This window comes from Pantoea sp. S61, assembly GCF_016625145.1.
Classification (GTDB): Bacteria; Pseudomonadota; Gammaproteobacteria; order Enterobacterales; family Enterobacteriaceae; genus Pantoea; species Pantoea rwandensis_B.
This window is the reverse complement of sequence record NZ_JACVUO010000004.1, coordinates 114,013-171,683: the sequence shown is the minus strand read 5'-3', so window position 1 is coordinate 171,683 and position 57,671 is coordinate 114,013. Positions and strand designations below refer to the sequence as shown.

Sequence of the window (57,671 nt, the reverse complement as noted above, 5' to 3'; positions counted from 1 at the left end):
AAGCGCTGAACAATGCCGTTAGCCTCGGCATGGCGCGTAACGTTCGCTTCGAAACACCACTGATGTGGCTGAATAAAGCCGAAACCTGGGCACTGGCGGATTACTGGCAGCAACTGCCGCTGGTGCGGGCGGAAACCCTGACGTGCTATAACGGTGTCAAAGGCGACGGTTGCGGTGAGTGCGCCGCCTGCCATCTGCGTGCGCGGGGGTTGGCGGATTACCAGGCCAATGCTGCAGCCGTCATGGCAGCAATGAAACAAAAAAGCGGTTTTAACTGATTGAGTTGAATCGCGGTTGGGACGCATTGAGCGGCTTCGCTGGGTTGAACCTTTTAAGCTGCTTTGCTGGATTGCGCTTGTTGGGCGGCTTCGCTGGATTGAAATCATTGAACGGCTTCGCTAGCCGGAACTTATCAAGCTGCTTCGCCGGATTGAGGTCATCGAACGGCTTCGCTAGTTGGAACTTATCAAGCGGCTTCGCTGGATTGAGGTCATCGAACGGCTTCGCTCACAAGAGCTCATTGAGCAGCTTAGGCTGGCGTTTCTGACGCCAGCTCGCTCTGCTCTTAATCGCTTTCCACCATCAACGCTGACAGACGATCACGCAACTCCCCTTCCATCGGTACCGCTTTTTGCGTGCGCAAATCGATGCAGACGAAGGTTAACGCTGCGTCCGCAACCACCGTGTTATCGCTTGCCAGCAGCACGCGCTGCGAAATAATGCCGCTTTTGCCATTCAACTGAGACACTTCGCTCTCAATATGTAACACGTCGCCCAGCACCGCCGGACGACGATAGTTAATGTTGATATTGACCACCACAAACGCCAGCTTCTGATCCATCAGCCAGTGAAAAGCATCGACATCCTCCAGCCACTGCCAGCGCGCCTCTTCCAGAAACTCGAGATAACGTGCGTTGTTCACATGCTGATAAACGTCCAGATGATAGCCGCGTACTTTGATGGTGGTTTGCATTATTGCTCCTGTTCAGAATGTGAATGACAACTGGTATGACCTGTTGAGCATAGCACAGCCTGATTGGGTGCTTTATCAATCCTTCAAAGTCGCGACCCGTCTCACAGTTTCAGCCGACCACTGTTACGTTCCACCAGAGCATTGCCGATGCCTGGAATCTCCTTAAGCTGATCAATGGCGGTAAACGGACCATACTGCTCGCGATAACTGACAATCGCCTGAGCTTTCTTCAGGCCGATGCCGTTCATTGCGGCTGCAAGCTGTTCAGCGCTGGCTTGATTGATGCTGACCTGTCCCTCTTGCGGCGAGGATACTTGCGTCGCCTGCGTTTCGCTGGGGCTTTCGGCCGCGGACAGTCCGGTGGTATAGAGTGCGCTACCCAGCGCCAGCGTGATACATAGAGCGCGAAAAGTTGATTTCACCATGCTGTGTTTCTCCTTGTGTTTGACAGCCACAGCAGAGTGTCACAGCGTGTTTTCAGGCTCAAAAGGGCAATTGCAGAAATGGAAAAGGCCGCAGAAGCGGCCTTTGAGTTGTTGCAGCGGATTCACATTTTTTGTGAGGCTTACTGGTTTTGTGCAGCCGCGCCGTATTTGATTTTCGCGTCTTTGCGCAGGTTTTCCAGCAACGCTTCAAACGCAATCTGTGCGTTATTCTGCGTCACGCCTTTCACCATCTCATCAATCTGCGCCTGTGGCATATTACCCGGGCTGACTTTATCCAGCGCGACCAGTACCACGTTACCCTGCATATCTTCGCTCACACCCCAGGACGGTTTGTTGTCCGCGGGTTGTGGCAAGTTAAAGGCAGACTGCGCAACCGGATCCTGTGCATTACGATCAAAGGATTTGCTGGCACTCAGGGTCAAGCCTGCCGCTTTCAGCGCATCTTCTTTACCGGCTTTCAGATCAACCAGCAGCTTATCGGCCTGAGCTTTAGCCTGCTGTGTGGCTTTGTCATGCTTCAGCGTGTCGGCAATCTGCGCTTTCACCTGATCCAGCGGTTTTACGGCTTCAGGCTTGTGCTCGCTGATGCGCAGCACGAATGCACGATCACCATCGACGCTGATGATGTCAGAGTTATTACCCGGCGCACCGTTTTGGCCCACCAGTCCACCGTTGAAGATCGCCTGCTTGACCTGATCGAAATCGAGTTCAGCCGGAACATTATCACGCGTGATCCAGCCGGTTTCCGTGACTTTCAGACCGGAAGCCTGTGCTGCACCCGCCAACGACTCGTTGTCATTACTGGCCGCTTCACTGACTTTCTGCTGCAGCTTGTAGAAGGCATCGACTGCTTTTTCCTGCTTCACCTTGTCAGCAACAGCGTCATGGATCTCAGCCAGCGGCTTAATCTGCTCGGCCTGGATATCATCCAGACGTACCACCAGGAAACCGACTGAAGATTTGATCACGCCTGACAGCTGGCCTTTCTGCGTCAGGTTGGCATTTTTCAGCTCATCCGGCGTGGTGCCCGGCTCCAGCCACCCCATATCGCCGCCTTTGCGTGCTGAGATCGGGTCAATGGATTTGCTTTTTGCCAGCGTGGCGAAGTCTTCACCCTTCTTCAGCGCTTCCAGAACGGCATTGGCATCCGCTTCAGTTTTGGTCTGAATCACGCTGTAGCGATTGCGCTGCGGCTGTGAATAGTCAGCTTTATGTTGATCGAACCAACTCTGAATGTCCGCTTCGCTCACGGTTTCCTGCATGCTGGCTGCATCCATTTTGATGTAGCTGACGCGGAACTGCTCAGGTGCCATGAAGCTGTTCTGATGCTGCTGGTAATACTGATTGATCTCATCATCACTGGCCGTTTGTTTCGCTGCCAGCGCGTTAACATCAATCACCGCCTGACGAATTTCACGCTGCTGCGAGACCAGGTCCACCAGCTTGCTGGTTTCACCTTTCAGCATGAAATCGGTATTAGCGACCGCGTTGATCAACTGCTGTGTGGCTAACTGCTTACGCAGCGCCGCCGCGTACTGATCCGGCGTAAAGCCCATCTGGTTGATTAAGCCGTTGTACTTCGCGTTATCAAACTTGCCGTTAGTCTGGAAAGCTTTTTGATTGAAGATCGCCTGCTTGATCTGATCATCGCTGATGCCAATCTTCAGATCTTTGATGTATTGATCGAGCAAGGCCTGATCAATCAGCTGAGACAGCGCCTGCTGACGCATCTGCTGCATGTAACCTTCGTTGCTGGCCAGCTGCGAGAATTGATCGCCCAGCATCTGCTGCTGACGATTACGCTCGTTGTTAAAGCCCTGCTCAAGCTCTGCACGGCTAATTTCATGGCCATTAACTTTGGCGGCATAATCGCTGCCACCGCCGATCAGGTAGTTGCCCACCCCGGTCAGTACGAAAGACAGGATGATCAATCCCAGAATGATCTTGAGCACGACATGATTCGACGCCGCGCGTAAATTGTCCATCATGGTATGACAACACTCCGCTGTAGTGTGAATGTAAAGCTCTGACACGATGTCATCATCGTGCAACTGCTGTTCAGGCTGGCAGTTGGCAACCATGCGGAGACAATAGCCTGTGGCCATCGCCGCGCATCAAGAATAAAAAAGGCACATCAAAAATGATGTGCCCGTATGTTACATGAGAACGGCTTTTTCGTCCTCAATCCATAGAAGAAAATGCTTCAATGGATGTGTCAGCGGTCATTAATTGACTGAGTCTTTCAGTGCTTTACCTGCACGGAAGCCCGGAACTTTACCAGCCGGGATGGTGATCTCTTTACCGGTTTGCGGGTTACGGCCTGTACGAGCAGCACGCTCACGTACAGAGAAAGTACCGAAACCAACCAGTGCCACTTCATCACCGCCTTTCAGCGCGTCAGAAACGGAGCCCATGAATGCATCTAACACACGTCCCGCTGCTGCTTTAGAAATGTCAGCGTCTGCAGCAATTTTGTCGATCAACTGTGACTTATTCACTCTATTCATCCCCTCTTTTATTATTCACATCGCACCCGCGCTTCCCGCCCGGTGCGAACGCGCAGCCAGTTATATCAAGCCTGTGGAGCTGAAACAACGGTATTCATCTTAATCGTTGATTCAACAGCCCCCTAAATTAGCGGCACAAAAAAAAGCTGGCAAGCACCATTTGGCCTGCCAGCTTCGCTTTTTAACGGTTTTTGCCGTTAATCACTATTTTGCCGTCGCAACCTGCATGCCGTAAGGCGCATTTTCCAGTGCCAGGTTCAGCACTTCTTCAATACGCTTCACAGGATGGATGGTCAGATCGGCAATCACGTTCTGTGGAATCTCTTCCAGATCACGCTTGTTTTCATCCGGGATCAGCACAGTTTTGATGCCACCACGATGCGCTGCCAGCAGCTTCTCTTTCAGACCACCAATCGGCAGCACCTGACCGCGCAGAGTGATCTCACCTGTCATCGCCACATCAGAGCGCACCGGGTTACCGGTCAGACAAGAAACCAGCGCCGTACACATGGCTATACCGGCACTTGGGCCATCTTTCGGCGTTGCCCCTTCCGGAACGTGCACGTGGATATCACGTTTCTCGTGGAAATCCCCGTTGATGCCGAGTTTCTCCGCACGCGCGCGAACCACTGTCAGCGCCGCCTGGATAGACTCCTGCATCACTTCACCCAGTGAGCCGGTGTAAGTCAGCTTGCCTTTACCCGGTACGCAGGCGGTTTCAATGGTCAGCAGATCGCCTCCCACTTCTGTCCATGCCAGACCGGTGACCTGACCTACGCGGTTTTCAGTGTCCGCTCGACCATAATCAAAGCGCTGCACGCCCAGGAAATCGTGAAGGTTTTCACCATTAATCTTGATGCTCTTCTTGCTTTTGTCCATCAGCAGCGTTTTCACTGCTTTACGGCACAGCTTGGAGAGTTCACGTTCCAGACTACGCACGCCCGCTTCACGGGTGTAGTAACGGATAATGCCGATGATGGCGCTATCGTCAACACTGATCTCTTTTTCTTTCAGTGCATTACGCTCTATCTGCTTCGGCAGTAAGTGCTGTTTGGCGATATTCAGTTTTTCATCTTCGGTATAACCCGAGAGACGAATCACTTCCATACGATCCAGCAGCGGTGCCGGGATGTTCATGGAGTTAGAGGTCGCCACGAACATCACGTCAGAGAGATCGTAATCCACTTCCAGATAGTGATCGTTGAACGCAATGTTCTGCTCTGGATCCAGCACCTCCAGCAATGCCGAAGCGGGATCGCCGCGCATATCGGACGACATCTTATCGATCTCATCCAACAGGAACAGCGGGTTCTTCACGCCGACTTTAGCCATTTTCTGGATCAGTTTGCCCGGCATAGAACCGATGTAAGTGCGACGATGTCCGCGGATTTCCGCTTCATCGCGCACGCCGCCCAGTGCCATACGAACATATTTACGGCCGGTGGCTTTGGCAATTGACTGGCCCAGCGAGGTTTTACCCACGCCTGGCGGTCCGACGAGGCACAGAATTGGGCCTTTAATTTTGCTGACGCGACTTTGCACCGCAAGGTACTCAAGAATGCGGTCTTTCACGCGTTCCAGACCGTAATGATCGGTATCCAGCGTTTCCTGCGCCTTCAGCAGGTCTTTTTTTACCTTGCTGCGCGCAACCCATGGCACCTGAACCATCCAGTCGATGTAACCACGCACCACGGTGGCTTCTGCAGACATCGGCGACATCATTTTCAGCTTCTGCAGTTCTGCTTCGGCTTTTTCGCGCGCTTCAGTCGGCATTTTTGCCGCTTCAATTTTACGTTTCAGCGCTTCGTATTCGTCCGGCGCATCATCCATCTCGCCCAGCTCTTTCTGAATGGCTTTCATTTGCTCATTCAGATAGTACTCACGCTGGCTTTTCTCCATCTGCTTTTTCACGCGGTTGCGAATGCGCTTCTCAACCTGCAGCAGATCGATTTCGGATTCCATCATCGCCATCAGATATTCGAGACGTTCGTTGATGTCGGACATTTCCAGCACTGACTGCTTATCAGCCAGCTTCAGCGGCATATGCGCTGCTACGGTGTCGGCGAGACGCGCCGCATCGTCGATGCTGTTCAGTGAGGTCAAAACCTCAGGAGGAATTTTTTTATTCAGTTTGATGTAGCCTTCAAACTGATTAATCGCCGTACGCACCAGCACTTCCTGCTCACGCTCTTCAATTTCTGGCGAGATCAGGTATTCGGCCTGGGCAACAAAATGGTCGCCATTGTCAGCCAGTGTGGTGATGTGCGCACGCTGCAAGCCTTCAACCAGCACTTTCACCGTGCCATCGGGCAGCTTGAGCATCTGCAATACGGAAGCGACGGTCCCTACAGAGAAGAGATCGTTAATACCAGGTTCATCCGTTGAAGCCTCTTTCTGGGCAACCAGCATGATCTTCTTGTCATGATCCATTGCCGCTTCGAGGCAACGAATCGATTTTTCCCGACCAACAAACAACGGAATTACCATGTGCGGATAAACCACCACGTCGCGCAAAGGCAACACGGGGATTTCAATGCGTTCAGAACGCTCAGGATTCATAGAGCTCTCTCTTAGTTTAATGTCCGCCAGGTGATGGGTACCGCGTAAAAGAAGTTTGCAGTTCAACCCACAGGATATTGAGTATATGGGGATGCTTGGTCGACATTCAATGTCAGGGGAGAGAGAAAAACAAAAGGGGAAACATTTTCCCCTTTTTTAAGATAACAACATGGTTAGATTGTTTATTTATTCGCCAGAAGCCTGAGCTTCGTGCTTACCATAAATCAACATCGGCTCGGATTGACCGTCAATCACTGACTCATCAATCACCACTTTTTCCACGTCATCCATCGATGGCAGATCGTACATGGTTTCCAGCAGCGCACCTTCTACGATAGAACGCAGACCACGCGCACCGGTTTTGCGGGACATCGCTTTCTTAGCGATCGCCGTCAGCGCTTCATCACGGAACTCGAGCTCCACACCTTCAAGGTTAAACAGAGCCTGGTACTGTTTGGTCAACGCATTCTTCGGTTCGCGCAGGATCTGAATCAGGGCTTCTTCACTCAATTCACTCAGCGTCGCCACCACCGGCAGACGACCAATGAATTCTGGAATCAGACCAAATTTAATCAGATCTTCTGGCTCAACCTGCGACAGCAACTCGCCTTCGCTGGCTTTCTGCGATTTACCTTTCACCGTAGCGCCGAAGCCGATACCGGATCCGGTTTCCACGCGCTGGGAAATCACTTTGTCGAGGCCAGCAAAAGCACCACCACAAATGAACAGGATCTTAGACGTATCAACCTGCAGGAACTCCTGCTGTGGATGCTTACGCCCACCCTGCGGCGGAACCGCGGCAACGGTACCTTCGATCAGCTTCAGCAACGCCTGCTGTACGCCTTCACCAGAAACGTCACGCGTGATTGACGGGTTGTCTGACTTACGAGAAATCTTGTCGATTTCATCGATATAGACGATACCGCGCTGTGCTTTCTGCACATCGTAATCACACTTCTGCAGCAGTTTCTGGATGATGTTTTCCACATCCTCACCCACATAACCGGCTTCGGTCAGGGTGGTGGCATCCGCCATGGTGAACGGAACATCCAGCAAACGCGCCAGGGTTTCAGCCAGCAAGGTTTTACCGCTACCGGTTGGACCGATCAGCAGAATGTTACTTTTGCCCAGTTCGATGCCATTACTGGTATCGCCGTTGCGCAGACGTTTGTAGTGGTTATAGACCGCTACCGCCAGCACTTTTTTCGCCCTTTCCTGACCGATGACGTAATCATCTAAATGATGACGGATTTCATGCGGCGTCGGCAGTGCACTGCGCTCACGGTGCGGAGCCACTTCTTTAATCTCTTCGCGAATGATGTCGTTGCATAAATCAACACATTCGTCGCAAATATACACTGACGGCCCGGCAATCAGCTTACGGACTTCATGCTGGCTTTTGCCGCAGAAAGAACAGTACAGCAACTTACCTGAACCGTCTTTGCGCTTATCTGTCATCAGCTAACCTCTTTTCGTTCTCAGACCCAATTTGGTGTACGGCACTGGCCGCACATCAACGGCCGATATTCATGCAACTCATCGTGCTGCCCCATTAACTATAGCGTAAGGGGCAGCCAGATGTGTCTTATTGGCGATGCGTCAGAATAGAATCGACCAAGCCATACTCTACCGCTTCGCTGGCAGAGAGGAAACGATCGCGCTCGGTGTCGCGTTCGATCTCTTCCAGTGATTTGCCAGTGTGTTCAGCCATCAACTCATTCATACGCTGCTTCACTTTCAGAATTTCACGCGCATGGATTTCAATATCCGTCGCCTGGCCCTGGTAACCGCCCAGCGGCTGGTGAATCATGACGCGGGAATTCGGCAGGCAGAAGCGCTTACCTTTGGTACCTGCAGTCAGCAGGAACGCACCCATTGAACAAGCCTGACCCATACAAATGGTGCTGACGTCCGGCTTGATGAATTTCATGGTGTCATAAATCGACATCCCGGCAGTAATCACGCCGCCTGGCGAGTTAATGTAGAGATAAATGTCTTTTTCAGGATTCTCAGCTTCCAGAAACAGCATCTGAGCCACGATCAGGTTGGCCATATGATCTTCAACCTGGCCGGTCAGGAAGATCACACGCTCTTTGAGCAGGCGGGAGTAAATGTCGTATGAACGCTCGCCGCGCGAGGTTTGTTCGACCACCATTGGCACCAGCGCCATGTGCGGTGCAGTAAATTCACGATCGCCACTGTATGACATTACCGTCTCCTGATAAATTTCATTGGCAACATTCTGTACCGATATTACGTGAGGCGCGTCGGGAAAACTATGCGCTGCCCTCTCACTCCGACATAACAGGACGGTTAATCAGCCAGTCTCACTGTTTTCATGCATTCTCCCTGTATCTGGGGATGCTGCCCAGTTGTTTCAAGCATAACAACCTTTTGCCCATTCGCTAACACGGAAAAAGAGCTTAGCGAACAATTTGCCGATTAATTAAGCAAATAGAGGACAATTCTATGCGGTTAATGCCCTAAAACGAAAAAGCCCGCGACTTTTCAGTCGCGGGCTTCGCACTTTCGGTTAACTAACGAATCAGGCCGCTGAGGTCTGGTTCATCAGTTCCTGGAAGTTGGTTGCTTTATCGGTCACTTTGGCTTTTGCCAGTACCGCTTCAACAGCCTGCTCTTCCAGAGCAACGTTGCGCATATTGTTCATCAGCTCGTTGTTCTTGCTGTAGAACTCGATCACTTCCTGCGGATCTTCGTACGCAGAAGCCATCTCTTCGATCAGCGCTTTAACGCGGTCTTCGTCAGCTTTCAGCTCGTTGATGCGAATCACTTCGCCCAGCAGCAGACCAACAACAACGCGACGTTTAGCCTGCTCTTCGAACAGCTCACGTGGCAGCTCGAAAGCTTGCTTCTCGTTGCCACCAAAACGCTGCGCAGCCTGGCGACGCAGCACGTCGATTTCGCTGTCGATCAGTGCCACTGGCACGTCGATGTCGTTGGCTTCAACCAGACCATCAATCGCCTGAGATTTCACGCGGTTACGGATAGCGCCTTTCAGCTCACGATCCATGTTCTTACGCACTTCTGCACGCAGACCGGCAACTGAACCATCTTCAACGCCAAAGCGTTTGATGAACTCTTGAGTCAGCTCTGGCAGCTCGCGCGTTTCCACTTTCTTCAGCACGATTTCGAACTTCGCATCTTTCCCTTTCAGGGTTTCAGCGTGGTAATCGTCTGGGAATTTCACGTCGATAGTGAAGGTTTCGCCCGCTTTGTGGCCAACAACACCTTCTTCGAAGCCTGGGATCATACGACCCTGGCCCATCGCCAGTACGAAGTCAGACGCTTTGCCGCCTTCGAACTCTTCGCCGTCTACTGAACCGGAGAAGTCGATGGTTGCGCGATCTTCAGCAGTCGCTGCAGCATCGCTCTCTTTCCAGGTCGCCTGCTGCTTCTGCAGGGTTTCCAGCATGGTATCAACGTCAGCATCGGTGACTTCAACCACTGGCTTCTCGACTTCGATAGCATCCAGGCCTTTCAGCTCAACTTCTGGATACACTTCGAACTCAACCGTGTAGGTGAAATCTTCACCTTCTTTGTACTCACCTGGCACGTAGTTTGGTGCGCCAGCTGGATTGATTTTCTCTTTGATGATGGCGTCAACGAAGTTGCGCGTCATCAGCTCGCCCAGCACGTCCTGGCGAACAGAAGCACCGTAGCGCTGAGAAATGATGTTTGCCGGCACTTTGCCTTTACGGAAACCGTCGATACGGACTTTCTTAGCCACTTCCACCAGTTCTTTCTTCACTGCGCTTTCGATGCTGTCAGCTGCAACAGTAATCGAAATGCGACGGCCCAGACCCTGAGTGGTTTCTACTGAAACTGTCATCTTGTTACCTCAAAAAATCACGTGCTCGGTCAACTTCAGACACCACACATTAAATGCGCCGTATCCAACAATCGGGACGGCCTCTGCAGGCAGAACCTAATCCCTGTCACCAGAAGCGTCCCGAAGACATTCCGGAAAAATAGACGCCGCATTATAGCGGCATCGCTGGAATGAGTCGAGGCTGCAAACTCACCACTTTTTAGCGGTTTTGCTGCTTTTTTGCGCCATGGATCGCGTTTAAGGGTAATAGATGAAAAGAAAACGGCCCGCAGGCCGTTTTGAGAGAGGATGAAGTGTGAACTCAGGCGAGGGTACCCGCTCCCCGACAGTTAGGTGACGCCAGCACGGTATCTTGCAAGCCATCCCACTCTTTTTGCGTGTAAGTGTGCAGTGCCAGTGCGTGCACGCTCCCTGCTAACTCTTCGGTCAGTTCGCCATAAATGGCGCGATGACGCTGCAGGAATCGCTGGCCGGTAAACACGTCGCTGACAATCACCACTTTAAAGTGACTTTCAGAACCAGCGGGCACGTTATGACGATAGCTTTCATCATGCACTTCGAGATGTGCAGGTTCGAACGCCTTACGCAGCTTTTCTTCTATTTGTTCGCGAATCATTGTTAACACTCCTCAACGGCGAGCGCTGTGCCCATCTGTTTAAATATTAGTAGGTTTTTTGCCCAACCCGCAGGCGCGCCGGAAATAATTCCTGATCTTCTGCGCATCTTAGCGGGCTCATTCGTCAGGTCAATGCTGTTGCATGACCGCCTGTCCGAAAAAAGCCTTTACAATCAATTTCCACTGGCACGGGGCTTTTTTCGCCGTCGCGCAATGCTATGATGGCCGCAGTTTTGCAAACCAACCCATATGCTAACGAGAATGAGTATGTTGAAAAAACTGTTATTCCCTCTGCTGGCTGCATTTATTTTGGCCGGCTGTGCCAGCAATAACACCACCCTGAACATTCAGCCTAAGATCCAGCTGCCACAGCAAGATCCTGGTCTGATGGGTGCCACCATCAGCGTTAACGGTGCCGATCAGCGTTCCGATCAGGCTCTGGCAAAAGTGAATCGTGACGGTCAGTTAGTCACCTTAACGCCATCGCGCGATCTGCGTTTCCTGTTACAGGAAGTGCTGGAGAAGCAGATGACAGCACGCGGTTACATGATCGGACCAAACGGTGCGGTTGACCTGCAGATTGTCGTCAATGGTCTTTACGCTGATGTGACACAAGGTAACGTGCGTTACAGCATTACCACCAAGGCTGATATTTCCATCATTGCGACCGCGAAAAACGGTAACAAACAGGTTAAAAATTATCGTCAGACTTACAGCGTAGAAGGCGCTTTCACCGCCACTAACGCGAAGATCACCAACGCGGTCAACTCTACCCTGAGCGACGTGATTGCTGATATGGCGCAGGACACCAGCGTTCACGAATTTATTAAACAGAACGCCCGCTAATTCCTCAGCTATTCTGCCCGGTCACCTTTGGCCGGGCGTCATTTCAGGTTGGTTATGACTTCTCACTATCTGCGCATTTTCACCCAACGTAATGCAGCCGTATTGCTGCTGCTCGGTTTTGCTTCCGGACTGCCTTTAGCTCTGACAGCCGGGACCTTACAGGCGTGGATGACCGTAGAGAATGTCGATCTGAAAACCATCGGTTTCTTCTCCCTTGTCGGCCAGGCTTACGTGTTTAAGTTCCTGTGGTCGCCGATGATGGATCGCTATACCCCGCCGTTTCTTGGCCGTCGCCGTGGCTGGTTACTGGTTACTCAACTCGCACTGATCGCCGGCATTATCGCCATGGGCTTTATGCAGCCTTCGCGCGATCTGACGCTGCTGGCTGCCCTGGCCGTGCTGGTTGCCTTCTGTTCTGCATCGCAGGATATCGTGTTTGATGCCTGGAAAACCGATGTGCTACCGCCAGAAGAACGGGGCAGCGGTGCCGCGATTACGGTGTTGGGATATCGCCTGGCGATGCTGATTTCAGGCGGGTTGGCGCTATGGCTTGCCGACCGATATCTGGGATGGCAGGCAACCTACTGGTTAATGGCGCTGCTGATGTTGCCAGGTTTGATTGCGACATTGCTGGCCAAAGAGCCCGCGGCACCCGCGCGTGAGCCGCACACCCTGCGTCAGGCCGTTTCGTTCCCGCTAAAAGACTTCTTCCTGCGTAACAATGCCTGGCTGCTGATCACCTTAATCATCCTTTATAAGCTGGGTGATGCTTTTGCTGCGTCGCTCACCACCACTTTCCTGATTCGCGGCGTAGGTTTCAGCGCCGGCGATGTCGGACTGGTGAATAAAACGCTGGGATTGCTGGCAACCATCATTGGTGCGCTTTACGGCGGTGTGCTGATGCAACGCCTGAGCCTGTTCCGTGCCCTGATGATTTTCGGCATTCTTCAGGCGGTTTCCAACTTCGCTTACTGGCTATTGGCCGTGACGCCGCCTCATTTATGGAGCATGGCCAGCGCGGTGTTCATTGAAAATCTTTGCGGAGGGATGGGCACCGCCGCGTTTGTGGCGCTGCTGATGACATTGTGCAATAAGTCGTTTTCCGCAACGCAGTTCGCGCTGCTCTCTGCCCTTTCCGCCGTCGGGCGTGTTTACGTCGGACCCGCAGCGGGATGGCTGGTCGAGCTGTGGGGCTGGCCGACCTTCTATGCTTTCACCGTGTTTGCAGGCGTGCCTGGCTTAATGCTGCTGTGGATTAGCCGCAGCACCCTGCAAGCCATTCAGCAGAGCGGGGAGTTTGTGATGCGAACCCGCTGGCCGCAGGGCTATCGCTGGACAGTGCGTCTGTTCAGCTTCGGTTGTGGCCTGCTGGCACTCTGGTTGGTGATGCTAGCCCTGAATGCCGCTGGCATCTGGCATGTCAACGCGCTGCTGACACCGCTTTTTGAGATGGGTATGGCACTGGCGCTGGTGGCCGTGGCACTGGGTGTGATGCTGGATTGTCTGGCGTTAAGAAAAAGGCCGGGGAAAAATCTGAGTTAAGTAATGATAATTTGCCAGTCGCTAAATATTTGGCTAAAAAAATAACAATGAACTCATTTTAACGAATAGCATTTTTTTCATCGCGAAAAAGAAACATTAAATTAACAACCCTGGATTATATTTAAATCCGGTGCGCAATTACTTTGTAGAAAACTCATCACCCAAATGCTACACAATTGTTAAATAAATGGGCATTAATAGTACGGTTTATGCTTTACCTGATTTTTCTGCGGTTTCTATCATTGTTTTTTGTTATATTGACGCCAACTGCTTGTCGCAATTAATAATTTGTCACCCTGCGCAACATCTGTGACACCCTTAGCAAAAGGTGTCAACAGCCTTCTGACACATCCTTAAGCTGGTTTACACTGCATAAACCTTCCCGTAAAATGCGCGCACACTTAAACGACAATAGAGCCCTTTGTCATTGAGGTCGTTAAATGAGACTCAGGAAATACAATAAAAGTTTGGGGATTTTGTCATTAATTGCAGGCGCTGTATTACTCAGTGGCTGCGATAGTGCGTTGTTAAATCCCAAAGGACAGATTGCACTGGAGCAACGTTCGCTGATTCTGACAGCTTTTGGCTTGATGATGATCGTGGTTATCCCAGCAGTCTTCATGGCAGTATTCTTTGCCTGGAAATATCGGGCAACCAATACTAATGCGACTTATAGCCCTAACTGGTCACACTCTAACAAAGTGGAAGCCGTGGTCTGGACGATTCCAATCCTGATCATTATCTTCCTCGGCGTGCTGACCTGGAAATCGACCCACGCACTGGAACCGAGCAAACCGCTGGTTTCTGACGTGAAGCCGGTTGAGATCGATGTGGTTGCGCTGGACTGGAAATGGCTGTTTATCTACCCTGAACAGGGTATTGCAACCGTGAACCAGATTGCCTTCCCGGCAAATACTCCGGTGAACTTCAAGATCACCTCCAACTCCGTAATGAACTCCTTCTTTATTCCTACGCTCGGTAGCCAGATCTACGCCATGGCGGGCATGCAGACTAAACTGCACCTGATCGCCAATGAGCCAGGAACATTCGACGGTATCTCTGCGAACTTCAGTGGTCGCGGTTTCTCTGGCATGAAGTTCAAAGCCATTGCAACCAAAGACGATGCGGAATTCCAGCAGTGGGTGGCTAAAGTTAAAGCAGCACCTAACGCGCTGACCACCATGGATGATTTCGAGAAACTGGCTGCGCCAAGCGAAAATCACCCGGTGGAATATTTCTCAACTGCGAATCCAGAACTGTTCAAGCAGGTTATTGATAAGTTCATGATGAGCCACGGGAAGATGGACATGCCAGAGCACAAAGGCATGGACATGAATCACGCCGCTGCTGCGGGAGCCGAGGAATAATACGATGTTCGGAAAATTAACACTGGATGCAGTGCCATACCACGAACCCATTATCGTGGTAACGGTAGCCGCAATCATCTTAGGTGGTCTGGCACTGGTTGCCGCGATTACTTATTTTGGTAAGTGGCAATACCTGTGGTCAGAATGGTTCACCTCCATTGACCACAAAAAACTGGGTATCATGTACATCATCATGGCTTTCGTCATGCTGCTGCGCGGCTTTGCCGATGCGGTAATGATGCGTACCCAACAAGTGATGGCTTCCGCAGGCGAAGCCGGCATATTACCACCGCACCACTACGACCAGATCTTCACCGCGCACGGCGTGATTATGATCTTCTTCGTGGCGATGCCTTTCGTGGTAGGTCTGATGAACATCGCGGTACCGCTGCAAATCGGTGCACGTGACGTTGCCTTCCCGTTCCTGAACAACCTGAGCTTCTGGTTTACTGCGATCGGTGTGATCCTGGTGAACATCTCTCTGGGTGTGGGCGAGTTCGCACAGACTGGCTGGTTAGCTTATCCACCGCTTTCGGGCGCGGAATACAGTCCTGGCGTCGGGGTCGATTATTGGATCTGGAGTCTCCAGTTATCCGGTATCGGTACGACACTGACCGGTATCAACTTCTTCGTGACCATTCTGAAGATGCGTGCACCGGGCATGGACCTGTTCAAAATGCCTGTTTTCACCTGGGCATCACTGTGTACTAACGTCCTGATCATCGCTGCGTTCCCGGTTCTGACCGTGACGCTGGCACTGTTGACGCTTGACCGTTACCTCGGCTTCCATTTCTTCACCAATGAAATGGGCGGTAACATGATGATGTACGTCAACCTGATTTGGGTCTGGGGTCACCCGGAAGTATACATCCTCGTTCTGCCGGTATTCGGTGTGTTCGCGGAAGTCACTGCGACCTTCTCCAAAAAGCGTCTGTTCGGTTACACCTCTCTGGTGTGGGCGACCATCGCGATTACCGTTCTGTCGTTCATCGTTTGGCTGCACCACTTCTTCACCATGGGTGCCGGTGCCAACGTTAACGCCTTCTTCGGTATTATGACGATGATCATCGCGATTCCGACCGGCGTGAAAATCTTCAACTGGCTGTTCACCATGTATCAGGGTCGCGTTGAGTTCCACTCAGCGATGCTGTGGACGATTGGCTTCCTGGTCACCTTCTCTATTGGTGGTATGACCGGTGTTCTGCTGGCCGTTCCAGGTGCGGACTTCATTCTGCACAACAGCTTGTTCCTGATTGCTCACTTCCATAACGTGATTATCGGTGGTGTGGTGTTCGGTTGTATGGCTGGCGTGACCTACTGGTTCCCGAAAGCATTCGGCTTCACCCTGAACGAAAAATGGGGTATCCGTGCATTCTGGTTCTGGATCATTGGTTTCTTCGTCGCCTTTATGCCGCTGTACGCACTGGGCTTCATGGGTATGACCCGTCGTATCAGCCAGGACATCGATCCTCAGTTCCACTCACTGCTGGTTGTTGCAGCAGGCGGTGCGGCACTGATTGCATGCGGTATCCTGTGCCAGCTGACTCAGTTCTACGTTTCTGTGCGTGACCGCGACCAGAACCGCGATCTGACCGGTGACCCGTGGGGTGGTCGTACGCTGGAGTGGGCAACCTCTTCACCGCCTCCGTTCTATAACTTTGCTGTTATCCCTGAAATCCACGAGCGCGATGCGTTCTGGGAAATGAAAGAGAAAGGCGAAGCCTATAAGCAACCAGAAAAATATGAAGAAATTCATATGCCGAAAAACAGCGGCGCAGCCCTGATTATCGCAGCCTTCATGACCGTGTTTGGTTTCGCGATGATCTGGCACATCTGGTGGCTGGCTGGCCTTACCTTCCTGGCCACAATTGTGACCTGGATTGTGAAGAGCTTCGACGAAGACGTGGATTACTACGTTCCGGTTGCTGAAGTCGAGCAGATCGAGAAGAAGCACTTTGACGAAATCAGCAAAGCAGGTCTGAAATAATGTCAACTGAAACTGCAAAACACCACCACGACGCCCATGCGGAGCATGGGCATCACGATGCAGGAGCCAATAAAGTCTTTGGCTTCTGGATCTACCTGATGAGTGACTGCATTATCTTCGCAACCCTGTTTGCGACCTATGCAGTTATGGTCAATAACACTGCCGGTGGTCCGGCAGGTAAAGACATCTTTGAACTGCCGTTTGTGCTGGTTGAAACCGCGCTGCTGCTGCTCAGCTCCATTACTTATGGAATGGCAGTGATTGCGATGAACAACCAGAACAAGGGTTCAGTCATCAGCTGGTTGGCTCTGACCTTCCTGTTTGGTGCTGGATTCATCGGCATGGAAATCTATGAATTCCATCACCTGATCCTGGAAGGCTTCGGTCCTGACCGCAGTGGTTTCCTGTCCGCGTTCTTTACGCTGGTCGGTACCCACGGTCTGCACGTGACCTCAGGCCTGATCTGGATGGCAGTGATGATGTTCCAGATTTCTAAACGTGGTCTGACTGCAACTAACCGCACCCGTATCATGTGCCTGAGCTTGTTCTGGCACTTCCTGGATGTGGTTTGGATCTGCGTATTCACCGTTGTCTATCTGATGGGAGCCATGTAATGAGTCATTCAGTTAACGAACATGGCGCTTCTCACGGTAGCGTGAAGTCTTACATGATCGGCTTCATCCTTTCTATCATCCTGACCGGTATTCCGTTCTGGATGGTAATGGATGGCGGCGCATCACACGGCACGATTCTGGGTGTGGTTCTGGTGTGTGCGGTGGTTCAGGTGTTAGTACACCTGGTCTACTTCCTGCACCTGGACAGCAAGTCAGAGGGCGGCTGGAACATGGTGGCGATTGTCTTCTCAGCACTCATTATTTTGATTGTTGTCGTCGGATCACTGTGGATCATGTGGAACCTCAACTACAACATGATGGCCGACTAAAGAGTCACACGTAATGATTAAGCAATACCTGCAAGTAACAAAACCAGGAATTATTTTCGGCAACTTAATTTCTGTGATCGGTGGATTCTTGCTGGCTTCGAAAGGCAGCATTGATTACCCCCTGTTTCTCTATTCACTGGTGGGCGTTTCGCTGGTTGTCGCATCAGGTTGTGTATTCAACAACGTGATTGACCGCGATATCGACATCAAAATGGAGAGAACGCGGAACCGTGTTCTGGTCAAAGGCCTGATCTCGGCGAAAGTAAGCCTGGTTTATGCAACCGCATTGGGTATTGCTGGCTTTGCGTTGCTGTATTTCGGTGCTAACCCGCTGGCCATGTGGCTGGCGGTGATGGGCTTCGTTGTCTATGTGGGCATTTACAGCCTGTATATGAAGCGCAACTCCGTGTATGGCACGCTGATCGGTAGCCTCTCTGGTGCAGCACCGCCAGTGATTGGCTACTGCGCAGTGACCAACCAGTTTGATGCTGGCGCTTTGATCTTGTTGGCTATTTTTAGCCTGTGGCAGATGCCGCACTCGTACGCGATTGCGATTTTCCGCTTCAAAGATTATCAGGCGGCTAACATCCCGGTTCTGCCTGTCGTGAAAGGTATCTCGGTAGCCAAAAATCATATTACGCTTTACATCCTGGCGTTCATGATTGCTACGCTGATGCTGACACTTGGCGGTTACGCGGGCTACAAGTATCTGGTGGTCGCCGCGGCGGTGAGTGTGTGGTGGTTGGGCATGGCGCTTTCAGGTTACAAAACCTCAAACGATAAAGTTTGGGCGCGTAAACTGTTTGTGTTCTCGATTGTCGCTATCACAGCATTGAGCGTGATGATGTCGGTTGATTTTATGACGCCGGCCTCTAAAGACCTGCTGACTTACGTCTGGTAATACAGCTCCGCAACACCAGAAAGGGCGCGAATTTCGCGCCCTTTCTTTTTGTTACCACTGCTTAACAACAATTGTTTTACCCGCCCTGCCCTGCTCCTTAAAATGAGTGCAGCAAAATTACAGAGGTTGGAATGAACGATAATAAAATGACGCCAGTAGAGCTTCGGGCTACATGGGGTTTAGGCACAGTTTTTTCCCTGCGCATGCTGGGAATGTTTATGGTCCTGCCGGTACTCACCACGTACGGTATGGCGTTGCAGGGAGCCAGTGAAACCTTAATTGGTCTGGCAATTGGCATCTATGGTCTGGCACAAGCCGTATTCCAGATTCCGTTTGGTCTGCTGTCCGATCGCGTCGGTCGCAAACCGCTCATTGTTGGCGGGCTGTTAGTGTTCGTGCTGGGCAGTATTATCGCGGCGATGACCACCTCAATCTGGGGCGTGATTCTGGGTCGTGCTTTGCAAGGCTCTGGCGCAATTGCCGCTGCAGTCATGGCGCTACTCTCAGATCTCACTCGCGAACAAAACCGCACTAAAGCAATGGCGTTTATTGGCATCAGTTTCGGTGTGACCTTTGCAATTGCGATGGTGGTAGGCCCAATTGTCACCCATGCTCTGGGGTTGCATGCACTTTTCTGGATGATCGCTATTCTGGCCTCGCTGGGCATTGTTATCACGCTATTGGTGGTGCCGAGCGCACCCAATCACGTGCTTAACCGTGAGTCCGGCATGGTAAAAGCCAGCATTCGCGAAGTGTTAGCCAATCCTAAACTCCTCAAATTAAACATCGGTATTCTTTGCCTGCATATCCTGCTGATGTCGAGTTTTGTGGCTTTGCCGGGCCAGTTTGAACAAGCAGGCTTCCCGGCATCTGAACACTGGAAAGTCTATTTGGTCACCATGCTGGTCGCTTTCGTTCTGGTGGTGCCTTTCATCATCTATGCCGAAGTGAAACGCCGCATGAAGCGCGTTTTTGTTACCTGCGTGGCACTCATCATTATCGCGGAAATCGTACTGTGGGGTGCGGCTGGTCATTTCTGGACGCTGGTGATTGGCGTGCAGCTGTTCTTCCTCGCCTTCAACCTGATGGAAGCCATTCTGCCTTCGCTGATCAGTAAAGAATCACCGCCGGGCTACAAAGGCACAGCGATGGGCATTTACTCCACCAGCCAGTTCATTGGCGTGGCGATTGGCGGCAGCATGGGCGGTTGGATCTTCGGTCACTTTGATGCGCAGACGGTGTTTCTGGTGGGTGCGATTGTGGCGGCAGCCTGGTTGTTTGTGGCGATGTCGATGCAGGAGCCGCCATACGTCAGCAGCCTGCGCATGGTGCTCAGTGATGCCGTATTAGCGGTGCCTAACCTTGAAAAGCGTTTAAAAGCGCAGCCGGGTGTCTCTTCAGTCTTTATCGTGCCGGAAGAGAAAAGTGCTTACATCAAGATCGACAGTAAAGTGACGAGCCGCGTCGAAATTGAAGCGCTGCTCGCCAGCTGTTAGTTAGTCGTCACACACTCTGTGGCGGCGCGATTAACCGCACCGCCACAAACCATCACGCTAATTAAAGCGACATATCAACCACGATGCGCCCTTCAATTTTTCCCGCATGCATACGCGCAAAGATGTCGTTAATGTTGGTCAGCGGTTCAACCGCCACGTTGGCTTTCACTTTATGACGCCCAGCGAAATCCAACGCTTCCTGCAGATCTTTACGCGTACCGACAATTGAACCGCGCACGGTAATACCGTCCAGCACCATATCAAAGATAGACAGGTCGAATTTGCCCGGTGGCAGACCGTTCAGCACCATAGTACCGCCACGACGCATAGTACCGATCGCCTGCTCAAACGCCTTCGGTGAAACAGCCGTGACCAGCACGCCGTGCGCACCGCCGAAGCTTTCCTGGAACACTTTAGCCGGATCGACGCTCTTCGCATTCGCCACCACACTGGCACCGAGACGCTTGGCAAACGCCAGCTTCTCATCATCGATATCCACTGCAGCGACATTCAGTCCCATCGCCACCGCATATTGCACTGCCATATGGCCCAGCCCACCAATACCGGACACCACCACCCAATCACCCGGCTTGGTGTCGGTCATTTTCAGGCCTTTGTACACCGTCACACCCGCACACAGAATCGGTGCTATTTCGTTGTAATCGATGTTTTCCGGAATGATGCCGACATAGTTCGCATCCGCAAGGCAATATTCTGCAAAACTGCCGTTCACCGAATAACCGGCATTCTGCTGTGACAGACACAGGGTTTCCCAGCTATCCAGACAGTGCTCACAGTGGCCGCATGCGGAATAGAGCCAGGGCACGCCCACACGATCGCCCAATTTCAAATGCTTCACACCTTCACCTAGCGCCACTACCTGTCCTACGCCTTCATGGCCGGGAATAAACGGGGGATTGGGTTTAATCGGCCAGTCGCCTTCGGCGGCATGTAAGTCGGTATGGCACACGCCAGTCGCCGCGATTTTCACCAGAATCTGGCCCGGTCCCACTTGCGGTACTGGCACCTGCTCAATCACTAATGGTTCGCCAAAGGCTTTGACAACTGCGGCTTTCATGGTGGTTTTGATTTGCATATTCATCTTTCACTCTCCATTTGATCGGATGCGGACTCAGAACAGGCCCAAAGGCGCGGTGCCATAGCTGACCAGCAGATTTTTGGTTTGTTGGTAGGCGCTGAGCGCCATTTTGTGCGTCTCGCGCCCCACTCCCGACTGCTTATAGCCACCGAAAGCTGCGTGCGCAGGATAGATGTGATAGCAGTTGGTCCAGACGCGACCGGCTTTGATACCACGCCCCATGCGGTACGCCAGATTGGTATCACGCGTCCATACACCCGCGCCGAGGCCAAATTGCGTTTCATTGGCAATCGACAAAGCTTCCGCTTCATCTTTAAAAGTGGTGATGCCAATAACAGGCCCAAAAATCTCTTCCTGGAAACACCGCATCTGGTTGGTGCCTTTGATCAGGGTTGGCTGGATATAGAATCCGTTATCCAGTTCCGCTGCGACGCTGGCACGATCGCCTCCGGTCAGAATTTGCCCTCCTTCGTCGCGCGCAATATTGATGTAAGACAGGATTTTGTCGAATTGCTGACGGGAAGCCTGAGCACCGATCATGGTGTCAGTATCCAGCGGATCGCCTCGACGGATATTCGCCACTTTATCCATCACCCGCGCCATAAACGGCTCATAGATGGATTCATGGATCAACGCACGCGACGGACAAGTACAGACTTCGCCCTGGTTGAAGAAACCGAGTACCAGCCCCTCCACTGCTTTTTCGATAAAGTCTGATTCACCGTCCATCACATCGGCAAAGTAGATGTTAGGCGACTTGCCGCCCAGCTCAACGGTACAGGGAATGATGTTTTCAGCCGCACACGCCATGATATGACGCCCGACCGGTGTTGAGCCGGTGAACGCGATTTTGGCGATACGTTTGCTGGTGGCCAGCGCTTCACCGGCTTCCCGGCCAAAGCCCTGCACCACGTTAAGCACACCCGCCGGGAACAGATCGCCGATCAGCTCCATCAACAGCGTGATGGCCAGTGGCGTTTGTTCGGCCGGTTTCAGTACCACGCAGTTACCCGCAGCCAGCGCCGGAGCCAGTTTCCATGCCGCCATTAACAGCGGGAAGTTCCACGGGATGATTTGCCCGACCACACCCAGTGGCTCATGGAAATGATAAGCCACCGTGGTTTCATCAATTTCGGCGGTGCTGCCTTCCTGTGCACGCAGACAACCGGCGAAGTAGCGGAAATGATCCACCGCCAGCGGCAGGTCGGCATTAAGCGTTTCACGGATCGGTTTGCCGTTGTCCCAGCTCTCCGCTACAGACAACATTTCAATATTTTGTTCAATGCAGTCGGCCACTTGCAGCAGCAGATTGGCACGGTGTTGCACGCTGGTTTTTCCCCAGGCGTCAGCGGCCTGATGAGCAGCGTCCAGTGCTAAATCGATATCCCGTGCGTCAGAACGCGGAAACTGCGCAATATCGCTGCCATCAACAGGCGAGGTGTTCGTAAAATACTGGCCGCTGAGCGGCTCTGTGAATTTGCCCGCAATAAAATTGCCGTAGGTCGCTTTAAAAGTGACCAAAGCGCCGGGCGTGCCGGGATGTGCATAACGCATCGCAAACTCCTTCGTGTAGGGTCGTTTATTGTTAGCTGGCAGCGGCAACCTGTGGGTCAACAGATTGAACAGCCCGCTGCCTAATAAGCTATTGCAGCGGGCGTGCCAGTTTTTTTCAGCTTGCGAATTTTCGAAAAATCGTTATATCTATCATTGATTTATAAAACCAATAGCCCTTTTAAACGCGCGGGTTCTGCCACCAAAATCCTCATCTGTGTTGCATATCGCAACACCGCAGAAACCAAGCCGCTACAATGCTGCAACACTTTCGCTTAGGCATGAGGTTACCAATGCAGGGAAATTCAGCCGCGTCTGCCGTTAATAGCAACCCGCTGTTAAGCGACTCCTGGTTTCGTAGCCAGCTGTATGGTCTCGACCGCACCGCCGATGATTTTCCTCGCGTCCGCCAGGGTGAGCTGGCTGATGTGCTGGCGAGTAATGCCGGGCTACAACAATTCGCTCAGCCGGTGATCAAACAGCTGGCGCAGAAACTGGCGGAAAAACAATCTGTGGTGATCCTTTCGGATGCCACTGGTTTGGTGCTGAACACCTTTGGCGACATGCAATCGATGGAGAAAGCGCAGCGATTTGCACTTGCTCCCGGCAATTTGTGGAGCGAATGCGGGCGCGGCACCAATGCAATTGGCACTGCACTGGCGATTGACGATGGCTGTGAAATTGAAGGCCAGCAACATTTTCTCACCTTGAATCAGGGGCTGTACTGCGCCGCCATGCCGTTGCAGATGCCCAACGGTCAGATTGCGGGCGTGCTGGATATCTCTGGCCCAGCGCACTTCCCGCATCCGCAAACGTTTCAGTGGGTCAAAGCCGCCGCTAAACAGATTGAGTATTTGTGGGTTAAGCAAAGCCTGCATCCCCAACAATGGTTGATGAGCCTGCACGTTGAGCCGCACGGCATAGATACCAGTGACGAGCTGCTGCTGGTGTTCTCCGATAATGTGCTCACCGCCGCAAACCGCCTGGCGATGCGTGAACTCAATCTCACCACCGAGCAGTTGGGCACCCTGACATTCCAGCAGCTGTTTGATCAACTGGAACAGCAGGCCAACACCATCCCTCTCCCGATTCATTTTGCCCAGCAGCGTTACTACTTCCGCCTGCGGGCACCGCACCGCACGCATTTCGCCACACCGAGCGAACCCGCCGCCGATCTCCCGTTCTCGCTGGGTCGTGATGGCGAGAAAATGGTGCGACTGATGAATGCCGGTGTGTCGTTGTGCATTCACGGTGAAACCGGCAGCGGTAAAGAGTATGTCAGCCGTGCCCTGCATCAGCAGAGCCGCTGGCGCGAGGGCAAATTCGTCGCCATCAATTGCGCTGCCATTCCGGAAGCGTTGATTGAATCAGAGCTATTTGGTTATCAGCCTGGCGCCTTTACCGGAGCCAGCAAAAATGGCTACATCGGTAAAATCCGCGAGGCGGATGGTGGCGTGCTGTTTCTGGATGAAATTGGAGATATGCCGCTGGCGCTACAAACCCGTTTGCTGCGCGTGCTGCAAGAAAAAGAGGTCGCGCCGCTCGGTTCCAGTCGCAGCTGGCCGGTGAATTTTGCTGTGATCTGCGCAACGCACTGTGATTTGGCGCAGCGTGTGGCCGAGGGCGAGTTCCGCGAGGATCTTCTCTATCGCTTGCAGGAATTTTCCATGACCATCCCGCCGTTGCGTGCCTGGCCAGATATCGAAGACTTTATTGGTCGGTTATGGATTGAGTTGGGCGGCGCAGATCGCGATATCCAGCTTTCTCCCGCCTTGCTGGCATCGCTGGCACAATTGCCATGGCCCGGCAACGTGCGGCAGTTACGCAGTTTATTGCGGGTACTGTTAGCGCTCGCCGATGAAGGCGAAGAAGTCACTGATGTGCATTTGCCAGCCGAATATCGCCGAGTAGCGGCGGTGCCAGTGGAAGATAAGCAGAGCCATGATGAGCGGCTGATTAGCGAAACGCTCCAACGCTTCAATGGCAATATCAGTAAAGCGGCGGAGGCATTAGGTGTCGCGCGCAGCACGCTCTATCGTCGTGCCGCACGCGACAAACGCGATTAGTCGCGGAAGTTCTTGAACTGGAAGGGCTGACCCAGGTTGCCACCGCGCACCAGCGCCATCGCACCCTGCAAATCGTCACGTGATTTACCGGTCACGCGCAGCTCTTCACCCTGAATCTGCGTTTGCACTTTCAGCTTGCTGTCTTTAATCAGCTTCACCAGCTTTTTAGCGATATCGCTTTCGATACCCTTTTTCAGCTTGGCTTCTACGCTCCAGCTTTTACCGCTGTGAATGATCTCTTCTGGCACTTCAATCGCTGCGCCTTCAATGCCGCGTTTCAGCAGCTTTTCACGCAAAATATCCACCAGCTGTTTAACCTGGAAATCAGATTCGCTGGTGATTTTGATGGTCTCATTCTTTTCGTTGAGCTCAATGCTGGCGCTCACGTTGCGGAAATCGAAACGGGTTGAGATCTCACGGCTGGCATTCTCCACCGCATTACGCACTTCCGGCAGTTCGACTTCGGAAACGATATCGAAAGATGGCATCTTTTCTTCTCCTGATACTAAAGTGACATGCATAATACGCGTCTTATGGCGCTAATTAAACACGATATGCGGAAAGCTATACTTAACCATGTCGTGAAATTGAGAACCCGTCAGCGGGAGGCAAAATGAAAATTACCGTGTTGGGTTGTGGCGCCCTGGGTCAAATTTGGCTCGCCGCGCTCGCACGTCAGGGACATGAGGTTCAGGGCTGGTTGCGCGTGCCGCAGCCCTATTGCTCGGTGAACGTGATTGATCCGCAAGGACAGGTCAGCAATCACACGTTTATCGCCAACGATCCGCTGTTTCTTGCCGAAAGCCAGCTGTTGCTGGTGACACTGAAAGCGCCACAGGTTTCCCCGGCAGTCAAAAACCTGCAAAGCATCCTGCCTGCTCATGCTGCCATTTTGTTATTGCACAATGGCATGGGCACGCTGGAAGAGCTGAAGGAGTTGCAGCAACCGCTGCTGCGCGGCATTACAACCCACGCGGCGATGCGCGATGGCACGGTGATCAAACACGTTGCGCAGGGCATCACACATATCGGTCCCACCGGACGTGAAAGTGCCGCGATGAGCGATATCGCCGATATCCTGCACCAGGCTTTGCCGGACGTGGCCTGGCATGACAACATTGCTTCTGCCAGCTGGCGCAAACTGGCAGTGAACTGCGTGATTAATCCGCTTACCGTTGAACATGATTGCCAGAACGGTGCCCTGCGCGCCTGGCCGCAGCAAATTGCCACGCTGTGTGAAGAGATTGCCTGGGTGATGGAGCGTGAAGGCCAGCACATTGCGGTCGATAACCTGCGCGACATCATCTATGACGTCATCGACAGCACCGCAGCGAATACCTCCTCTATGTTGCAGGATGTGCGCGCACAGCGCCTGACAGAAATTGATTACATCACCGGCTACCTGCTGCGCCGCGCTCGCGCGCAGGGCATTGCGCTGCCGGAGAACACCCGTTTGTACGATCTGATTAAACGCAAGGAGTCCCAATATGAGCGCGACCGCATCGGTTCTGGTTTGCCTGGCACATGGCAGTGAAGAGATTGAAGCTGTCACCACTATCGACCTGCTGGTCCGCGCGGGCTTAAGCGTCACCACCGCCAGTGTTGAAAGCGATGGCACGCGCGAAATTATCTGCTCGCGCGGCGTGCGCCTGCTGGCCGATGCGCCACTGGTTGAAGTGGCGGATAACGACTACGACGCCGTGGTACTGCCTGGTGGCCTGAAAGGTGCGGAGACGTTCCGTGACAGCCCATTGCTGGTGGAAACCGTGCGCCAGTTTCACCTCGCAGGAAAAATCGTTGCCGCGATTTGTGCTGCCCCCGGCACGGTGCTGATCCCGCACGATCTGTTCCCTGTGGGCAATATGACGGGCTTTCCTGGCTTGCGTGACACCATTCCCGATAAGCACTGGATGGATCGCCGCGTAGCGTGGGATCCGCGCGTCAATCTGTTATCCAGCCAGGGGCCTGGCACTTCGATTGATTTTGCGCTGAAGCTGATTGATCTGCTGGTGGATAAGGAGAAAGCGCGTGAAGTTGCGTCACAGCTGGTATTAGCGGCGGGGATTTATAACTATCAGGAATTTGAAGAGCGCGAATAACCGCGTTGTGATGGGGTAAAACGCCTATTTAGCAGCGTATTTCAAGGCATTGCGATTTAACGGCCCCCCGCGATTCAATACAGTCCCGATGATTTAGCGGACCTCGTCGCGGCGCGATTCATCACGCAATTTAAGCAGCACAACTGCTAATAAACGCGCGATGGATCGCGCCGCTACCAGGTTCATCGCCGTTATAGGCGATGAACCGCGTCGTTACCAGATTTATCACCGTTACGGACGATAGACCTTCACGTTTTTAAAGCCTTGCTCATGCAGATACAGCGCCTGTAAACGGCTCATTACGCCGCGATCGCAATACAGCAACCAGGTTTTGTTCTGATCCAGATCGCCAAACTGAGTGCTCAATTTGTAGAACGGCAGGGATTTGACCTCAACGCCTTCCAGCGCCAGCGGTGATGCTTCTTGCTCATCCACAGAGCGGATATCCAGCACCACATCATCTGCGGTGAACGAGACCACCGTCTCCACTTCCACCACTTCTTCCTGTGCCTTCTCCGCAATCTCGCGGATATCGACGTTGCTGGCTTCCTGCACCATGCGATTGAGGATCTCGAAATCGAAGTTTTGCTCTTCCGCTTCGATCTTCGCTTTCACCGCTTTTACCGTTGGGCTTTTCGAAATCACACCGCAGTATTCCGGCATGGTTTTGGCAAAGTCTTCGGTGCCGATGTGGCGTGCCAAATCAATGATGTGCTCTTTGTCATGCGAGATAAGCGGACGCAGGATAAGGGTATCCGAAGCGTTATCAATCAAACGCAGGTTGGTCAGCGTCTGGCTCGAGACCTGCCCCAGCGCTTCACCCGTCACCAGGGCCTGCACGCCGTAGCGCTCAGCAACCATGGACGCCGCACGCACCATCATGCGTTTCAGCACCACGCCCATCTGACCATCATCGACTTTCTCAAGAATTTCACCGACAACCGGCTCGAAGTTGATCGCCACAAAGCGTACGCGATGCGAACGACCAAAACGTTGCCACAGGTAATGCGCGACCTGACGGACGCCGATTTCATGCGCGGCACCGCCGAGGTTGAAGAAGCAGTAGTGCACGCGGCAACCACGACGCATCAGCATATAGCTGGAGACGCCGGAGTCGAAGCCACCAGAAATCAGCGACAGCACATCTTCTTGTGTCCCGATGGGGAAACCACCCAGCCCTTCATAACGGCCGGTGATCAGCAGCAGACGATCGTCTTCAATCTCGAGATTGACCGTCACATCAGGATTTTTCAATTGCACACGTGCGGACTCAATGTGCTGATTGAGCCCGCCACCCACGTAACGCTCGACCTCAATCGAGCTGAAGCTGTGTTTGCCACGACGCTTTACACGCACGCAGAAACTTTTCCCTTCCAGGCGCTCACGATTCAGAGCCAGCGTCTGCTCGAAGATATCGTGCATATCGGTATAAGGCTGATCCTCAACCTCCAGTACATGGTGAATACCGGGAATACGCGTGAGCTCATCAATAACGACGGTACGCAGCGCTTCTTTTTTAGCGCGTACTTCAATATGGTCCCAGTGACGCACCACGGCGATTTCGTCGTCGACAGTACGCAGGGTATTGCGGATGTTGCCGGTCAGGATCTTGATAAAGCGCAGACGCACCGACTGACTTTTGATGGTGATTTCAGGGAAGAGCTTAATGATAAACTTCATGGCGACACAGCTTCGTTGGGCAAATAAGTGCTAAAACCATCGGCACTTAACTGGTAAAATCATATAATTACGGGTAACGCAGAGGCGCCCGCATCCGAGGCGCAAAAGTATACCACCTTTGTCAGATGACCGCTTCTGCAACCGCAATCACATTCATTATTTTGCTAATTAATCCTCGTCGGCTACCATGACCGATTGCAAGATGATTCCTAACCTGTGAGTCGACACTGATTATGCCGAAAAAAGCCGAAGCGCCAGCCAGTTTTGAAAGCGCATTGCAGCAGCTGGAACAAATCGTTAGCCGTCTGGAAAGTGGAGAACTGCCACTGGAAGAAGCATTGAACGAATTTGAACGCGGCGTACAGCTGGCACGCACCGGTCAGCAAACTCTGCAGCAGGCTGAACAGCGCGTGCAGATCCTGCTCAGCGACGATAAAGATGCCGCGCTTGCCCCGTTCACGCCGGAAAATGACTGATGGATTTCGCCAAATTACTTAACGCGTATCACGAACGCGTCAACCTGGCGTTGACACGCTTAATAGATCCACTTCCTTTTCAGAGTTCTCCTCTGGTGCAATCCATGCAATATGGGGCATTATTAGGCGGTAAGCGTCTGCGTCCGTTTTTGGTTTACGCCACGGGCGAGATGTTAAAGGCCGAGACGGCCAGCCTGGATGCGCCGGCCGCTGCCGTAGAGTGCATTCATGCTTACTCTCTGATTCATGATGATCTGCCCGCGATGGATGACGATGCATTACGCCGCGGACAGCCAACCTGCCATATAAAATATGGTGAAGACACAGCGATTCTCGCTGGTGATGCGTTGCAAACCCTGGCGTTTTCGATTCTGGCCGATGAGCCTATGCCCGGCGTCAGCCCGCAAGCGCGCATTGCGATGATTTCAGAACTGGCCCAGGCCAGCGGTGTGGCAGGCATGTGCGGAGGCCAGGCACTGGATTTGGCCGCCGAAGGCAAGCAAATCGACCTCGCTCAGCTGGAGCAGATTCATCGTCATAAAACCGGCGCATTGATTCGTGCTGCGGTGCGTCTTGGCGCACTGACCGCAGGTGAACGTGGCCGTGCGGCACTTCCGGTTCTGGATACCTACGCCAACGCCATCGGACTGGCGTTCCAGGTGCAGGATGACATTCTTGATGTGGTGGGCGATACCGCGGTGCTGGGCAAAACCCAGGGCGCGGATCAGGCATTGGGTAAGAGCACTTACCCGGCCTTGATGGGGCTGGAAAATGCCCGTCGTAAAGCATGGGATCTTTATCAGGAAGCACTGGGTGCGTTAGAGATTCTGGCGGCGCAGTCTTATAACACCACCGCATTACAAGCACTGGCAAGCTTCATAATTGAACGCGATAAATAACTTTCATAATGAGTCTCTGATGAGTTTTGATATTGCAAAATACCCGACACTGGCGTTAGCAAGCACGGTTCAGGAATTACGTTTATTACCGAAAGAAAAACTTCCGGTACTGTGTGACGAACTGCGTCAGTATCTGCTGGATAGCGTGAGCCGGTCTTCCGGCCACTTTGCTTCGGGTCTGGGCGTCGTCGAGCTAACAGTCGCGCTGCATTATGTTTATAACACCCCGTTTGACCATCTGGTGTGGGACGTTGGCCATCAGGCCTATCCGCATAAGATTCTGACCGGGCGCCGCGATCGAATCGGCACCATCCGCCAGAAAAATGGCCTGCATCCGTTCCCGTGGCGCGGCGAGAGTGAATATGACGTGCTGAGCGTCGGTCACTCCTCGACCTCAATCAGCGCTGGTCTGGGGATGGCGGTTGCCGCCGAACGCGAAGGTAAAGGCCGTCGTACTGCCTGCATCATCGGCGATGGCGCGATCACCGCAGGCATGGCGTTCGAAGCCATGAACCACGCGGGTGACATCAAACCGGATATGCTGGTGATCCTCAACGACAACGAGATGTCGATTTCGGAAAACGTTGGCGCCCTCAACAATCGTCTGGCACAGATTCTTTCGGGCAAAACCTACTCACGTCTGCGCGAAGGTGGCAAGCGCGTGCTGGGTGGCCTGCCGCCGATCAAAGAGCTGGTGAAGCGCACCGAAGAACACCTGAAAGGTATGGTGGTGCCAGGTACGCTGTTTGAAGAGCTGGGCTTCAACTACATCGGTCCGGTAGATGGACACGATGTCCTGACGCTGGTGAGTACGCTGAAGAACATGCGCGACCTTAAAGGCCCGCAGTTCCTGCACATCATGACCAAAAAGGGCAAAGGCTACGCGCCTGCCGAGCAGGATCCCATCGCCTGGCATGCGGTACCGAAGTTCGATCCGGCCAGCGGTTCTCTGCCAAAAAGCGCGCCAGGCCTGCCGAGCTACTCGAAAATTTTCGGTAGCTGGCTGAGCGAAATGGCTGCTGACGATCCGCGTTTAATGGCGGTGACGCCGGCGATGCGCGAAGGTTCTGGCATGGTCAGCTACTCTCGTGACTATCCGCAACAGTACTTTGACGTGGCGATTGCTGAACAGCATGCGGTGACCTTTGCTGCAGGTATGGCGATTGGCGGCTACAAGCCGGTGGTGGCGATTTACTCCACCTTCTTGCAGCGTGCTTACGATCAGCTGATCCACGATGTGGCGATCCAGAAACTGCCGGTGCTGTTCGCTATCGATCGCGGCGGCATTGTGGGCGCCGATGGGCAAACACATCAGGGCGCATTTGATATCGCCTTCCTGCGCTGTGTGCCCGAAATGGTGATCATGACGCCAAGCGACGAAAACGAATGCCGCCAGATGCTCTACACCGGCTATCACTATCAGGCTGGTCCGAGTGCGGTGCGCTATCCGCGCGGCACGGGCACCGGCGCCACGCTGGAGCCGCTCGCCAGCCTGCCGCTGGGCAAAGGTATTGTGAAGCGCCGTGGTGAAAAGCTGGCGATCCTTAACTTCGGTACGCTGTTGCCTGAAGCACAGGCCGCAGCTGAAGCGCTTAACGCCACGCTGGTGGATATGCGTTTCGTGAAGCCACTGGATGAAGCCTTGATTGCCGAACTGGCCACCAGCCATGATTCACTGGTGACGCTGGAAGAAGGTGCCATCAAAGGCGGAGCCGGCAGCGGCGTCAATGAATACGTAATGGCGAAACGCCTGCGTGTTCATGTGCTGAACCTGGGTCTGCCAGACGAGTTTATTCCGCAGGGCACGCAGGAAGAGGTTCGTCAGGATTATCAGCTGGATGCCGCCGGTATTCAGCAACAAATCACTGACTGGCTGGCGCAGTAATCCCCTCCCCGCTCCTGCTGCTATGCTTAGGGCATTCCTAACGCATAAGAGCAGGAGCTCCCATGAAAACCATTCGTTTAGGCCAGACCGACTTACAGGTTTCGCGTCTCTGTTTAGGCTGCATGACTTACGGCGATCCGATGCGCGGCAATCACGCATGGACCCTGCCCGAAGAGAGCAGTCGACCGCTGATCAAGCAAGCGCTGGACGCGGGCATCAACTTTTTCGACACCGCCAACAGCTACTCCGATGGCAGCAGTGAAGAGATCGTCGGGCGTGCGCTGAAAGATTTCGCCCAACGCGATCAGGTCGTGGTGGCCACCAAAGTCTATTTCCCGCTCAGCAACCTTTCTCAGGGGCTGTCACGCAAGAACATCCTGCAGTCTATCGACGACAGCCTTATGCGTCTCGGCATGGAGTATGTCGACCTGCTGCAGATTCACCGCTGGGATTACGACACGCCGATCGAAGAGACGCTTGAGGCGCTGAATGAGGTGGTGAAATCGGGTAAAGCGCGCTACATCGGCGCTTCTTCGATGCATGCTGCACAGTTTGCTCAGGCGCTGGATCTGCAAAAGCAGAATGGCTGGGCACGTTTTGTCAGTATGCAGGATCAGTACAACCTGATTCAGCGTGAAGAAGAGAACGAGATGCACCCGCTGTGTGAACGTGAAGGTATCGCGGTGCTGCCATGGAGCCCGCTGGCGCGCGGTAAACTGACGCGTCCATGGGGTGAAACCACCGCACGCTCGGTATCGGATAACGTCATGGAAAAACTTTATACCGGTTCCGAAGAGAATGATGCGGCGATTGCAGAGCGTCTGGCGACCATTGCCGCCGATAAAGGCGTGACGCGTGCACAGGTGGCGCTGGCGTGGCTGCTGCATAAACCCGTGGTCACAGCACCGATTATCGGTGCATCACGCGAGCAGCAGTTTGCCGAATTGGTGAAAGCGGTGGATGTGGAGTTGAGTTCAACGGATATCGCCGAACTGGAAACGGTGTATCAACCGCATCCGGTGGTGGGATTCGAGTAATTATTGAACCGGGTCGCCATAAACGGCGACCCTACCATGTTGAGTGCGCACATTGGGTAATCCGTAGAGTGCACATTCTCAGCCACATTGGGCAAACCGTAAGATGCACATTCACAGCGACATTGGGTAATCCGTTGGGAGCGTGTTGATGCGCACCTGTCGAATTACAGCACCAGCCCTAATCCATACAAAATCACCGCGGAAATCACGCCCGCGATAATGTCATCGACCATAATGCCCATGCCGCCATGCACGTTCTGATCGAACCAGCGAATCGGCCAGGGTTTCCACATATCAAAGATGCGGAAGATGACAAACCCGGCCAGCACCCATTGCCAGCTCATCGCCGGAATCGCCATCAGCGTAATCCACATGCCGATAAACTCATCCCAAACAATGCTGCCGTGATCGTGCACGCCCATGTCTTTGGCGGTGCGATGGCAGAGATAAACGCCCACGCTAATGCCAATCAGCACCAGCAGAGAGTAAATCTGCAACGGCAGAAAGGTCATCAACCACCAAAAGGGAATCGCGGCAATCGAACCGGCGGTGCCTGGCATGATCGGGCTCAGGCCACTGCCAAAACCGGTTGCCAACAGATGCCAGGGATTGCTCAGGCGCAGGCGGCTTTTCGCTACATCTTTACTTCGCATTAAAGTGATCAAATCCCTTGTGATTAAAACGACGTGGCTTACCATTTTCCAGCAGCGTCAACCCGTCAGCTTCAGGCGCAATCTGCCCGATGCAGGTATAAGGCACACCAAGATGACCCAGCGCCACGTCCAGCGCACCACGATTGACTTCCGGCACGGTAAAGCACAGCTCATAATCTTCGCCGCCACTTAACGCCCAGGTCAGCACCTGCTCCGGTTCAAAATGATCGCGCAAGGCCGCAGAAAGTGGCAATGCTTCCAGATTGAGGCGCGCACCGACGCGGCTCGCCGTGAGAATATGGCCGAGATCGGCAATCAAACCATCGGAGATATCGATCGCCGATGTCGCCAGATTGCGCAGCGCCTGGCCCTGCAACACACGTGGCATCGGGCGCAGATGGCGCTTGATTAACACTTCATGGACAGCCGGATCGTTCAGACGATGACGATGTTGTAGCAGCGACAGGCCAGCCGCGCTGTCACCCAGCGTACCGGTGACAAAGATCCAGTCACCGGGTTTGGCCCCCGAACGCTTCAATGCGCGTCCAGTCGGCACCAGACCGTGAATACCCAGCGTCAGGCTCAGTGGTCCGCGCGTGGTATCACCACCAATCAGCTGCATATCGTAATAATCCAGTAGCTCAAATAAGCTATCGCTGAATGCGGCCAGCCAGCTTTCATTCACTTCAGGCAAGGTAATCGCCAGCGTCAACCACGCCGGATCGGCACCCATTGCCGCCAAATCACTGAGATTCACGGCCAGCGCTTTGTAACCCAGATCGGCAGGATGGATATCTCGCAGGAAGTGCACGCCCGCCACCAACGTATCGGTGCTAATGGCCAGCGTCTGTTTTTCGGGCACGTTCAGTAACGCACAGTCGTCACCAATTCCCTTCTCCACATCGCGGCGGGAGCTGGTAACGCGGTTAAAATAACGTGCGATCAGTTCGAATTCACCACAGGACATAAGTCAGGTCTCAATGAGAAAAAGGCCGGTAAACCGGCCTTTCGCATTTATTTTTTGTTGGGTCGAATTTGTGGGGCTGCTTTATCCAGCACGCCGTTGACAAACTTGTGGCTGTCTTCGGCGCCAAACACTTTGGCCAGTTCGATGCCTTCGTTGATGGCCACTTTATAAGGCACATCAGAACGTTTGCTCAGCTCATACAGCGAAAGACGCAGAATGGCTTTCTCAACCTGTCCCAGCTCTTCCAGCTGACGTGACAGGTAAGGCTTCATCAGACCGTCCAGGTACGCGCTGTTAGTCGCCACACCGGCCAGCAATTCGCGGAAATAGCTAATATCGACGTCTTTGACGTCTTGTTCCGCCAGAAACTGGTATTCCACATCGGCAATGTCGTTGTTCGACAGCTGCCAGGAGTAAAGCGCCTGGACAGCGCACTCACGGGCGCGACGACGAGCAGCAGGTTTCACAAAATTCCCCTTCCAAAAATCAGGCTTTGATGGCTTTCAATACGTTAATCATTTCGAGTGCAGTCAGGGCCGCTTCGGCGCCTTTATTACCTGCTTTGGTGCCGGCGCGTTCAATCGCCTGCTCGATGTTTTCGGTGGTTAACACGCCGAAAGTCACCGGAATTTCGCTGGTCATCGCCACGTTGGCAATGCCAGAGCTGGCTTCACCTGCCACATATTCGAAGTGGGCGGTGCCGCCACGGATCACGGTTCCCAGTGCCACGATTGCGTCGTGCTTACCGGCTTTTGCCAGTGCGCGCGCTGCCAGAGGCAGTTCGTAAGCGCCTGGAACCCAGACCACAGTGATGTTTTCTGCTTTAACCTGGCCAATACGTTTCAGCGCATCGACCGCGCCATCCAGCAGGCTGTCATTAATGAAGTTGTTAAAACGCGCAATGACGATGGCAATGTTAGCATCAGGCGCGGCAACAGGAGCTTCGATAACTTTCATACATATCCTTTGGGTGTTTGATTTATGGCCCCGCAGAAGGGGGCGGATTCTATCATACTCTTCGACAACGCGCTCAGGCTTTTCAGTCGGTGCTTAAGCGGGCGTCAGGGTCAGTCGCAGGTCTGCGCCAACCTTGCGTACGTCACTAAACTTCAGCGCTGGCGCATCGGACAATTGTTCCAGTCCAGGCAGTTCACACAGGCCGCGCGCCGCATTGCCCAGCAGCTTTGGCGCCACGTAGACAATCAGCTCATCGACCAAGCCAGCCTGTAACAGCGCTCCCGCCAGACTGGCGCCGGCTTCAACCCACACCGTGTTAATCTGACGCTGGCCGAGCAACATCATCATCGCCACCAGATCCAGTTGTTCTCCGCGCAGCGGCACCGCAATCTGGCTGACACTTTCCGGCCAGGCGTGCTGATCGGCTTCAGTACGCATCAGCCAGGTTTCGCCAGGTTGTGCGATCAGACGGTGCTGTGGCGTGACGCGCTGCTGGCTGTCGATCACTACCCGCACCGGTTGGCGCAGCGTGGCTTCATCGAGTTGCTGACGCACATCCGCGTTAAGCTCATTCCAGCGGACGGTCAGTGAGGGATCATCCGCCAGCACAGTGGCACTGGAGGTAAGAATAGCCGAACTCTGGGCACGTAATTGTTGCACATCGCGCCTTGCCGCCGCCGAGGTTATCCACTGACTTTCGCCACTGGCCATCGCGGTGCGACCATCAAGGGATGCGCCGAGTTTGAGCTGAATCCACGGGAAGCCGGTACGCATACGTTTCAGAAAACCACGATTCAATGCTTCCGCTTCGCTCATCATTAAACCGTGGCTGACTTCAATGCCGGCCTGCTGCAAGCGATACAGTCCACGCCCCGCCACTTGCGGGTTTGGGTCTTGCATTGCCGCTACCACGCGGATGACACCCGCGGCAATCAACGCATCGCAGCACGGCGGTGTTCGACCATGATGGCTGCAGGGTTCCAGCGTGACGAAGGCCGTCGCGCCTTTGGCTTTTGCTCCGGCCATGCGCAGCGCGTGCACTTCAGCATGCGGCTCACCGGCGCGGTGATGCCAGCCTTCGCCGACAATCTCGCCGTCGCGCACAATCACGCAGCCAACGTTAGGATTTGGTGTGGTGGTAAAACGTCCGCGACGCGCCAGTTCCAGCGCGCGCGCCATGTAGCGTTCGTCAGTCATGGCTTAGTCCTGTAAGCGGGCGATCTCTTCGCCAAAATCACGGATATCTTCGAAGCTGCGATACACCGAAGCAAAGCGGATGTAGGCAACTTTATCGAGCTTCTTCAACTCTTCCATCACCAGATTGCCGACCAGCTTGCTGGGGATTTCGCGCTCACCCGTAGCACGTAGCTGGGTTTTAATGTGGTTCACCGCGTTATCAACGGCGTCAGCGCTCACAGGACGTTTCTCCAGCGCCTTCATCATGCCGCTGGCAAGCTTATCTTCGTTAAAGGGTTCACGCACATCGTTGCTTTTCACCACGCGCGGCATGACTAATTCAGCCACTTCAAAGGTGGTAAAACGCTCATGACACACCAGACACTGGCGGCGGCGACGCACCGAAGAACCTTCACTGACCAGACGTGAGTCGATGACTTTGGTGTCCACAGCGGAGCAGAAGGGGCAATGCATGACGTTTCCTGTCGCGAGATAAATAGGCCACACAGTGTAGCGCGATCTCGGGAGCAACTGAATACACGAGACCGAATCACCGCCCGGCTCACAGACGCAGTACGCGCTCCGCTGTAAACCTTAAAAGCCACTAAGCTTAAACAGCCAATCCGGCATATTTGCAGGAGGTCACATGGGTCTGTTCAATTTCGTGAAAGAAGCAGGTGAAAAGCTATGGGATGCCGTCACCGGCGCTGACGATCCCAGCAAAAAATTACAGGATCACATTAACCAGCTCGGCTTACCTGATAGCGACAAAGTTAAAGTCGATGTGCAAGGCGATACCGTTACTGTGAGCGGTGATGGCATCTCGCAGGAGTTGAAAGAGAAAATCCTGGTTGCCGCCGGTAACGTGGCAGGGATTACCAAGGTCGATGACAAGGTCACCGTCTCCGACAGTGCGCCAGAAGCGGATTTCTATACGGTGAAAAAAGGCGACACCCTAAGCGCGATTTCCAAACAGGTTTACGGGAATCCTAATGAATACAACAAGATTTTCGCAGCAAACAAGCCAATGCTGACGCATCCTGATAAGATCTACCCAGGCCAGGTATTACGTATTCCGAAATAACAGAAAGGACAATGCATGACGATCAGGACGTTTTGGGCACCCGCCGCACTTTCGCTGCTGGTGCTCAGTGGTTGTAGTTCAACGCCGACTTCACCGCAGGTCAAAGAGTTACATCAGGAAGTCAGCCAGCTTAACCAGCAGATGCGCAAACTCACCAATCAGGCAACGGCGCTGGAGATTCAGGGGCAACTTAATGGGCAGTCAACCCAGGGGGCATGGTTGCTACCGCAAGCCAATACGCCCGTCGAGTTACAGACGCAGGTGGGCAAATTGCACCTGTCACTGTCTCGCGTCGAGGGGGAAGCCAGTGGTAGTCGCGCCAACCTGAATATCCGTTCCACCGATGACCAGCCGATCCCCGCGCTGAGCGCCACCGTGGTGTGGGGTGAGCTGGATCCCGCCAGTGGCAAACCGCTGAATGCGGAGAGTCTGAGCCAGACCATTCAGGTTGAGGCGAGTCTGATGCCACGCAGTTCGGTGGCGGTGCCGCTGCGCCTGAGCGGACTGACGCCGGAGCAACTCGGCTATGTGCGCGTGCATGATGTGCAGAGTGCAACTGCCACCAAAACGGCGCCCTGATCAGCAGGCATAAAAAAACGGGCTGCCCTCGGGCAGCCCGTTTCATTTCATCGGCAGAATTAAGGCAGGATCGAAGGCTGATCTGCGCCCTCTTTCTCGACTTTCTGCACCAGCATGTGTTCACGCTTCATACCCAGTTTCAGCGCCAGAGCAGAAGAAACATAGATAGATGAAACGGTACCGATGGTGACACCGATCAGCATGGTCAGCGAGAAGCCTTTCAGCAGCGCGCCACCAAAGATGAAGAGAATCAAAATCATCGCCAACGTGGTCAGCGAGGTGATCAAGGTACGGCTCAACGTCTGGGTCAGCGACACGTTAGTAATATCGTAGGAAGAACCGCGACGAATTTTGCGGAAGTTCTCACGAATACGGTCGGAAACCACGATTTTATCGTTAAGCGAGTAACCAATCACCGACATCAGCGACGCGACAATGGTCAGGTCGATCTCGATGTGCGACAACGCCAGAATGCCACAGGTGATGATCACGTCGTGCGCCAGTGCCAGCACGGTGCCCAGCGCCAGGCGCCACTCAAAGCGGAAGCCGATATAGATCAGAATCGCAATCAGTGCCGACAGCAGCGCCATCGCACCGGCTTGCGCCAGATCGCTACCCACGCTCGGGCCGACGAACTCAATGCGCTTCACGGTCGCGTTTTGCTGCGTCGTCTCATTGATGGAGGTCACGACTTTGTTGCCCAGTTCCTGACCTGCTGCACCAGTGGCTGGTGGCATACGCACCATCACGTCACGGCTGCTGCCAAAGTTCTGCACCAACGGCTCCTGGAAGCCTGCTTTCACCAAACCTTCACGCAGTGCGTCCAGATCGGCCGGTTTTTCCAGGTTAATCTCAATCACCGTCCCGCCGGTAAAGTCGAGGCCCCAGTTGAAGCCACGCACGCCGATAATGGCGATAGACGCCACAATCAGTAAACCAGAGATGATGAAAGCCAGCGTATCCCAGCGCATAAAGTCAACGACCTTACGCCCGTGGTTTAGCTGCTCAATACTATATTCCTGTGCCACAACGCACTCCTCAGATGGACAGCTTGTTGATGCGTTTGCCGCCGTAAACCAGGTTAACGATGGCACGGGTGCCGACGATAGCGGTGAACATTGAGGTCGCGATACCGATAGCAGTGGTAATCGCAAAGCCTTTAATGGAGCCGGTACCGACCGCATAAAGAATGATAACTTTGATCAGCGTGGTGACGTTGGCATCGACGATACTGGAGAAGGCGCCTTTGTAGCCCTCATGAATCGCCTGCTGTACCGAGCGTCCGTTACGCAGTTCTTCTTTAATACGTTCGTTAATCAACACGTTGGCATCGACAGCAACCGCCAGCGTCAACACGATACCGGCAATGCCCGGCATGGTGAGGGTCGCCCCCGGCAGCAGTGACATGATGCCGACAATCAGCACCAGGTTGCACAGCAGCGCGCTGGTCGCAATCAAACCAAACTTCTTGTAGAACACCACCATAAAGATGATGGAGGCGATCAGACCCCACAAGCAGGCTTCGAGACCCTGAGTGATGTTCTGCTGACCCATGGTTGGACCAATGGTACGCTCTTCCACAATCTGAATTGGCGCGATCAACGCACCGGCACGCAGCAGCAGCGAAAGCTGACGGGCTTCGTTCGGGTTGTTGATACCGGTGATACGGAAGCTGTTACCGAGGCGCGACTGGATGTTCGCCACGTTAATCACTTGCTCCTGTTTCACCAGGATAGCACGACCGTTCGCGTCTTTCTTACCGCTGTCCTTATACTCCACAAACAGGGTCGCCATCGCTTTACCGATGTTGTCCTTCGTGAAGTTCGACATCATGTTACCGCCCGCGCCATCCAGTGAAATATTCACCTGCGGCTGGTTGTACTCGTCCATGCTGGACGTCGAATCGGTAATATGGTCACCGGTCAGAATCACACGCTTGTACAGCACCACTGGCTGGCCTTCACGCGTCTCTTTCACTTCCGAATCACCCGGCACACGGCCACTCGCCGCGGCAGTTGGATCAACGGTGGTGTTCACCAGACGGAATTCCAGGGTCGCAGTAGCACCCAGAATCTCTTTGGCACGCGCCGTGTCCTGAATACCCGGCAGCTCCACCACGATGCGGTCAGAACCCTGACGCTGCACCAGTGGCTCGGCAACGCCAAGCTGGTTGACACGGTTACGCAGGATATTGATGTTCTGCTGTACCGCATACTCACGGGCTTCACTCAGACGCGCATCGGTCATCACCGCACGCAGCGTATCGCTGCCGACGCTGGAGATCACCAGATCGCGATGACGCGGTGACAGGTAGCTGATCGCAGCATCACGGCTGGCGCCGTCGCGGAAACGCACTTCTACACCGTAGTTAGCGATTTTATTGACGTTGGTATACGGGATGCTTTTGTCGCGCAGGTCACTGCGCAGGCCATCGGCATTCTGCTCTTGCAGCTTGCCCAGAGCGGTATCCATATCCACTTCCATCAGGAAGTGTACGCCGCCACGCAGATCAAGACCGAGTTTCATCGGCTGTGCAGCCAGCATGGTCAGCCAGCGCGGGGTTGCCGGCGCGAGGTTGAGTGCCACAACATAGTTGTCGCCCAACGCGGTAGTGATGGCATCACGCGCGCGCAGCTGCGCATCCTGATTGTCAAAACGGGCCAGAATGGCGCCATTTTCCAGAGCGAGGGATTTGCTCTGGATATTATCTTGTTTTAATAAAGTCTGGACCTGATCCAACGTCTGTTCACTGGCGGCGCCACCGCGCGCACCAGTGATCTGAACGGCCGGATCCTCTCCATAAAGGTTAGGAAGCGCATAGAGCAGGCCGACGAGAATCACGACGACCAGCATGATGTACTTCCACAAAGGATAACGGTTTAACACGGCAGTTCCCTTCGGGAAGAAAAAATTACAGCGCCTTCATAGTACCTTTCGGCAGAACGGCGGCCACGAAATCACGTTTTACAACTACTTCAGTGGTGTCGTTCAGGGCGATAGAAACGTAGCCGTTGTCAGCCACTTTGGTCACACGACCTACCAGGCCACCGCTGGTCAACACTTCATCACCTTTAGAGATGGAATCCATCAGCTTCTTGTGATCTTTAGAACGTTTCTGCTGCGGGCGCAGAATCATGAAATAGAAGATCAGACCAAACACCACCAGCATGATCACCAGAGAATAAGGACTTCCCTGAGACGGAGCGCCTGCTGCGGCAACGGCGTCAGAAATGAAAAAGCTCATTAAATTTCCCTCATTGATAGAATTATCAGACGTTTAACGGTGGAACCGCTTTACCCGTCCGTTGGTAGAACTCGCTAACAAAGTGCTCTAATTTACCCTCTTCGATGGCCTTACGTAAACCCGCCATCAGACGCTGGTAATAGCGCAGATTGTGAATCGTATTCAGACGTGCGCCCAGTATTTCGTTACAACGATCAAGATGATACAAGTAGGCGCGGCTATAATTGCGACAGGTGTAACAATCACACTCCGCATCCAGCGTTGCCGTGTCATCTTTATACCTGGCGTTACGGATTTTCACCACGCCATCGGTCACAAACAGGTGACCATTACGCGCATTACGCGTTGGCATGACGCAGTCAAACATATCGATACCGCGGCGAACGCCTTCCACCAGATCTTCTGGCTTGCCGACGCCCATCAAATAACGCGGTTTATCTTGCGGAATTTGCGGACAGACGTGTTCCAGGATTCGGTGCATGTCCTCTTTAGGCTCACCCACCGCCAGGCCGCCCACAGCGTACCCATCAAAGCCGATATCTACCAGACCTTTAACCGAGACATCTCGTAAATCTTCGTAAACACCGCCCTGAATAATGCCGAACAGCGCGTTTTTATTACCGAGTGAATCGAAGCGATCGCGGCTACGCTGTGCCCAACGCAGTGACATCTCCATGGAACGCTTGGCGTAATCCCAGTCAGCTGGATACGGCGTACATTCGTCGAAAATCATCACCACGTCTGAACCGAGATCGTACTGAATTTCCATCGATTTTTCCGGATCGAGGAAAATCGGGTCGCCGTTGATCGGGTTACGGAAATGCACGCCCGCTTCAGTGATCTTACGGATGTCACCGAGGCTGAACACCTGGAAGCCGCCGGAGTCAGTGAGGATCGGTCCCTGCCAGTTCATGAAATCGTGCAGGTCACCGTGCAGTTTCATGATCTCCTGGCCCGGACGCAGCCACAGGTGGAAGGTGTTACCGAGCAGGATCTGCGCACCGGTGTCTTTCACTTCTTCCGGCGTCATGCCCTTCACGGTGCCGTAAGTGCCCACAGGCATAAATGCTGGAGTTTCCACGACACCGCGATCGAACACCAAACGGCCACGGCGTGCGCGTCCGTCGGTGGTATCTAATTCAAATTTCACATTAACCTCATTAGATAATCAGAGAAACAGTCTGATTATTAAGCTCCAACCACTTCGTCAGGAGCCTGTGGATTACGGGTGATGTACATGGCATCCCCGTAGCTAAAGAAACGGTACTGCTCTGCCACCGCGCTTTGATAAGCCGCCATGGTATTTTTGTAACCGGCAAATGCCGACACCAGCATAATCAGCGTCGATTCCGGCAGATGGAAGTTGGTGATCAGCGCATCAATCACCTGATAGTGATAGCCCGGATAAATGAAGATCTGGGTGTCGTCGAAGAAGGGCGCAATCAGCGCATCCTGAGCCGCCTGCGCCGCGCTCTCCAGAGAACGCACGGAGGTGGTGCCAACCGCGACCACTTTGTTGCCGCGCGCTTTACACGCCAGCACGGCATCCACCACATCCTGCGGCACTTCGGCATACTCAGAGTGCATGATGTGGTCGTTAATGTTCTCGACGCGCACCGGCTGGAAGGTACCTGCGCCAACGTGCAGCGTGACAAACGCCATTTCGATGCCTTTGGCGCGCAGCGCATCCAGCAGCGGTTCGTCAAAATGCAAACCGGCGGTCGGTGCGGCTACCGCCCCCGGACGCGCGCTGTAAACGGTTTGATAAAGTTCACGGTCCGCTTCTTCGTCCGGACGATCAATATACGGCGGCAACGGCATATGGCCGACGCTGTTCAGGATATCCAGCACTGCGCGATCGTCGGCAAATTCGATCTCAAACAGCGTATCGTGACGCGCGACCATGGTGGCTTTGACGCTTTCGTCATCGCCCAGCAGCAGCTCTGCACCCGGCTTCGGCGCTTTCGAGGCACGCACATGCGCCAGCACGCGTTTGTCATCCAGCATGCGCTCCACCAGCATCTCGATTTTGCCGCCACTGGCTTTTCGGCCGAAGACACGCGCCGGGATCACACGGGTATTGTTAAACACCAGCAGGTCGCCCGGATTGAGTTTATCCAGTACGTCGGTAAACACTTCATGGCTTAACGCCCCACTTGGGCCATCCAGCGCCAGCAAGCGGCAACCGCTGCGCTGCGCCTGCGGATAGTGGGCGATCAAAGATTCTGGCAACTCAAAAGCAAAATCGGCTACACGCATGCATCACTTCTTTCAGGACTCAAAAAACAGGCGGCATAGTTTAGCGGAAAAGCGGGAAATTCTGAACAACTGGCTGCATCTCTGTGCTGCTGCCTTTACACAACATCATTCGAGGTACAGAAAGGTGGCAAATGGGAGCAGCACGATGTGCTCACTTTAGTCAGTGATGCAGGTGAGCGAGAGCAGCCAACGCACCTGTAACTTGAAGTATGACGTGTATATAATGCGCCATGAACTTTCTCGCTCACCTCCACCTCGCACAGCTGGCAAACAGCTCCCTGCTGGGCAATCTGATGGCCGACTTCGTGCGCGGCAATGTGCAGTCACAATGGCCGGCACCGGTTGTGGCGGGTATCGCCATGCATCGCCGCGTCGATGTTTTGACCGACAGCCTGCCGGAAGTGCGTGAAGCACGGCAATTTTTCCGGGCCGAAACGCGCCGCGTTGCACCGATTACCCTGGACGTCATCTGGGATCACTTCCTGGCCCTGCACTGGGATAGATTGCATCCCACGCAATCGCTAGTGGACTTCACCGCATCAGCTGAGCGTGAAATTATGCCGCAGTTGCCGGGCACGCCAGAGGGGTTTATCGAGCTGAATGCGGTGATGTGGCGCGAGCGCTGGTTTGAGCACTATGCTGAACCCGCGCGATTGGCTCGCGTGCTTAATGGTATGGCACATCGCCGCCCGCGTCTGGCCGCACTGCGCGACTCCTATCAGGATTTTGTCGATCATTATCAGCAACTTGAACCGCTGTTCTTCCAGTTCTATCCGCGCCTGATGGACGCTGCGCGCCACCAGCAGCTCTAAACCCGCTTTTTTTCACAATCCCTGCATTTCCGCCTCTTGCCAGCCGCAGTCATCTGCGGCTTAATGAAACCTTTCTTAACTTTTGTTAAGTAGGTCACACCGCCAGGTCGCCTTTTTCGGCGTTTTTTGTCACTTCGTTTGCCAGAAAATGATAAGAGGGAAAGATGTCATCAGCTACGCTAACCGAACTTGACGCGCGTTATCACTTTGCCTGTGATGTCGCTAAAACTGCAGCCAGCCGCGCTTTATCCTGGTATCAGCAGCGTCATCAACTGGTGATTGAGCATAAAAAGGATTTACAGGATGTGGTCAGCGAAGCGGACCGCAACGTGGAAGAACTGGTCAAGCATCTGATTCGCGAGCGCTTTCCCGATGATGCCGTATTGGGTGAAGAGAGCGGCGGCGATACCGCAGGCGCGCGCTTTATCTGGGTGATCGATCCCATTGACGGTACCAGTAACTTCCTGAATGGATTACATAACTGGTGCGTGTCACTGGCGATAGTTTGTGAAAATGAGCCGGTAATTGGCGTGGTCTGCGATCCCAACCATCATGAAACCTTCCACGCCTGCCGTGGTAAAGGCGCATGGGTTAACGAAAAACGTATTCAGGCGCACAGCGCACAGCAGCTTAATCAGGGCGTGCTCGGCATTAGCAGTTCCAACAGCCAACCCGTGGAGCCATTGACGGCGTTTATTGGTGGATTGCTGTCACAGGGTGGCATGTTCATCCGTAATGGTTCCGGCGCATTAATGAGTGCCTGGGCCGCCGCCGGTCGTTTAATTGGTTATTACGAAGCTCACATGAATCCGTGGGACGGGTTACCCGGTATTGTGTTGATGCGTGAGGCCGGAGGCATGACCAATGATTATCTTGGTCACAATGGTCTGCAGCAGGGCAATCCTGTGCTGCTCGCCAATACGGTTCTCTACCCCCAGCTCAAAGCGCTGTTACCCGCGCATATTAGCCTGTAGCTGATTTACCACATCATAAAAGATAAGCCTGAAGGATAATCCAGGCTTATCTTTTCGCTGTTTATGCTTCAGCCCGGCAAATATAAATCACACCCTATAGTGCGATTATTCTAATTTTCTTGCGCCCTGATATTTAGCGGCTAAAAGCGCGTATTCTGTCAGCGTCAATCATCCCTTGTAATACACATTTTTCTCCTTTGTAATTTTTTTCGGCGACAGGATGCGCCGATTTATTTTTTCTGGAACGCATAACCATCCTTATCCTAACTTCTGGGTTAAATTATGACTGCGAATGCCTCTCACCGCTATCGGGCGGATATTGACGGCCTGCGCGCCGTTGCCATAATTCTGGTGGTGCTTTTTCATTCCGGCGTTAACTCGCTGCAGGGCGGTTTTATTGGTGTCGACCTTTTCTTTGTTATTTCCGGTTTTCTGATCGGCGGCATTATCAGCAAAGAAATATCCGAGGGTCGCTTCTCATTTTATCAATTCTATTTGCGCCGCATTCGACGTATCGCCCCTGCGTTATTTTTCATGATGACGATATTGCTGCTACTGGGCTTTACCCTGCTCTCACCACTGGAGTTCAGCCAGCTAGCCAAATACAGCCTGTCGGTATTTATCGCCGTACCCAATATGCTGTTACTCAAGAGCGGCGACTATTTTAGTACCGATTCCGATTTAAATCCTCTGCTCATGACCTGGTCATTGGGAATAGAAGAACAGTTCTATATTGTGCTGCCCTTCATTCTGCTTTTGGCCGTACGACTCAAACGTTCGATGCGCTCTGTAGTACTGATACTGAGTGTGATCTCTTTGGTGGCCTGTATCGGGATCACACCGTTTGCCACCACCCACGCCTTTTATCTGTTGCCAACCCGCGCCTGGGAACTCGGTGCCGGTGTGCTGCTGGCGCTGTGGAAACCACAACCGCTCACTGGCCGAGCGGCCAGCCTGCTCAATTTACTGGGCTGGTTGATGATAATCTCCGCCAGCCTGTTGCTCAGTAGCCATAGCCAATTTCCGGGCTGGTTGGCGATCATTCCCGTGCTGGCGGGTTGCCTGATGATCGGTGCGCGCAGCGAGCTTAACCAGTTACTGTTAGAAAATCCGCTGATGCGCTTTATCGGCAAGATCTCTTATTCCTGGTACCTGTGGCACTGGCCGCTGCTGAGTCTGGCGCGCATCTGTAGCGATCATCCCCTTACCGTCTGGCAAGGTCTGATGATCAGCGGCACAGCGCTGGGTCTGGCCTGGTTTTCGTGGCGCTTTGTCGAGCAGCCCTTCCGCCAGACGCGCACGGGTACGCGTTGGGTGATCCCCGGCTACTGTGCCTCATCCCTGATTGCGGCGGGCGCGATGCTGCTGTTGTGGCAAACCGGGGGCATGAAATCGCGGGTTAGTGAACTCGTCGTCAATGCGGACAGCTGGAAAATTTCGGCGCAGCGTAATCCGTGCTTGCTTGATTACGGGGCAAACCTGCCCTCCGGGCATGAGGAGTGTCATCCAAACACCGATCGCCCCGGTATCGCCTTAATTGGCGACAGCCACGCTGCCGCACTGCGTGCTTCGGTGTCGGGCTATGCACAACGTCAGCATAAACCGCTATATCAACTTACCAAAGCTTCCTGTCCGTTTCTGATTGGTGCCACGCGCGTGGTGAGCCAAATGCCACATCATGCGCAGCAATGCATCACCTTTAATCAGGAAGTACTGAAGATGGTGCTGAGCGACAAGGTGGACGAAGTGGTGATCAGCGCCTATTGGGCATCGGGTATGAGCCTGTTACCCGGTGCTGGCTTCCGCGAAACCGGCCATCCCGAGAAGAGTAACCTGGAGGCGTTGCAAGCGGGTATGGATCGCGTGGTGGCACAGCTGACTCAGGCGGGAAAAAAGGTCACGGTCATTGAGGATGCCCCCTCAGTGGATGTCGACCCACTCCGCTACAGCAATAACCGTAACATCCCGATTCGTCGCGAACTGAGCGCCTGGCTGAGCAAGTGGGAAGCCCCGCCGCTGCTCTCCGAGCGCACCCGATTGTTCCAGTTCCCGGAAGAGGCCGTGGAGAAATTATTGCAGCGCTATAAGCAACAAGGCGTACGCGTGCTATCACTGCGAGAGAATCTGTGTAATGAACAGGGCTGTTTGATCACCAGCGGAGGATTGCCGCTCTATTATGACGACAATCACCTGAGTCCGGCGGGCGGCGAGATTGCGTTGGGGAGCAATTGGTAGTTGCGCTACGGTCTGAAACGTTGAGCACGTTTACCCTGCTCAAAAGCTCAGGGCGGGAATCTCTCCCGCCCTGAAGGATAACCCTCTCACCACGCTTAACGGGCAAGCACTCAGCCCGTTATGCGCATCGGGATAATCAGGCTTTACGTTTCTTCGCCAGCGGCCAGGCCAGCAACAGCAACACAATCCACGCGAAGCCGACATACAGCGACACACGCGTGTCAGGGAAATAACCGATCAAGGCAATGATGAACACCAGGAAAGCCACGCCAACCCAGGCCGTTTTGCTGCCGCCTGGCAAGGCGAATTGCAGTTTACCTGCCTGCTCTTTGCCAATTTTGCGGCGAAACGCAATTTGCGACAGCAGAATCATGATCCAGACCCACACCGTGGCGAAGGTCGCCAATGACGCGATCACCAGGAACACTTTTTCCGGCATCAGATAGTTGAGATACACCGCGATCAGCATCGCCACCATCATCACCAGCACGGTGACCCAAGGAATCCCGCGATCCGAGACCTTCTGGAACATCTTCGGCGCGTGGCCCTGCTGCGCCATGCCGTGCAGCATACGCCCGACGCCAAACACGTCGCTGTTGATCGCCGAGAGTGACGCCGTCAATACCACAAAGTTAAGAATCGATGCCGCAGCCGCAATGCCCAAATGCTGGAAGGTCAGCACAAAAGGACTGCCGGAGGTGCCGACCTGGTTCCACGGATAGATCGACATGATGACAAACAGCGTACCGACATAGAACACCAGAATGCGCAGCGGAACCGAGTTGATGGCGCGTGGGATCGACTTCTCTGGCTCTTCCGCTTCACCGGCGGTAATCCCGATAATCTCAATGCCGCCATAGGCAAACATCACCATCTGCAATGACAGCAGCATGCCCACAATGCCATGAGCGAAGAAGCCACCGTTGGTCCACAGGTTATGGATCCCCGTAGGCTGACCGCCGTTGCCGATGCCCCAGAAAATCATGCCAAACCCGGCGATAATCATGATGATGATGGTGGCAACTTTGAAGAAGGAGAACCAGAACTCCACTTCGCCAAACACCTTCACGCTCATCAGGTTAATCGCACCAATAATCAGCACCACCGACAGCACCCAAATCCAGTGCGGCACCTCCGGGAACCACACGCCCATGTAGATACCAAAAGCCGTCACGTCGGCAATCGCCACAATCAGGATTTCAAAACAGTAGGTCCAGCCGGTGATGTAACCCGCTAACGGCCCCAGATAGTCCTGCGCGTAGCGCGAAAACGAGCTGGCCTGCGGGTTATTCACTGACATCTCACCCAACGCACGCATGATGATGTACGCCACCGCACCGCCGATGATGTACGCCAGCAGCACGCTGGGACCTGCCATTTTGATCGCATCCGCCGAGCCGTAAAACAGCCCGGTACCGATGGCCGATCCCAGCGCCATAAAACGGATGTGGCGCGTGCTCAGTCCGCGTTTGAGCTTGTTGGTTTCTTGCATAACACCAATACCTTGTAAATGAAAAAACCACGGGCAAGCCCGTGGTTGAAATTAACAGCAATGTTTCTTACTGGTGGACAGCGACGTGTTCGCGTCCTTTTGCCCGATCCACCACCGCGGCAATCACCAGCATCACCAATGATGGCGGCAACCAGGAAAGTCCCTGATCGGCCAGCGGCAGATGCTGGCTGAACAGCGGCAGTACATCTTTAAAATTGGTGGTTTTGATGGCATCAACGATGCCAAACAGCAGGCTCACCAGCATGGTCGGCGCGATGATACGCGAGCTCTTATTCCACCATTTCAGGGTGAAGCTCAGCACCACCAGCACGATGCACGGTGGATAAATCGCCGTCAGCACCGGAATGGAGATCTGAATCAAGTGGCTCAGGCCGAGATTCGACACCACCATCGAGAACAGACCCAGAATAAACACCAGCGTCTTATACGACAACGGCAGGTATTGCGCAAAGAATTCTGCACAGGCGCAGGTCAGGCCCACCGCCGTGACCATGCAAGCCACGAAGATCAGTGCCGCCAGGAAGAAGCTACCCATACCGCCAAAGGTCTGCTGCACATACGCATGCAGAATCGCCGCACCGTTGGCATTCTGATCAACCAGACCGGCGCTGCCAGAACCGAGTTTGAACAGGCTCAGGTACACCAGCGTCAATCCAACACCGGCAATCACGCCCGCCAGCATGGTGTAACGGGTTAACAGTTTCGCATCTTCAACGCCGCGAGAACGTGCAGCATTGACAATAACAATACCGAACACCAGCGCACCCAGCGTATCCATCGTCAGGTAGCCATTGACGAAGCCACTGGAGAACGCCGCACGCTGGTAATCGGCCGTTGCAGGCGCGATACCACCAGCCGGCCACAGCAGTGCTGCCAGACCGAGAATGGTCAGCGCCACGATTTTCAACGGAGCGAGGAAGTGGCCGACGGTATCCAGCAATTTACCTGGATACAGGGAAATGCCGATCACCAGCGCAAAATAAATCAGGCTGTAAATGAACAGCGGCAGCGCACCATCACCGGTCAGCGGAGCAATCCCCACTTCAAACGAGACGGTAGCCGTGCGCGGCGTCGCAAACAGCGGACCGACCGCCAGGTAGCAAACCGTTGCCAGCAACAGACCTGCGGCTTTGCCAATCGGTGAGCTGAGAGCATCAATGCCGCCGCCCACGCGTGCCAGGGCGATAACGGTCATCACCGGCAAGCCAACAGCCGTAATCAGAAAGCCGAAAGCGGCAATCCAGACGTGTTCGCCAGACTGAATCCCCACCATCGGTGGAAAGATAATGTTTCCTGCGCCAACGAACAGGGCAAACGTCATGAAGCCCAGCGCCAGGATATCCTTGGAGGTTAAACGATGTGTCATAAACTTCTGTACTGCCTGTAGCTGATGTTGCGGTGGAAGTTGAGTGCGTGTTGTCCTCTGCATGCGCGAAAACAAAGGCTTACCTGATGAAGTCAGAGCGTTATGCGGGCCTAATCGTTAAAGCGCAGGTGATTTAATCTACTTTTCTTCTGTTCGCAGAGGGATAAATCGACAACGGCGCAAATTAAAACGTTTATAGCGAAGAAAGGCAATACGGGATCGAAAAACCAGAAGGATATAACAAGAAAGTGATACAAAGCAGTGTATCAGCGGGGAATAGCGCGAAAACACCTCAGATGATTTGCTTAAAGTTTCCGCAATGCGGGAGATCTCCTCGCAAAATTTGGCATTCAGATGCACAAAAGGCGCGATTTACGCGCCTGTTTGCACAAGTTTACAGCATCACCACACCTGATTGGCGATATCCACCACCAGACGAATCTTCTGCCACTGCTGCTCTTCCGTCAGGCTGTTGCCCTCTTCTGTCGAGGCAAAGCCACACTGTGGGCTGAGGCAAATCTGGTTCAGGCTAACAAACTGCGAAGCTTCCTGCAGGCGCGCTTTCACCTGATTCGGATCTTCCAGTTCACCGTTTTTGGTGGTGATCAGACCCAATACCACTTGCTGATGGCCGGGTTTGATAAAGCGCAGCGGTTCAAAACCACCGGAACGCTCGTTGTCGTATTCGAGGAAGTAGGCATCAATATTCACCTGCCCAAACAGAATCTCGGCCACCGGCTCATAGCCGCCTTCGGAAATCCAGGTTGAGCGGAAGTTGCCGCGGCACACGTGCAGACCAATGGTCAGATCAGCCGGTTTATCTTCCAGCGCTTTGTTCAGCACCTCAGCGTAAATACGCGCCAGTTCCTGCGGATCTTCACCACGCTCACGGATCTGCTGCTGCTGATCCGAAGAGCACAGGTAAGCCCAAACGGTGTCATCCAATTGCAGAAAACGGCAGCCCGCCGCGTAGAAAGCCGCGATCGCATCTTTGTAAGTCTGCGCCAGGTCAGCAAAGTACTCTTTCAGATCGGGATAGACGGTGGCATCGATCACCTTACGCCCACCGCGGAAGTGCAGCACGCTTGGGCTTGGGATGGTCATCTTTGCCACGGCGTCGCCCGCAATGCTCTTCAGAAAGCGGAAGTGATCCAGCATGGGGTGATGCGGATTAAAGGCTACTTTGCCCGTGACTTTCACGCCGTGCGCTTTGGTTTGTACGCCGTTGAACTGGATGCCCTGCTCCGCTTCAAATAGCTCAACGCCTTGCAGATCGCCAAAGAAGTCAAAGTGCCACCAGGCGCGACGGAACTCGCCGTCAGTGACCACCTGCAAGCCGTTGGCACGCTGCTGTTCGACCACGTGGCGGATTGCTTCATCTTCTACCTGACGCAGCTGCTCAGCCGTGATCTCGCCATTAGCAAACTGCACGCGCGCTTGCTTGATCGCCGCAGGACGCAGAAAACTGCCGACGGTATCGGCACGGAACGGTTGTTGTTGTGGCATGTTCACTCCTGGCTAAACGCATAATTGCGTCAGGGTATAATTTCATCTGGTTATTTATAGCCATCTGGATGGCTAAATGTCCAGAAAGAGTGACATGCTGAAACAAATTGGGCAATGGAAGAAAATTCAGGTGACGTGAATAAAATTCATGATCGGATGCTCGTTCTTCAATTTTACTCAATGGCGGCGCGCGCCTGGGCCATCTGACTTTCGGAAAGTGGCAAATATCCGGCTTCCGTTACCCGGCGCTGCCCTTCTGGTGATAACACCTGATGTAAGAACGCATTCACCAGCGGCGGCAGCGGTTTGCCCGGCGCTTTATTGACGTAAATATAGAGCGGGCGCGACCACGGATAACGGCCACTGCGAATGGTTTCGGCGTCCGGCATCACGCTATCGCCGCTGGCAGTGACGATCGGTACCATCTTCACGCCACTCAGGTGAAAGCCAAAACTGGCATAACCAATGCTGTTGGGCGTCGCCGCGACCGCTTGCACCACCGCCGCCGAGCCGGGAAACTCCGCGACGTCCGAACGGAAATCCCCTTTACACAGCGCCTGCTGTTTGAAGAAGCCCCAGGTACCTGATGCTGAATTACGGCCAAAACGCTGAATACTGCGTCGCGCCCAATCTCCCTGGTTGAGGCCAAGATCGCCCCAGTGCTGCGGCACCGAGTGCGCTCCACACAGGCGAGTGACAGAGAAAAGGGCATCGAGTTGCGGTTGATCGATACGCGTTAGCGGGTTGTCCTGATTGACTACCACCACCAGCGCATCCATCGCCACGGGCACCGCCAGCGGGGGATAGCCATAGCGCGCGGTAAACAGTTGGCGTTCATCAATTTGCATTGGGCGGCTCATCGCCCCAAGTTGGGCAGCACCTGCCGCCAGCGCGGTGGGGGCGGTTGAAGATCCAGCCGCCTGTACCTGAACGTTAACGCCCGGTGACTGGCGGCTGAAATCCTCGCCCCATAAGGTCATCAGATAGCCGAGGGTGTCGGAACCGACGCTGCTCAAATTGCCGGTGAGCATGGTTTGTTGGCTTTGTGCCAGCGTAGAGCACAGCAGCAACGTGAACAGCAACAGCGATCTCATCAGGTCTTCCGCAAATCAGGTCATGAACATTGAACTGCACATTCTGTCGCGCCGCGATTCATCACGCAATCAATTGCGCCACTTGAGCGTGCTTAACTGACCTTACTGTGCACGCTCTTCGCCACAATCAAACGTGGCGGCAGCACGAAACTAAAACAGGTTTCCTGATGCGGAATACTGGTGATTTCCAGCCGCGCATTATGGTGGCTCAAGGCATGCTTAACGATCGCCAATCCTAAGCCACTGCCGCCGGTCGCACGCGAGCGGGCTTTATCCACCCGATAGAAACGCTCGGTCAGGCGCGGCAAATGCTCCTCGCTGATCCCCGGGCCGTTATCACACACTTTGAACTCCGCCCCTTCTTTGCTGCGCAACCAGCTGATATCCAGTCGCGTTCCGTCCGGCGTGTGATTCACTGCGTTGTACACCAGATTGGAAATGGCGCTGCGAAGCTGTTCGTCATTGCCGAAGACTTTGAGGTGCGGATCGGTACGGAAATGAATGCTGTGCCGCCCCTGGCTGAGCGTTTCCGCCTCGCGCTGCAACAGTAGCAGCATGCCCGGAACATCCACTGTCTCTTTGAGATCGATGGCGGGCGCGGCCTCAATACGCGACAAGGTCAGCAGCTGTTTCACCAGGCTATCCATGCGACGTGTCTGCTCCTGCATGGTGTGCAACGCCTTACTGCGCGTGCGCTCGTTCATCGTCGCATCGTCCATCATTTCCAGATAGCCCTGCAACACCGTTAACGGCGTACGCAGTTCATGACTGACGTTGGCAAAGAAGTTACGTCGTGCCCCTTCCAGCTGGTGCATCTGCGTGACATCGCGCGCCACCATCAACCATTGCCCTTCGCTGTAGGGCATCACACGGAACTCCATATGATGTTGATTGTTCAGCACCAGCGTCAGCGGCTTGTCAAAATCACGCTGGCGGATATAGCGGGAAAACTCAGGATAGCGCAGCAAGTTGAGGATGTTCTGGCCATTATCTTCCGGCCAGCGTAGCCCAAGATGCTGTTGTGCCAACCCGTTGCACCAGAAAATGGTGCCCTCTTCGGTGGTCAGAATCACTGCATCGGGCAGAGATTCCGCGCCGCTGCGGAAGCGCTTAATCAGGTTACCCAGCTCACGACGACGGCGACGGTTACGCAGTTGCATCTGGTACAAGCCGTAGAACAACGGTTCCCAGCTACCGCGCCCGGCAGGTGGCGTCATAGAACGATCGACCCACAGCCAGTGCGACAGACGCATCAGGTTTCTAAAGTGCCAAAACATCACACCCGCTACTGCAATTAACAGCAGCCAGGGCAGATAACCGAACAACAGACCAAGCACCAGCGCGGGCAAACAGACCAGCGCCAGCTCAGTCAATAATCTCTTCCAGGAGAGTCGTTCCAGCACGGTAAAAGACTCCGTTTAGTAGCGGGCAGAGAAACGATACCCTGTTCCGCGTACGGTTTGAACCATGCGATCGTGGCCAGATACTTCCAGTGCTTTACGTAAACGACGGATATGCACATCAACAGTACGATCTTCTACGTAAACGTTGGTGCCCCATACGTGGTTCAGCAGCTGCTCGCGGCTGTAAACACGCTCCGGGTGCGTCATAAAGAAGTGCAGCAATTTATATTCGGTCGGTCCCATTTCCAGCGGGGTGCTTTCCGACATCACGCGATGCGAGGAAGGATCCAGGCTCAGGCCCTGCATCTCAATCACCTCTTCCACCGCCATTGGTGAAATACGGCGCATCACCGCTTTGATACGTGCCATCAGCTCTTTCGGTGAGAAAGGCTTGGTGATGTAGTCATCGGCGCCGACTTCCAGACCGCGTACGCGATCCTCTTCTTCGCCGCGTGCCGTCAGCATCATCACCGGGATGTCGCGCGTCATGGCTTCACGTTTCAAATGTTTAATAAACTGAATACCGCTGCCTCCCGGCAACATCCAGTCCAGCAGAATGAGATCCGGCCAGGGTTCGATCAGCTTACCAATCGCGCTGTCGTAGTCTTCTGCCTCAATAGGCTGGTAATCATTCTGTTCCAGCACGAAACATAACATTTCACGGATGGGAGCTTCGTCTTCCACAACCAAAATGCGCTTAGCCATTATAACTCCTGCTGTTGTGACGGCTTGTCACTGGGATTTGCGGCGCCATTATGCGTCACTTTTATGACACTTTTATGAAAAACCCGACCTATGATAAATAGTTAAAAAACAGAAATGAGACAACGATTATCGCTTTTTTTTCTTTGCGATCTGAAGAGGTTATAATTCGCGTTCGCTTAACGAAGCAGGGAGTATTCATGCGCATCATTCACACCGCGGATTGGCATCTCGGTCAGTTCTTTTACAGCAAAAGCCGGGCGGCTGAGCATCAGGCCTTTCTCGACTGGTTGCTGGCCCAGATTGCCCTGCATCAGGTGGATGCCTTAATCATCGCCGGCGACCTGTTTGATACCGGTTCGCCGCCAAGCTATGCGCGCGAGATGTTTAACCGCTTTGTGGTAGCGCTGCAATCAACGCAGTGCCAGTTGATAGTGCTGGCAGGCAACCATGATTCCGTTGCCACACTCAATGAATCGCGCGAGTTGCTTGCCTGTCTAAATACCCGAGTGATCACCAGCGCCACGCCGCAGGGCGAACAACAGGTGCTGACGCTGCATCAGCGCGATGGCACGCCGGGCGCGCTGCTGTGCGCCATTCCCTATTTACGCCCGCGCGACATTCTGCGCAGCCAGGCAGGACAATCCGGGCGCGAGAAGCAGATCTCACTGCTGGAAGCGATTGAGCAGCATTATCAGCAATGTTATGCCGCGGCGCTGACCGAACGGGCCGATCGCGCACTTCCCATCATTGCCACCGGGCATCTCACCACCGTTGGGGTAACGAAAAGCGACTCTGTACGTGATATCTACATCGGCACGCTCGACGCCTTCCCGGCGCAGGCGTTTCCTCCCGCCGATTACATCGCGCTCGGCCATATTCACCGGGCGCAGCGTATTGCCGATAGCGAGCATATTCGCTACAGCGGCTCACCCATTCCGCTCAGTTTTGACGAACTGGGACGTGAAAAAAGCGTATTCCTGGTGGAGTTCAGCGCTCAGCTCAATCGCGTCACCCCCCTCCCGATCCCGCTGTTCCAGCCCATGCAGATGTTAAAGGGCTCAATGGCTGAGATTGAGCAGCAGCTGGCGCAGTTCAGCGATAGCGATGCCGGACAGCCGGTGTGGCTGGATATTGAAATTACCACTCAGGAATATTTGAGTGATTTGCAGCGCCGCGTGGAACAGTTGACCGAAGCCCTGCCGGTGGAAGTCCTGCTGGTGCGCCGCAGCCGCGAACAGCGCCAGCGCAGCCTGGCGCGTATGGATAACGAAACCCTGAGCGAATTGAAAGTTGAAGAGGTGTTTGCTCGCCGTCTGGCGCAGGAAGAACAGCTGGATGCCGAACAAGCCGAGCAGCTCACGCAACTGTTCCGCACTACTCTCGCCGCGCTGGAGAATCCGTCTGCATGAAAATCCTGACGTTACGCTTCAAGAACCTCAACGCGCTGCGCGGTGAATGGTTTATCGATTTTCGTCGTGAACCCTTCGCCAGCAACGGCTTATTTGCCATTACCGGCGCGACCGGCGCGGGTAAAACCACCTTGCTGGATGCCATTTGCCTGGCGCTCTACCACCAGACGCCGCGCCTTGGCGTGCTGTCGCAGACACAAAACGAACTGATTACGCGTGACACTGCCGAATGCCTGGCGGAAGTGGAATTTGAGATTAAAGGCGAAGCCTGGCGCGCCTTCTGGAGCCAGAACCGCGCACGTGGCCAGGCCGATGGCAAATTGCAGGCACCGCGCGTCGAGCTGGCGCGCGTGGCGGATAACCAGATTGTGGCCGATAAGGTCGGTGACAAACTCAAACTCATCGAAACTCTTTCCGGCCTCGATTTTGATCGTTTTACCCGTTCAATGATGCTGTCGCAGGGTCAGTTCGCTGCCTTCCTTAACGCCAAACCGGGCGAGCGTGCCGAACTGCTGGAAGAACTGACCGGCACAGAGATATACGGCCAGATTTCGATGCAGATTTATGAACGCTGGCGCACCGCACGCAGCGATCTGGAGACATTGCGCGCGCGCGCTGGCGGCATGATGTTGCTGGATGAGGGGCGTCGCACTGAACTGATGCAGCAAGTTGAAGCGTTAACGGCTCAGGAAAAAATGCTGAGCGATCAGCTTGAGCAGGCGCAACAACAGCAACAGTGGCTGACACAATCTCACCAGCTGACGCAGGAGCAACAGCAAGCCGAACAGGCTAACCAGGATGCCGAGCAGGCATGGCAACAGGCGGAGAGCGATCGCCAGCGCCTGGCACGTGCGGAACCGGCTGAGAAGCTGCGAGAAAAACTTCAGCAGCGTGAGCAATTGCAACAAGA

The 57,671-nt window shown here is 53.9% G+C and carries 53 protein-coding genes (2 of these 53 only partly in view); 23 read left to right on the top strand and 30 right to left on the bottom strand.

What is annotated here, in order from left to right:
* Positions 1-278 carry the end of a 7-cyano-7-deazaguanine synthase QueC gene (gene queC, locus IAE30_RS11005; RefSeq protein WP_038648549.1) on the top strand. 418 nt of this gene lie to the left of the window's left edge, so only the last 278 of its 696 coding nucleotides appear in the window; the start codon falls outside the window, past its left edge; it ends in the stop codon at positions 276-278.
* Between the two features lie 287 nt (positions 279-565).
* Here the strand turns inward: queC and IAE30_RS11000 are convergent, their stop codons facing one another.
* From IAE30_RS11000 to bolA, 9 genes are all read right to left on the bottom strand, one after another.
* Positions 566-973 carry a thioesterase family protein gene (locus IAE30_RS11000; protein WP_038648551.1) on the bottom strand — a complete coding sequence of 136 codons (408 nt, stop codon included), beginning with the start codon at positions 971-973 and terminating at the stop codon, positions 566-568.
* Positions 974-1,074: 101 nt separating this feature from the next.
* Positions 1,075-1,398 (bottom strand): ComEA family DNA-binding protein, encoded by a 324-nt coding sequence (locus IAE30_RS10995; protein ID WP_200679613.1) that lies wholly within the window; start codon positions 1,396-1,398, stop codon positions 1,075-1,077.
* A gap of 140 nt (positions 1,399-1,538) precedes the next feature.
* The gene (ppiD, locus tag IAE30_RS10990) at positions 1,539-3,407 is read right to left on the bottom strand and encodes a peptidylprolyl isomerase (protein ID WP_045813793.1); all 1,869 of its coding nucleotides are present in this window, start codon (positions 3,405-3,407) and stop codon (positions 1,539-1,541) included.
* Positions 3,408-3,644: 237 nt separating this feature from the next.
* Positions 3,645-3,917, bottom strand: coding sequence for a nucleoid-associated protein HU-beta (gene hupB, locus IAE30_RS10985; RefSeq protein WP_034828113.1), 273 nt, complete (start codon positions 3,915-3,917; stop codon positions 3,645-3,647).
* Positions 3,918-4,130: 213 nt separating this feature from the next.
* On the bottom strand, positions 4,131-6,485 hold the full coding sequence (gene lon, locus IAE30_RS10980; protein WP_034828111.1) for an endopeptidase La: 2,355 nt from the start codon (positions 6,483-6,485) through the stop codon (positions 4,131-4,133).
* 186 nt (positions 6,486-6,671) lie between these two features.
* The gene (gene clpX, locus IAE30_RS10975) at positions 6,672-7,943 is read right to left on the bottom strand and encodes an ATP-dependent protease ATP-binding subunit ClpX (RefSeq protein WP_034828109.1); all 1,272 of its coding nucleotides are present in this window, start codon (positions 7,941-7,943) and stop codon (positions 6,672-6,674) included.
* A gap of 127 nt (positions 7,944-8,070) precedes the next feature.
* Positions 8,071-8,694, bottom strand: a complete 624-nt coding sequence (gene clpP / locus IAE30_RS10970) for an ATP-dependent Clp endopeptidase proteolytic subunit ClpP (protein ID WP_008103933.1) — start codon at positions 8,692-8,694, stop codon at positions 8,071-8,073.
* Between the two features lie 336 nt (positions 8,695-9,030).
* Complete coding sequence (gene tig / locus IAE30_RS10965; protein ID WP_200679611.1) at positions 9,031-10,335, bottom strand: trigger factor; 1,305 nt, start codon at positions 10,333-10,335, stop codon at positions 9,031-9,033.
* Positions 10,336-10,636: 301 nt separating this feature from the next.
* Positions 10,637-10,951, bottom strand: coding sequence for a transcriptional regulator BolA (bolA, locus tag IAE30_RS10960; protein WP_034828103.1), 315 nt, complete (start codon positions 10,949-10,951; stop codon positions 10,637-10,639).
* Positions 10,952-11,218: 267 nt separating this feature from the next.
* On the opposite strand from bolA, the gene IAE30_RS10955 reads away from it, so the two are divergent.
* The 8 genes from IAE30_RS10955 (at position 11,219) to IAE30_RS10920 (ending at position 20,033) form a co-directional block, all read left to right on the top strand.
* Complete coding sequence (locus tag IAE30_RS10955) at positions 11,219-11,797, top strand: lipoprotein (protein WP_034828101.1); 579 nt, start codon at positions 11,219-11,221, stop codon at positions 11,795-11,797.
* 54 nt (positions 11,798-11,851) lie between these two features.
* Positions 11,852-13,339 (top strand): muropeptide MFS transporter AmpG, encoded by a 1,488-nt coding sequence (ampG, locus tag IAE30_RS10950; RefSeq protein ID WP_200679609.1) that lies wholly within the window; start codon positions 11,852-11,854, stop codon positions 13,337-13,339.
* A gap of 440 nt (positions 13,340-13,779) precedes the next feature.
* On the top strand, positions 13,780-14,706 hold the full coding sequence (gene cyoA / locus IAE30_RS10945; protein ID WP_034828097.1) for a cytochrome o ubiquinol oxidase subunit II: 927 nt from the start codon (positions 13,780-13,782) through the stop codon (positions 14,704-14,706).
* Positions 14,707-14,710: 4 nt separating this feature from the next.
* On the top strand, positions 14,711-16,693 hold the full coding sequence (cyoB, locus tag IAE30_RS10940) for a cytochrome o ubiquinol oxidase subunit I (protein ID WP_034828096.1): 1,983 nt from the start codon (positions 14,711-14,713) through the stop codon (positions 16,691-16,693).
* Positions 16,693-17,307 (top strand): cytochrome o ubiquinol oxidase subunit III, encoded by a 615-nt coding sequence (locus IAE30_RS10935; protein ID WP_038648564.1) that lies wholly within the window; start codon positions 16,693-16,695, stop codon positions 17,305-17,307. Before cyoB ends, IAE30_RS10935 begins: the two co-directional genes overlap by 1 nt.
* A complete protein-coding gene (locus IAE30_RS10930; protein WP_034828092.1) occupies positions 17,307-17,636 on the top strand; it encodes a cytochrome o ubiquinol oxidase subunit IV in 330 nt (109 codons plus the stop codon). Before IAE30_RS10935 ends, IAE30_RS10930 begins: the two co-directional genes overlap by 1 nt.
* A 13-nt stretch (positions 17,637-17,649) precedes the next feature.
* Positions 17,650-18,537: a heme o synthase gene (cyoE, locus tag IAE30_RS10925; protein WP_034828090.1), complete on the top strand. Its 888-nt coding sequence runs from the start codon at positions 17,650-17,652 to the stop codon at positions 18,535-18,537.
* Positions 18,538-18,668: 131 nt separating this feature from the next.
* Positions 18,669-20,033, top strand: a complete 1,365-nt coding sequence (locus tag IAE30_RS10920; RefSeq protein WP_034828088.1) for an MFS transporter — start codon at positions 18,669-18,671, stop codon at positions 20,031-20,033.
* 61 nt (positions 20,034-20,094) lie between these two features.
* On the opposite strand, the gene adhP is transcribed toward IAE30_RS10920, so the two are convergent.
* Together adhP and IAE30_RS10910 are read right to left on the bottom strand one after the other, a co-directional pair.
* On the bottom strand, positions 20,095-21,135 hold the full coding sequence (gene adhP / locus IAE30_RS10915) for an alcohol dehydrogenase AdhP (RefSeq protein ID WP_370585551.1): 1,041 nt from the start codon (positions 21,133-21,135) through the stop codon (positions 20,095-20,097).
* Between the two features lie 30 nt (positions 21,136-21,165).
* Entirely contained in the window at positions 21,166-22,686 is a 1,521-nt protein-coding gene (locus IAE30_RS10910; RefSeq protein WP_038648573.1) for an aldehyde dehydrogenase family protein, read from the bottom strand.
* A 290-nt stretch (positions 22,687-22,976) separates the two neighbouring features.
* Between IAE30_RS10910 and IAE30_RS10905 the strand changes: the two genes are divergently transcribed.
* Positions 22,977-24,749 carry a sigma-54-dependent Fis family transcriptional regulator gene (locus tag IAE30_RS10905; RefSeq protein ID WP_200679600.1) on the top strand — a complete coding sequence of 591 codons (1,773 nt, stop codon included), beginning with the start codon at positions 22,977-22,979 and terminating at the stop codon, positions 24,747-24,749.
* On the opposite strand, the gene IAE30_RS10900 is transcribed toward IAE30_RS10905, so the two are convergent.
* On the bottom strand, positions 24,746-25,237 hold the full coding sequence (locus tag IAE30_RS10900; RefSeq protein ID WP_034831052.1) for a YajQ family cyclic di-GMP-binding protein: 492 nt from the start codon (positions 25,235-25,237) through the stop codon (positions 24,746-24,748). The genes IAE30_RS10905 and IAE30_RS10900 overlap by 4 nt on opposite strands.
* A gap of 125 nt (positions 25,238-25,362) precedes the next feature.
* Here IAE30_RS10900 and panE point away from each other — a divergent pair, with 125 nt between their 5' ends.
* Positions 25,363-26,283 (top strand): 2-dehydropantoate 2-reductase, encoded by a 921-nt coding sequence (panE, locus tag IAE30_RS10895; protein ID WP_045833921.1) that lies wholly within the window; start codon positions 25,363-25,365, stop codon positions 26,281-26,283.
* The gene (yajL, locus tag IAE30_RS10890) at positions 26,237-26,848 is read left to right on the top strand and encodes a protein deglycase YajL (protein ID WP_200679598.1); all 612 of its coding nucleotides are present in this window, start codon (positions 26,237-26,239) and stop codon (positions 26,846-26,848) included. Before panE ends, yajL begins: the two co-directional genes overlap by 47 nt.
* Before the next feature lie 231 nt (positions 26,849-27,079).
* On the opposite strand, the gene thiI is transcribed toward yajL, so the two are convergent.
* A complete protein-coding gene (gene thiI / locus IAE30_RS10885) occupies positions 27,080-28,528 on the bottom strand; it encodes a tRNA uracil 4-sulfurtransferase ThiI (RefSeq protein WP_038648586.1) in 1,449 nt (482 codons plus the stop codon).
* Between the two features lie 233 nt (positions 28,529-28,761).
* Between thiI and xseB the strand changes: the two genes are divergently transcribed.
* The 4 genes from xseB to IAE30_RS10865 all read left to right on the top strand — a co-directional run bounded on the left by xseB (position 28,762) and on the right by IAE30_RS10865 (position 32,825).
* Positions 28,762-29,004 carry an exodeoxyribonuclease VII small subunit gene (gene xseB, locus IAE30_RS10880; protein WP_034831045.1) on the top strand — a complete coding sequence of 81 codons (243 nt, stop codon included), beginning with the start codon at positions 28,762-28,764 and terminating at the stop codon, positions 29,002-29,004.
* Entirely contained in the window at positions 29,004-29,903 is a 900-nt protein-coding gene (gene ispA, locus IAE30_RS10875; protein ID WP_045813779.1) for a (2E,6E)-farnesyl diphosphate synthase, read from the top strand. The genes xseB and ispA overlap by 1 nt, the downstream gene beginning before the upstream one ends.
* A 19-nt stretch (positions 29,904-29,922) precedes the next feature.
* Positions 29,923-31,788, top strand: coding sequence for a 1-deoxy-D-xylulose-5-phosphate synthase (gene dxs, locus IAE30_RS10870; protein WP_038648591.1), 1,866 nt, complete (start codon positions 29,923-29,925; stop codon positions 31,786-31,788).
* Between the two features lie 62 nt (positions 31,789-31,850).
* Positions 31,851-32,825 carry an aldo/keto reductase gene (locus tag IAE30_RS10865; RefSeq protein ID WP_200679597.1) on the top strand — a complete coding sequence of 325 codons (975 nt, stop codon included), beginning with the start codon at positions 31,851-31,853 and terminating at the stop codon, positions 32,823-32,825.
* A gap of 164 nt (positions 32,826-32,989) precedes the next feature.
* On the opposite strand, the gene pgpA is transcribed toward IAE30_RS10865, so the two are convergent.
* The 6 genes from pgpA to nrdR form a co-directional block, all read right to left on the bottom strand.
* Positions 32,990-33,478 (bottom strand): phosphatidylglycerophosphatase A, encoded by a 489-nt coding sequence (gene pgpA, locus IAE30_RS10860; RefSeq protein ID WP_038648594.1) that lies wholly within the window; start codon positions 33,476-33,478, stop codon positions 32,990-32,992.
* Positions 33,468-34,445 (bottom strand): thiamine-phosphate kinase, encoded by a 978-nt coding sequence (gene thiL / locus IAE30_RS10855; protein WP_034831036.1) that lies wholly within the window; start codon positions 34,443-34,445, stop codon positions 33,468-33,470. Before thiL ends, pgpA begins: the two co-directional genes overlap by 11 nt.
* 47 nt (positions 34,446-34,492) lie before the next feature.
* Complete coding sequence (gene nusB / locus IAE30_RS10850; protein WP_038648596.1) at positions 34,493-34,912, bottom strand: transcription antitermination factor NusB; 420 nt, start codon at positions 34,910-34,912, stop codon at positions 34,493-34,495.
* Between the two features lie 19 nt (positions 34,913-34,931).
* Positions 34,932-35,402, bottom strand: a complete 471-nt coding sequence (gene ribE, locus IAE30_RS10845; RefSeq protein ID WP_038648599.1) for a 6,7-dimethyl-8-ribityllumazine synthase — start codon at positions 35,400-35,402, stop codon at positions 34,932-34,934.
* Positions 35,403-35,495: 93 nt separating this feature from the next.
* Positions 35,496-36,599 (bottom strand): bifunctional diaminohydroxyphosphoribosylaminopyrimidine deaminase/5-amino-6-(5-phosphoribosylamino)uracil reductase RibD, encoded by a 1,104-nt coding sequence (ribD, locus tag IAE30_RS10840; RefSeq protein ID WP_200679594.1) that lies wholly within the window; start codon positions 36,597-36,599, stop codon positions 35,496-35,498.
* Positions 36,600-36,602: 3 nt separating this feature from the next.
* Positions 36,603-37,052: a transcriptional regulator NrdR gene (gene nrdR, locus IAE30_RS10835; protein WP_034831027.1), complete on the bottom strand. Its 450-nt coding sequence runs from the start codon at positions 37,050-37,052 to the stop codon at positions 36,603-36,605.
* Positions 37,053-37,224: 172 nt separating this feature from the next.
* Here nrdR and lysM point away from each other — a divergent pair, with 172 nt between their 5' ends.
* The gene (gene lysM / locus IAE30_RS10830; RefSeq protein WP_038648604.1) at positions 37,225-37,662 is read left to right on the top strand and encodes a peptidoglycan-binding protein LysM; all 438 of its coding nucleotides are present in this window, start codon (positions 37,225-37,227) and stop codon (positions 37,660-37,662) included.
* Between the two features lie 15 nt (positions 37,663-37,677).
* Positions 37,678-38,241, top strand: coding sequence for a DUF3251 domain-containing protein (locus IAE30_RS10825; RefSeq protein ID WP_200679592.1), 564 nt, complete (start codon positions 37,678-37,680; stop codon positions 38,239-38,241).
* Between the two features lie 59 nt (positions 38,242-38,300).
* Here IAE30_RS10825 and secF read toward each other — a convergent pair whose 3' ends face one another.
* Genes secF through queA form a run of 5 tightly spaced genes read right to left on the bottom strand, consistent with a single transcriptional unit; the run spans position 38,301 to position 43,744 of the window.
* The gene (secF, locus tag IAE30_RS10820) at positions 38,301-39,269 is read right to left on the bottom strand and encodes a protein translocase subunit SecF (RefSeq protein ID WP_038648607.1); all 969 of its coding nucleotides are present in this window, start codon (positions 39,267-39,269) and stop codon (positions 38,301-38,303) included.
* A gap of 10 nt (positions 39,270-39,279) precedes the next feature.
* Positions 39,280-41,127 carry a protein translocase subunit SecD gene (secD, locus tag IAE30_RS10815; RefSeq protein WP_071845629.1) on the bottom strand — a complete coding sequence of 616 codons (1,848 nt, stop codon included), beginning with the start codon at positions 41,125-41,127 and terminating at the stop codon, positions 39,280-39,282.
* A gap of 25 nt (positions 41,128-41,152) precedes the next feature.
* A complete protein-coding gene (gene yajC, locus IAE30_RS10810) occupies positions 41,153-41,485 on the bottom strand; it encodes a preprotein translocase subunit YajC (protein ID WP_034831018.1) in 333 nt (110 codons plus the stop codon).
* Positions 41,486-41,510: 25 nt separating this feature from the next.
* Complete coding sequence (gene tgt / locus IAE30_RS10805; protein ID WP_038648613.1) at positions 41,511-42,635, bottom strand: tRNA guanosine(34) transglycosylase Tgt; 1,125 nt, start codon at positions 42,633-42,635, stop codon at positions 41,511-41,513.
* Positions 42,636-42,673: 38 nt separating this feature from the next.
* Complete coding sequence (gene queA / locus IAE30_RS10800; RefSeq protein WP_058961447.1) at positions 42,674-43,744, bottom strand: tRNA preQ1(34) S-adenosylmethionine ribosyltransferase-isomerase QueA; 1,071 nt, start codon at positions 43,742-43,744, stop codon at positions 42,674-42,676.
* Between the two features lie 230 nt (positions 43,745-43,974).
* Between queA and IAE30_RS10795 the strand changes: the two genes are divergently transcribed.
* The 3 genes from IAE30_RS10795 to IAE30_RS10785 all read left to right on the top strand — a co-directional run bounded on the left by IAE30_RS10795 (position 43,975) and on the right by IAE30_RS10785 (position 47,765).
* Positions 43,975-44,556, top strand: a complete 582-nt coding sequence (locus IAE30_RS10795) for an ACP phosphodiesterase (RefSeq protein WP_038648617.1) — start codon at positions 43,975-43,977, stop codon at positions 44,554-44,556.
* 164 nt (positions 44,557-44,720) lie between these two features.
* Positions 44,721-45,530: an inositol monophosphatase gene (locus tag IAE30_RS10790; RefSeq protein WP_200679591.1), complete on the top strand. Its 810-nt coding sequence runs from the start codon at positions 44,721-44,723 to the stop codon at positions 45,528-45,530.
* Positions 45,531-45,812: 282 nt separating this feature from the next.
* On the top strand, positions 45,813-47,765 hold the full coding sequence (locus IAE30_RS10785) for an acyltransferase family protein (RefSeq protein ID WP_200679590.1): 1,953 nt from the start codon (positions 45,813-45,815) through the stop codon (positions 47,763-47,765).
* Between the two features lie 136 nt (positions 47,766-47,901).
* Here the strand turns inward: IAE30_RS10785 and proY are convergent, their stop codons facing one another.
* The 6 genes from proY to phoB form a co-directional block, all read right to left on the bottom strand.
* On the bottom strand, positions 47,902-49,257 hold the full coding sequence (gene proY / locus IAE30_RS10780) for a proline-specific permease ProY (protein WP_038648624.1): 1,356 nt from the start codon (positions 49,255-49,257) through the stop codon (positions 47,902-47,904).
* A 67-nt stretch (positions 49,258-49,324) separates the two neighbouring features.
* Positions 49,325-50,644 (bottom strand): branched-chain amino acid transporter carrier protein BrnQ, encoded by a 1,320-nt coding sequence (gene brnQ / locus IAE30_RS10775; RefSeq protein ID WP_038648626.1) that lies wholly within the window; start codon positions 50,642-50,644, stop codon positions 49,325-49,327.
* A gap of 402 nt (positions 50,645-51,046) precedes the next feature.
* Positions 51,047-52,150 carry a cobalamin-independent methionine synthase II family protein gene (locus IAE30_RS10770; protein ID WP_200679589.1) on the bottom strand — a complete coding sequence of 368 codons (1,104 nt, stop codon included), beginning with the start codon at positions 52,148-52,150 and terminating at the stop codon, positions 51,047-51,049.
* A gap of 173 nt (positions 52,151-52,323) precedes the next feature.
* Positions 52,324-53,244, bottom strand: coding sequence for a PstS family phosphate ABC transporter substrate-binding protein (locus IAE30_RS10765; RefSeq protein ID WP_038648631.1), 921 nt, complete (start codon positions 53,242-53,244; stop codon positions 52,324-52,326).
* Between the two features lie 92 nt (positions 53,245-53,336).
* A complete protein-coding gene (phoR, locus tag IAE30_RS10760; RefSeq protein ID WP_200679588.1) occupies positions 53,337-54,647 on the bottom strand; it encodes a phosphate regulon sensor histidine kinase PhoR in 1,311 nt (436 codons plus the stop codon).
* A 15-nt stretch (positions 54,648-54,662) separates the two neighbouring features.
* Complete coding sequence (gene phoB / locus IAE30_RS10755) at positions 54,663-55,352, bottom strand: phosphate response regulator transcription factor PhoB (protein WP_034830536.1); 690 nt, start codon at positions 55,350-55,352, stop codon at positions 54,663-54,665.
* A 197-nt stretch (positions 55,353-55,549) separates the two neighbouring features.
* Between phoB and sbcD the strand changes: the two genes are divergently transcribed.
* Positions 55,550-56,761, top strand: a complete 1,212-nt coding sequence (gene sbcD / locus IAE30_RS10750) for an exonuclease subunit SbcD (protein ID WP_200538281.1) — start codon at positions 55,550-55,552, stop codon at positions 56,759-56,761.
* Positions 56,758-57,671: the 5' end (the start) of an AAA family ATPase gene (locus tag IAE30_RS10745; protein ID WP_200679587.1), read on the top strand. The gene runs 2,764 nt beyond the window's last position; the window shows 914 of its 3,678 coding nt (coding positions 1-914); it begins with the start codon at positions 56,758-56,760; its stop codon lies beyond the right edge, outside the window. The genes sbcD and IAE30_RS10745 overlap by 4 nt, the downstream gene beginning before the upstream one ends.

Excerpts from the sequence above, each read along its gene's own strand:
- IAE30_RS11000 (WP_038648551.1), bottom strand. The coding sequence starts at position 973 with ATGCAAACCACCATCAAAGTACGCGGCTATCATCTGGACGTTTATCAG.
- IAE30_RS10995 (WP_200679613.1), bottom strand. The coding sequence starts at position 1,398 with ATGGTGAAATCAACTTTTCGCGCTCTATGTATCACGCTGGCGCTGGGT.
- ppiD (WP_045813793.1), bottom strand. The coding sequence starts at position 3,407 with ATGATGGACAATTTACGCGCGGCGTCGAATCATGTCGTGCTCAAGATC.
- lon (WP_034828111.1), bottom strand. The coding sequence starts at position 6,485 with ATGAATCCTGAGCGTTCTGAACGCATTGAAATCCCCGTGTTGCCTTTG.
- clpX (WP_034828109.1), bottom strand. The coding sequence starts at position 7,943 with ATGACAGATAAGCGCAAAGACGGTTCAGGTAAGTTGCTGTACTGTTCT.
- clpP (WP_008103933.1), bottom strand. The coding sequence starts at position 8,694 with ATGTCATACAGTGGCGATCGTGAATTTACTGCACCGCACATGGCGCTG.
- tig (WP_200679611.1), bottom strand. The coding sequence starts at position 10,335 with ATGACAGTTTCAGTAGAAACCACTCAGGGTCTGGGCCGTCGCATTTCG.
- bolA (WP_034828103.1), bottom strand. The coding sequence starts at position 10,951 with ATGATTCGCGAACAAATAGAAGAAAAGCTGCGTAAGGCGTTCGAACCT.
- IAE30_RS10955 (WP_034828101.1), top strand. The coding sequence starts at position 11,219 with ATGTTGAAAAAACTGTTATTCCCTCTGCTGGCTGCATTTATTTTGGCC.
- ampG (WP_200679609.1), top strand. The coding sequence starts at position 11,852 with ATGACTTCTCACTATCTGCGCATTTTCACCCAACGTAATGCAGCCGTA.
- cyoA (WP_034828097.1), top strand. The coding sequence starts at position 13,780 with ATGAGACTCAGGAAATACAATAAAAGTTTGGGGATTTTGTCATTAATT.
- cyoB (WP_034828096.1), top strand. The coding sequence starts at position 14,711 with ATGTTCGGAAAATTAACACTGGATGCAGTGCCATACCACGAACCCATT.
- IAE30_RS10935 (WP_038648564.1), top strand. The coding sequence starts at position 16,693 with ATGTCAACTGAAACTGCAAAACACCACCACGACGCCCATGCGGAGCAT.
- IAE30_RS10930 (WP_034828092.1), top strand. The coding sequence starts at position 17,307 with ATGAGTCATTCAGTTAACGAACATGGCGCTTCTCACGGTAGCGTGAAG.
- cyoE (WP_034828090.1), top strand. The coding sequence starts at position 17,650 with ATGATTAAGCAATACCTGCAAGTAACAAAACCAGGAATTATTTTCGGC.
- IAE30_RS10920 (WP_034828088.1), top strand. The coding sequence starts at position 18,669 with ATGAACGATAATAAAATGACGCCAGTAGAGCTTCGGGCTACATGGGGT.
- adhP (WP_370585551.1), bottom strand. The coding sequence starts at position 21,135 with ATGAATATGCAAATCAAAACCACCATGAAAGCCGCAGTTGTCAAAGCC.
- IAE30_RS10910 (WP_038648573.1), bottom strand. The coding sequence starts at position 22,686 with ATGCGTTATGCACATCCCGGCACGCCCGGCGCTTTGGTCACTTTTAAA.
- IAE30_RS10905 (WP_200679600.1), top strand. The coding sequence starts at position 22,977 with ATGCAGGGAAATTCAGCCGCGTCTGCCGTTAATAGCAACCCGCTGTTA.
- IAE30_RS10900 (WP_034831052.1), bottom strand. The coding sequence starts at position 25,237 with ATGCCATCTTTCGATATCGTTTCCGAAGTCGAACTGCCGGAAGTGCGT.
- panE (WP_045833921.1), top strand. The coding sequence starts at position 25,363 with ATGAAAATTACCGTGTTGGGTTGTGGCGCCCTGGGTCAAATTTGGCTC.
- yajL (WP_200679598.1), top strand. The coding sequence starts at position 26,237 with ATGAGCGCGACCGCATCGGTTCTGGTTTGCCTGGCACATGGCAGTGAA.
- thiI (WP_038648586.1), bottom strand. The coding sequence starts at position 28,528 with ATGAAGTTTATCATTAAGCTCTTCCCTGAAATCACCATCAAAAGTCAG.
- xseB (WP_034831045.1), top strand. The coding sequence starts at position 28,762 with ATGCCGAAAAAAGCCGAAGCGCCAGCCAGTTTTGAAAGCGCATTGCAG.
- ispA (WP_045813779.1), top strand. The coding sequence starts at position 29,004 with ATGGATTTCGCCAAATTACTTAACGCGTATCACGAACGCGTCAACCTG.
- dxs (WP_038648591.1), top strand. The coding sequence starts at position 29,923 with ATGAGTTTTGATATTGCAAAATACCCGACACTGGCGTTAGCAAGCACG.
- IAE30_RS10865 (WP_200679597.1), top strand. The coding sequence starts at position 31,851 with ATGAAAACCATTCGTTTAGGCCAGACCGACTTACAGGTTTCGCGTCTC.
- pgpA (WP_038648594.1), bottom strand. The coding sequence starts at position 33,478 with ATGCGAAGTAAAGATGTAGCGAAAAGCCGCCTGCGCCTGAGCAATCCC.
- thiL (WP_034831036.1), bottom strand. The coding sequence starts at position 34,445 with ATGTCCTGTGGTGAATTCGAACTGATCGCACGTTATTTTAACCGCGTT.
- ribE (WP_038648599.1), bottom strand. The coding sequence starts at position 35,402 with ATGAAAGTTATCGAAGCTCCTGTTGCCGCGCCTGATGCTAACATTGCC.
- ribD (WP_200679594.1), bottom strand. The coding sequence starts at position 36,599 with ATGACTGACGAACGCTACATGGCGCGCGCGCTGGAACTGGCGCGTCGC.
- nrdR (WP_034831027.1), bottom strand. The coding sequence starts at position 37,052 with ATGCATTGCCCCTTCTGCTCCGCTGTGGACACCAAAGTCATCGACTCA.
- lysM (WP_038648604.1), top strand. The coding sequence starts at position 37,225 with ATGGGTCTGTTCAATTTCGTGAAAGAAGCAGGTGAAAAGCTATGGGAT.
- IAE30_RS10825 (WP_200679592.1), top strand. The coding sequence starts at position 37,678 with ATGACGATCAGGACGTTTTGGGCACCCGCCGCACTTTCGCTGCTGGTG.
- yajC (WP_034831018.1), bottom strand. The coding sequence starts at position 41,485 with ATGAGCTTTTTCATTTCTGACGCCGTTGCCGCAGCAGGCGCTCCGTCT.
- queA (WP_058961447.1), bottom strand. The coding sequence starts at position 43,744 with ATGCGTGTAGCCGATTTTGCTTTTGAGTTGCCAGAATCTTTGATCGCC.
- IAE30_RS10795 (WP_038648617.1), top strand. The coding sequence starts at position 43,975 with ATGAACTTTCTCGCTCACCTCCACCTCGCACAGCTGGCAAACAGCTCC.
- IAE30_RS10790 (WP_200679591.1), top strand. The coding sequence starts at position 44,721 with ATGTCATCAGCTACGCTAACCGAACTTGACGCGCGTTATCACTTTGCC.
- IAE30_RS10785 (WP_200679590.1), top strand. The coding sequence starts at position 45,813 with ATGACTGCGAATGCCTCTCACCGCTATCGGGCGGATATTGACGGCCTG.
- proY (WP_038648624.1), bottom strand. The coding sequence starts at position 49,257 with ATGCAAGAAACCAACAAGCTCAAACGCGGACTGAGCACGCGCCACATC.
- brnQ (WP_038648626.1), bottom strand. The coding sequence starts at position 50,644 with ATGACACATCGTTTAACCTCCAAGGATATCCTGGCGCTGGGCTTCATG.
- IAE30_RS10770 (WP_200679589.1), bottom strand. The coding sequence starts at position 52,150 with ATGCCACAACAACAACCGTTCCGTGCCGATACCGTCGGCAGTTTTCTG.
- IAE30_RS10765 (WP_038648631.1), bottom strand. The coding sequence starts at position 53,244 with ATGAGATCGCTGTTGCTGTTCACGTTGCTGCTGTGCTCTACGCTGGCA.
- phoB (WP_034830536.1), bottom strand. The coding sequence starts at position 55,352 with ATGGCTAAGCGCATTTTGGTTGTGGAAGACGAAGCTCCCATCCGTGAA.
- sbcD (WP_200538281.1), top strand. The coding sequence starts at position 55,550 with ATGCGCATCATTCACACCGCGGATTGGCATCTCGGTCAGTTCTTTTAC.